The sequence below is a fragment of the Arsenicicoccus piscis genome (assembly GCF_022568835.1).
GTDB classification, from domain to species: domain Bacteria; phylum Actinomycetota; class Actinomycetes; order Actinomycetales; family Dermatophilaceae; genus Arsenicicoccus; species Arsenicicoccus piscis.
The window spans coordinates 397,061-453,905 of record NZ_JAKZHV010000001.1 but is presented as its reverse complement, the minus strand read 5'-3'; the positions used below and the strand labels follow the sequence as shown (position 1 = coordinate 453,905).

General features: G+C 71.5%; 52 protein-coding genes and 2 pseudogenes (2 of these 54 cut by a window edge). 28 read left to right on the top strand and 26 right to left on the bottom strand.

The features are described from left to right. Positions 1-62: pseudogene (locus MM440_RS17685) on the top strand (sensor histidine kinase); its annotated part reaches 376 nt to the left of the window's first position; the annotation flags it as partial. Between the two features lie 195 nt (positions 63-257). Here MM440_RS17685 and MM440_RS17545 read toward each other — a convergent pair. Next, positions 258-539 (bottom strand): nuclear transport factor 2 family protein, encoded by a 282-nt coding sequence (locus MM440_RS17545; protein WP_420914124.1) that lies wholly within the window; start codon positions 537-539, stop codon positions 258-260. 173 nt (positions 540-712) lie between these two features. Here MM440_RS17545 and MM440_RS02080 point away from each other — a divergent pair, with 173 nt between their 5' ends. Continuing rightward, the gene (locus tag MM440_RS02080; RefSeq protein WP_241441527.1) at positions 713-1,972 is read left to right on the top strand and encodes an IS256 family transposase; all 1,260 of its coding nucleotides are present in this window, start codon (positions 713-715) and stop codon (positions 1,970-1,972) included. 127 nt (positions 1,973-2,099) lie between these two features. On the opposite strand, the gene MM440_RS02075 is transcribed toward MM440_RS02080, so the two are convergent. After that, positions 2,100-3,014: an NAD(P)H-binding protein gene (locus MM440_RS02075; protein ID WP_241441526.1), complete on the bottom strand. Its 915-nt coding sequence runs from the start codon at positions 3,012-3,014 to the stop codon at positions 2,100-2,102. Continuing rightward, the gene (locus MM440_RS02070) at positions 3,011-3,589 is read right to left on the bottom strand and encodes a PadR family transcriptional regulator (protein WP_241441525.1); all 579 of its coding nucleotides are present in this window, start codon (positions 3,587-3,589) and stop codon (positions 3,011-3,013) included. Before MM440_RS02070 ends, MM440_RS02075 begins: the two co-directional genes overlap by 4 nt. Before the next feature lie 438 nt (positions 3,590-4,027). Here MM440_RS02070 and MM440_RS02065 point away from each other — a divergent pair, with 438 nt between their 5' ends. Continuing rightward, the gene (locus MM440_RS02065; RefSeq protein ID WP_241441524.1) at positions 4,028-4,402 is read left to right on the top strand and encodes a nitroreductase/quinone reductase family protein; all 375 of its coding nucleotides are present in this window, start codon (positions 4,028-4,030) and stop codon (positions 4,400-4,402) included. Positions 4,403-4,416: 14 nt separating this feature from the next. On the opposite strand, the gene MM440_RS02060 is transcribed toward MM440_RS02065, so the two are convergent. Further along, positions 4,417-4,827, bottom strand: a complete 411-nt coding sequence (locus tag MM440_RS02060; RefSeq protein WP_241441523.1) for a protein-tyrosine phosphatase family protein — start codon at positions 4,825-4,827, stop codon at positions 4,417-4,419. A 92-nt stretch (positions 4,828-4,919) separates the two neighbouring features. After that, a complete protein-coding gene (locus MM440_RS02055; protein WP_241441522.1) occupies positions 4,920-5,597 on the bottom strand; it encodes a response regulator transcription factor in 678 nt (225 codons plus the stop codon). Between the two features lie 100 nt (positions 5,598-5,697). On the opposite strand from MM440_RS02055, the gene MM440_RS02050 reads away from it, so the two are divergent. The 5 genes from MM440_RS02050 (at position 5,698) to MM440_RS02030 (ending at position 10,734) form a co-directional block, all read left to right on the top strand. Continuing rightward, positions 5,698-7,476: a DUF3352 domain-containing protein gene (locus MM440_RS02050; protein WP_241441521.1), complete on the top strand. Its 1,779-nt coding sequence runs from the start codon at positions 5,698-5,700 to the stop codon at positions 7,474-7,476. Positions 7,477-7,636: 160 nt separating this feature from the next. Then, the gene (locus MM440_RS02045) at positions 7,637-8,077 is read left to right on the top strand and encodes an ATP-binding protein (RefSeq protein ID WP_241441520.1); all 441 of its coding nucleotides are present in this window, start codon (positions 7,637-7,639) and stop codon (positions 8,075-8,077) included. Between the two features lie 21 nt (positions 8,078-8,098). Then, positions 8,099-9,004, top strand: coding sequence for a DUF5926 family protein (locus tag MM440_RS02040; RefSeq protein ID WP_241441519.1), 906 nt, complete (start codon positions 8,099-8,101; stop codon positions 9,002-9,004). Between the two features lie 14 nt (positions 9,005-9,018). Further along, a complete protein-coding gene (locus MM440_RS02035) occupies positions 9,019-9,732 on the top strand; it encodes a glycosyltransferase (protein ID WP_241441518.1) in 714 nt (237 codons plus the stop codon). Between the two features lie 720 nt (positions 9,733-10,452). After that, complete coding sequence (locus MM440_RS02030; protein WP_241441517.1) at positions 10,453-10,734, top strand: hypothetical protein; 282 nt, start codon at positions 10,453-10,455, stop codon at positions 10,732-10,734. On the opposite strand, the gene MM440_RS02025 is transcribed toward MM440_RS02030, so the two are convergent. Next, complete coding sequence (locus MM440_RS02025) at positions 10,628-12,889, bottom strand: hypothetical protein (RefSeq protein WP_241441516.1); 2,262 nt, start codon at positions 12,887-12,889, stop codon at positions 10,628-10,630. The genes MM440_RS02030 and MM440_RS02025 overlap by 107 nt on opposite strands. Positions 12,890-13,026: 137 nt before the next feature. Between MM440_RS02025 and MM440_RS02020 the strand changes: the two genes are divergently transcribed. The 9 genes from MM440_RS02020 to MM440_RS01980 all read left to right on the top strand — a co-directional run bounded on the left by MM440_RS02020 (position 13,027) and on the right by MM440_RS01980 (position 21,589). Further along, positions 13,027-14,418 (top strand): sensor histidine kinase, encoded by a 1,392-nt coding sequence (locus MM440_RS02020; protein WP_241441515.1) that lies wholly within the window; start codon positions 13,027-13,029, stop codon positions 14,416-14,418. Positions 14,419-14,465: 47 nt separating this feature from the next. Continuing rightward, positions 14,466-15,227 carry a response regulator gene (locus MM440_RS02015; RefSeq protein ID WP_241441514.1) on the top strand — a complete coding sequence of 254 codons (762 nt, stop codon included), beginning with the start codon at positions 14,466-14,468 and terminating at the stop codon, positions 15,225-15,227. Between the two features lie 234 nt (positions 15,228-15,461). Next, positions 15,462-16,343: an ABC transporter ATP-binding protein gene (locus MM440_RS02010; RefSeq protein WP_241441513.1), complete on the top strand. Its 882-nt coding sequence runs from the start codon at positions 15,462-15,464 to the stop codon at positions 16,341-16,343. Beyond that, complete coding sequence (locus tag MM440_RS02005; protein ID WP_241441512.1) at positions 16,340-17,521, top strand: ABC transporter permease; 1,182 nt, start codon at positions 16,340-16,342, stop codon at positions 17,519-17,521. The genes MM440_RS02010 and MM440_RS02005 overlap by 4 nt, the downstream gene beginning before the upstream one ends. Positions 17,522-17,531: 10 nt before the next feature. Next, entirely contained in the window at positions 17,532-18,560 is a 1,029-nt protein-coding gene (locus MM440_RS02000; RefSeq protein ID WP_241441737.1) for a prephenate dehydratase, read from the top strand. Then, complete coding sequence (locus tag MM440_RS01995) at positions 18,560-19,372, top strand: GNAT family N-acetyltransferase (RefSeq protein ID WP_241441754.1); 813 nt, start codon at positions 18,560-18,562, stop codon at positions 19,370-19,372. Before MM440_RS02000 ends, MM440_RS01995 begins: the two co-directional genes overlap by 1 nt. Next, a complete protein-coding gene (locus tag MM440_RS17190; RefSeq protein ID WP_338155590.1) occupies positions 19,369-19,512 on the top strand; it encodes a hypothetical protein in 144 nt (47 codons plus the stop codon). The genes MM440_RS01995 and MM440_RS17190 overlap by 4 nt, the downstream gene beginning before the upstream one ends. A 124-nt stretch (positions 19,513-19,636) precedes the next feature. Then, positions 19,637-20,818 carry an ATP-binding protein gene (locus MM440_RS01985; protein ID WP_241441511.1) on the top strand — a complete coding sequence of 394 codons (1,182 nt, stop codon included), beginning with the start codon at positions 19,637-19,639 and terminating at the stop codon, positions 20,816-20,818. 81 nt (positions 20,819-20,899) lie between these two features. Beyond that, positions 20,900-21,589 carry a Type 1 glutamine amidotransferase-like domain-containing protein gene (locus MM440_RS01980; protein ID WP_241441510.1) on the top strand — a complete coding sequence of 230 codons (690 nt, stop codon included), beginning with the start codon at positions 20,900-20,902 and terminating at the stop codon, positions 21,587-21,589. A gap of 674 nt (positions 21,590-22,263) precedes the next feature. Here MM440_RS01980 and MM440_RS01975 read toward each other — a convergent pair. After that, entirely contained in the window at positions 22,264-22,638 is a 375-nt protein-coding gene (locus tag MM440_RS01975) for an SRPBCC family protein (RefSeq protein ID WP_241441736.1), read from the bottom strand. Next, positions 22,547-23,905 carry a diacylglycerol/lipid kinase family protein gene (locus MM440_RS01970; RefSeq protein ID WP_241441509.1) on the bottom strand — a complete coding sequence of 453 codons (1,359 nt, stop codon included), beginning with the start codon at positions 23,903-23,905 and terminating at the stop codon, positions 22,547-22,549. The genes MM440_RS01975 and MM440_RS01970 overlap by 92 nt, the downstream gene beginning before the upstream one ends. A 67-nt stretch (positions 23,906-23,972) precedes the next feature. On the opposite strand from MM440_RS01970, the gene serS reads away from it, so the two are divergent. The 8 genes from serS to MM440_RS01930 all read left to right on the top strand — a co-directional run bounded on the left by serS (position 23,973) and on the right by MM440_RS01930 (position 32,537). Beyond that, complete coding sequence (gene serS, locus MM440_RS01965; RefSeq protein ID WP_241441508.1) at positions 23,973-25,301, top strand: serine--tRNA ligase; 1,329 nt, start codon at positions 23,973-23,975, stop codon at positions 25,299-25,301. Next, positions 25,298-26,128 carry an HAD family hydrolase gene (locus tag MM440_RS01960; protein WP_241441507.1) on the top strand — a complete coding sequence of 277 codons (831 nt, stop codon included), beginning with the start codon at positions 25,298-25,300 and terminating at the stop codon, positions 26,126-26,128. The genes serS and MM440_RS01960 overlap by 4 nt, the downstream gene beginning before the upstream one ends. A gap of 139 nt (positions 26,129-26,267) precedes the next feature. Beyond that, a complete protein-coding gene (locus MM440_RS01955) occupies positions 26,268-27,689 on the top strand; it encodes a dicarboxylate/amino acid:cation symporter (protein ID WP_241441506.1) in 1,422 nt (473 codons plus the stop codon). Between the two features lie 198 nt (positions 27,690-27,887). Beyond that, entirely contained in the window at positions 27,888-28,265 is a 378-nt protein-coding gene (locus MM440_RS01950) for a DUF3237 family protein (RefSeq protein ID WP_241441505.1), read from the top strand. Between the two features lie 223 nt (positions 28,266-28,488). Beyond that, entirely contained in the window at positions 28,489-29,193 is a 705-nt protein-coding gene (locus MM440_RS01945) for a hypothetical protein (RefSeq protein ID WP_241441504.1), read from the top strand. A 57-nt stretch (positions 29,194-29,250) separates the two neighbouring features. Beyond that, entirely contained in the window at positions 29,251-30,996 is a 1,746-nt protein-coding gene (locus MM440_RS01940; protein WP_241441503.1) for a glycoside hydrolase family 13 protein, read from the top strand. A 34-nt stretch (positions 30,997-31,030) separates the two neighbouring features. After that, complete coding sequence (locus MM440_RS01935) at positions 31,031-31,858, top strand: TrmH family RNA methyltransferase (protein WP_241441502.1); 828 nt, start codon at positions 31,031-31,033, stop codon at positions 31,856-31,858. Positions 31,859-31,901: 43 nt separating this feature from the next. Continuing rightward, on the top strand, positions 31,902-32,537 hold the full coding sequence (locus MM440_RS01930; protein ID WP_241441501.1) for a VOC family protein: 636 nt from the start codon (positions 31,902-31,904) through the stop codon (positions 32,535-32,537). A 43-nt stretch (positions 32,538-32,580) separates the two neighbouring features. Here the strand turns inward: MM440_RS01930 and MM440_RS01925 are convergent. The 10 genes and pseudogenes from MM440_RS01925 to MM440_RS01880 form a co-directional block, all read right to left on the bottom strand. Then, positions 32,581-34,832: pseudogene (locus MM440_RS01925) on the bottom strand (heavy metal translocating P-type ATPase). A gap of 56 nt (positions 34,833-34,888) precedes the next feature. Beyond that, complete coding sequence (locus MM440_RS01920; protein WP_241441500.1) at positions 34,889-35,113, bottom strand: heavy-metal-associated domain-containing protein; 225 nt, start codon at positions 35,111-35,113, stop codon at positions 34,889-34,891. A 52-nt stretch (positions 35,114-35,165) separates the two neighbouring features. Further along, positions 35,166-35,447, bottom strand: a complete 282-nt coding sequence (locus tag MM440_RS01915; RefSeq protein ID WP_241441499.1) for a metal-sensitive transcriptional regulator — start codon at positions 35,445-35,447, stop codon at positions 35,166-35,168. A 93-nt stretch (positions 35,448-35,540) separates the two neighbouring features. Then, a complete protein-coding gene (locus tag MM440_RS01910; protein WP_338155589.1) occupies positions 35,541-36,005 on the bottom strand; it encodes a guanyl-specific ribonuclease in 465 nt (154 codons plus the stop codon). After that, positions 36,002-36,361 (bottom strand): barstar family protein, encoded by a 360-nt coding sequence (locus MM440_RS01905; protein ID WP_241441498.1) that lies wholly within the window; start codon positions 36,359-36,361, stop codon positions 36,002-36,004. Before MM440_RS01905 ends, MM440_RS01910 begins: the two co-directional genes overlap by 4 nt. A 38-nt stretch (positions 36,362-36,399) precedes the next feature. Continuing rightward, positions 36,400-36,996, bottom strand: coding sequence for a hypothetical protein (locus tag MM440_RS01900; protein WP_241441497.1), 597 nt, complete (start codon positions 36,994-36,996; stop codon positions 36,400-36,402). 80 nt (positions 36,997-37,076) lie between these two features. Continuing rightward, entirely contained in the window at positions 37,077-38,489 is a 1,413-nt protein-coding gene (purB, locus tag MM440_RS01895) for an adenylosuccinate lyase (RefSeq protein ID WP_241441496.1), read from the bottom strand. Between the two features lie 76 nt (positions 38,490-38,565). Then, a complete protein-coding gene (locus tag MM440_RS01890; RefSeq protein WP_241441495.1) occupies positions 38,566-39,306 on the bottom strand; it encodes a maleylpyruvate isomerase family mycothiol-dependent enzyme in 741 nt (246 codons plus the stop codon). 34 nt (positions 39,307-39,340) lie between these two features. Continuing rightward, entirely contained in the window at positions 39,341-40,129 is a 789-nt protein-coding gene (locus tag MM440_RS01885) for a VOC family protein (RefSeq protein WP_241441494.1), read from the bottom strand. 138 nt (positions 40,130-40,267) lie between these two features. Further along, a complete protein-coding gene (locus tag MM440_RS01880; protein WP_241441493.1) occupies positions 40,268-40,813 on the bottom strand; it encodes a low molecular weight protein-tyrosine-phosphatase in 546 nt (181 codons plus the stop codon). 194 nt (positions 40,814-41,007) lie between these two features. Between MM440_RS01880 and MM440_RS01875 the strand changes: the two genes are divergently transcribed. Together MM440_RS01875 and MM440_RS01870 are read left to right on the top strand one after the other, a co-directional pair. Next, on the top strand, positions 41,008-42,348 hold the full coding sequence (locus MM440_RS01875; protein WP_241441492.1) for an MFS transporter: 1,341 nt from the start codon (positions 41,008-41,010) through the stop codon (positions 42,346-42,348). 58 nt (positions 42,349-42,406) lie between these two features. Beyond that, positions 42,407-44,965 (top strand): glycogen/starch/alpha-glucan phosphorylase, encoded by a 2,559-nt coding sequence (locus MM440_RS01870; protein ID WP_420914118.1) that lies wholly within the window; start codon positions 42,407-42,409, stop codon positions 44,963-44,965. A gap of 21 nt (positions 44,966-44,986) precedes the next feature. On the opposite strand, the gene MM440_RS01865 is transcribed toward MM440_RS01870, so the two are convergent. The 8 genes from MM440_RS01865 to galE form a co-directional block, all read right to left on the bottom strand. Beyond that, positions 44,987-45,823 (bottom strand): ABC transporter permease, encoded by an 837-nt coding sequence (locus MM440_RS01865; RefSeq protein ID WP_241441491.1) that lies wholly within the window; start codon positions 45,821-45,823, stop codon positions 44,987-44,989. Next, the gene (locus MM440_RS01860) at positions 45,820-48,813 is read right to left on the bottom strand and encodes an alpha/beta fold hydrolase (RefSeq protein ID WP_241441490.1); all 2,994 of its coding nucleotides are present in this window, start codon (positions 48,811-48,813) and stop codon (positions 45,820-45,822) included. The genes MM440_RS01865 and MM440_RS01860 overlap by 4 nt, the downstream gene beginning before the upstream one ends. Before the next feature lie 55 nt (positions 48,814-48,868). Beyond that, positions 48,869-49,069: a hypothetical protein gene (locus MM440_RS01855; RefSeq protein WP_241441489.1), complete on the bottom strand. Its 201-nt coding sequence runs from the start codon at positions 49,067-49,069 to the stop codon at positions 48,869-48,871. Between the two features lie 17 nt (positions 49,070-49,086). Beyond that, positions 49,087-50,796 (bottom strand): thiol reductant ABC exporter subunit CydC, encoded by a 1,710-nt coding sequence (gene cydC, locus MM440_RS01850; protein WP_241441488.1) that lies wholly within the window; start codon positions 50,794-50,796, stop codon positions 49,087-49,089. After that, the gene (cydD, locus tag MM440_RS01845; RefSeq protein WP_241441487.1) at positions 50,793-52,469 is read right to left on the bottom strand and encodes a thiol reductant ABC exporter subunit CydD; all 1,677 of its coding nucleotides are present in this window, start codon (positions 52,467-52,469) and stop codon (positions 50,793-50,795) included. Before cydD ends, cydC begins: the two co-directional genes overlap by 4 nt. Continuing rightward, positions 52,466-53,548: a cytochrome d ubiquinol oxidase subunit II gene (gene cydB / locus MM440_RS01840; RefSeq protein WP_241441486.1), complete on the bottom strand. Its 1,083-nt coding sequence runs from the start codon at positions 53,546-53,548 to the stop codon at positions 52,466-52,468. Before cydB ends, cydD begins: the two co-directional genes overlap by 4 nt. Before the next feature lie 16 nt (positions 53,549-53,564). Further along, a complete protein-coding gene (locus MM440_RS01835; protein ID WP_241441485.1) occupies positions 53,565-55,070 on the bottom strand; it encodes a cytochrome ubiquinol oxidase subunit I in 1,506 nt (501 codons plus the stop codon). A 242-nt stretch (positions 55,071-55,312) separates the two neighbouring features. Beyond that, positions 55,313-56,332 carry a UDP-glucose 4-epimerase GalE gene (gene galE / locus MM440_RS01830; protein ID WP_241441484.1) on the bottom strand — a complete coding sequence of 340 codons (1,020 nt, stop codon included), beginning with the start codon at positions 56,330-56,332 and terminating at the stop codon, positions 55,313-55,315. Between the two features lie 205 nt (positions 56,333-56,537). Here galE and MM440_RS17185 point away from each other — a divergent pair, with 205 nt between their 5' ends. Further along, positions 56,538-56,845, top strand: partial view of a DUF1345 domain-containing protein gene (locus MM440_RS17185; RefSeq protein WP_338155588.1) — the 5' portion only. Its footprint extends 232 nt past the window's final position; only the first 308 of its 540 coding nucleotides appear in the window; its start codon is at positions 56,538-56,540; the stop codon falls past the right edge of the window.

The following is a 56,845-nucleotide window of genomic DNA, read 5'->3' as shown; positions in this document are numbered from 1 at the left end:
GCGAGTCCCCGTGGGGCGGAGCGCGGTTCGAGGTGCGGGTGCCTTCTGGCGAGTCGGAGTAGAGGCCGTCGGGTTGAGGTGGGGTTGTTGCTGCTGCCCGCGCGTCGGGGCGGGTGGTGATCTGCGCGCGTCGGGGCGGCTGGTGATCTGCGCAGGTTGTCTTGAGGTGCGTAGGGTCGGGAGGGCGGCGTCTCACGGGTTCGTGCGCAGACTCCCGCGCCGGTGGTGATCTGGACGGGCGATCTGGTGCAGGGGATCTACCGGGTTCCTAGAGAAGTGTTCTGGTAGGCGACGAAGCGCCACCCTTCCGGCCGTCGAAGTGCCGTGAGGGTGTAGATCGTTCGCTTGTTGAGCTCGCTGGACCGGTGGTCGTCGTACTCGATGTGACCGTAGGCCGTGAGGATGGCCACGTCTGCGGTGATGTACCGGATCTGATAGATGCGTCCTTCGAGGTGGCTGTTGCGAGCCCAGGCCCCGAAGATCAGCTCGTGGTTGCTGATGATCTCGTCCCAGCCATGCTCCAGCTTGCCGTTGGCGATGATGTAGTCGGCGTCCGGGGTGAAGCACTCGGCATAGGCCCGCGCATCCTAGTTGAGTCCCCGATAGTGGTGTAGCGCGGTCGCTGTCCTCGTCCCGGTAGTGGACGTGGGTGCGGCCACCGCGTGATCCTTCGAGTCAACCTTCCACAGAATCCTCGAACGGAGTCATCACGATGACCGCACCACACATTGTCGACCCTGCCGGCCTGCTGAGTGAAGCCCTGTCCGAAGCATCGCCGGACCTGATGCGCAGCCTGCTGCAGACCATGATCAACGCGTTGCTGTCCGCGGACGCCGACGCGGTGGTCGGGGCCGAGTACGGCCAACCCAGCGCCTCGCGGACGGCGCAACGCAACGGCTACCGCCACCGCGACCTCGATACCCGCGTCGGGACCGTGGATGTCGCGATCCCGAAGCTGCGGCAAGGCACCTACTTCCCGGAGTGGCTCCTCGAGCGCCGCAAGCGGGCAGAGTCCGCGCTGATCACCGTCGTCGCCGACTGCTACCTCGCCGGAGTGTCCACCCGCCGCATGGACAAGCTCGTCAAGACGTTGGGGATCGACTCGCTGTCCAAGTCCCAAGTGTCACGGATGGCGAGTGATCTGGACCAGATCGTCGAGGACTTCCGCCACCGGCCCCTGGCCGACGCAGGGCCGTTCACGTTCGTGTCCGCGGACGCGCTGACGATGAAGGTCCGCGAAGGCGGACGCGTGGTCAACGCCGTCGCGCTGATCGCGGTCGGTGTCAACGCCGACGGGCACCGCGAAGTCCTCGGGCTCCGCATCGCGACCAGTGAAACCGGGCCGGCGTGGAACGAGTTCTTCGCCGACCTGACCGCCCGCGGCCTGACCGGCGTCCGCTTGGTGACCTCCGACGCCCACCAAGGCCTGGTCGAGGCCATCGCGGCGAACCTGCCCGGCGCGACCTGGCAACGCTGCCGCACCCACTATGCCGCGAACCTGATGTCGGTGACCCCGAAGAGTATGTGGCCGGCCGTGAAAGCGATGCTGCACAGCGTGTACGACCAGCCCGGCAAGGACGCCGTCCAGGCGCAGTTCGACCGGCTGCTGGACTACGTCGACGGGAAGCTGCCCGAGGTCCACGAGCACCTCGACGCCGCCCGCGCGGACATCCTCGCCTTCACCGCCTTCCCCAAAGACGTGTGGAACCAGATCTGGTCGAACAACCCCGCCGAACGCCTCAACCGCGAGATCCGCCGCCGCACCGACAGCGTGGGGATCTTCCCCAACAGGGCAGCGATCGTGCGCCTGATCGGAGCCGTCCTGGCCGAGCAAACCGATGAATGGGCCGAAGGACGCCGCTACCTCGGCCTCGACGTCCTCGCCCGCTGCCGCATCAACCTCATCACCGACACCGACACCGACACCGGCCCCGAGATCGGAGGCGACAACCTGCCCGCCCTCACAGCCTGACCCCCAACGAAGGAACACCCACCGCTACACCACTACCCGGGACTTGACCCGCATCCTGCCAGGACGCGCGGGCCTATGCGGGTAGAGCTGGCGGATCTCGGCGTCGTCCGCCGGGGTGAGGGACGACCTAGTGGTCTGGGTCATGGGTCTCCTTCGTGACGCCTCGTTGGTGTGGATCCGGTCGGAAGGCGCAGAGGTGGTCCGTCGCCCAGTCCTCGAAGCTGCGTGGCGCGCGGCCGAGGACCTCCTGCACGGTCGGGTACGTCCTGTGGCCGATGCCGCGTCGGGGGCTGTCCATCGTCGCCACCACCGCGCCAGCGAGCTCCCCGCTCATGCCGTAGCCGATGAATTGGTGGATGGCCTGTTTCACGGTGACCTCCTGAAAGGCCACGTGACGGTCCAGGAGCCTGGCCAGGGTTGCGACCTGCGCAGCCGGGCTGATGGCAGCCGGACCGGTGAGTGGGTAGCCGGTCACGCCGGGGCGGGGATGGTGAAGCAGCTGTGCTGCTACGTCGGCGATGTCGCGGGGGTCGATGCATGCGACGGGCAGCGACGGGGCTACGAGTGCAATGGGCGCGTCGCGCTCGATTGACGTTCGCCACATCAGAGCGTTCGACATGAATGCTCCCGGTCGGAGGAACGAGCACGACAGACCCGCCCTGGTGAACGCCGACTCGCCGGCACGATGCCACGTGCTGATCGGGTCACGTCCCTGCTCGTGCACACCCAGGGCCGAGATCTTCACGGCGTGGCGCACACCACTCTCGGCCGCCAACGAAGCGATGGTCTGGTCATGCCGAGGACCGTCGGGCCCGCCGGTCAGCACGAAGAGTCGATCGACGCCCTCGCTCAGCGCGTGCCGCAGCGTCTCGGGCTGGTCGTAGTCGACGTGCAGCACGGGCACGGGGTGGTGTCCGTCGGGCTGTTGCACGGACTCGGGCCGGCGGGCGCCGGCGACAACCGCCACCTGACTTCGCACAAGTCGATCGAGGACGTGACGCCCCAACAGGCCACTAGCACCCAGGACGAGGATGCGACTCATCGCAGAGGTCCCCGATCCGCAGCGGATCCGAGGGCGGCTGCCTCCGGCGATCCCAAGGTGCTGAGCAGATGCCGGTGCCAGTCCACCTCGGCGAGCAGCCGGGCCCTTTGGTGCTCGAGCACCAGGGCCTCCCGCGCGCTCAGCCAGGTTGACACGCTCTGCTGGTGCGCCCCCAGCTGAGCCAGTCGCCCCTCGATGACCGCGATGCGGGCCGTCACCAGGTCGCGCAGCTGCTCGTCGTCCCACTGCTGGGAATGTGCCAGCGCCAGGTCGAAGGGGTCCGAGTGCTCCGTCACCGAGCTCAGAGCGGAGTCAAGCATGGTGGACAGTGCTCGGCGCCCGTCGTCGCTGATGTCGTAGATCTGCCGAGCCGGTCGGCTGCCCTCCTGCTCGGTGCGGATCGGACTCACCAACCCCTGAGCGGCCAGTCGGGTCAGGGACCCGTAGATCGCGCCCGGGGAGACCTGCGCCCACTCCTGGGCGTGGTCCTCCGCCGCCTGCAGCCGTAGCTGGTGACCGTGCATGGGCCCTCGCTCCGCCAACGTGGCGAGGACGAAGAGTGCGGTGTCTCTCATGCGACTCGTCTCGCGCGACTATCAAGAAGGAGCAAGCCCCCCATGCATATGGGGGTCCGGGGAGGGGTGGCGGCTCAGGGCCGGTGACGGGTTGGCGGTGGCCGTGCATGCGCAGGGCGTGGTGATCTGCGCAGGTTCCCGTGAGGCGCAGGGTGCGGTGATCTGCGCACGTTGCCGAGAGGTGCCCAGGTTGTCGTGTGGCGCGCAGGGTCGGGAGGGCGGCGTCTCACGGTTTCCTGCGCAGATTACGGGTTCCTGCGCGGATTCGCCGCCGATCCGCGCCCGGCCGATCCCCCCGGCATCGTGGCGGCCGCGGCCTTGACGTCAACTGAGGTTGAGCATCCACGCTCTTGAGCATGCCGATGCTGACGCACACCGCGCCTGCCGAGACCAGGGGGTGCTGCGGACGTGCCGAACCCGCCGAGAGTCGAGGAGCTCATGATGGTCGACCCCAGCGCGATCCCGCCCACAGGAGTCTGTGACCTGACGACCACGGGGCGGCGCACCGGGCTGCCGCGCACGGTGGAGATCTGGTATGTCGTCCACGACGGACAGCTGCACATCGTCGGATCTCCCGGACGGCGCGACTGGTACGCGAACCTCGCCGCGAACCCCCACGCGGTCCTGCACCTGCGCGATCCGGATGTCAGCCTCGACGTGACGGCGACCGTCGTCCACGACCGCCAGGAGCGTGGTCGACTCACCGAGACCGCGTGGCTGCGGCAACCCTGGTACGCCAACCGCGGCAGCACGGCCGCCGACTGGGTCGATGGTGCCCCGATGGTCCGGCTCTCGGTCGGCGATCGAGCGTGAGCTGCGGACCCGCCTCAGCGGCCCGGTCCACGGGTCAACCACGTTGCCTGCCACGGGGTTTCGACTGCTCGCGCGTGGTAGCGCTCACGCACCCAGGCGATGGCCTCGCGATCGGTCAGCCCGTCGAGCATGCACATCGCCGCCAACGCGGTCCCGGTCCGACCGATCCCACCGCGGCAGGCGACCTCGACCCGCTGCTCGAGGGCCATGTCCCACGCCGTCCGGATCGACTCCCACGCCTCGCGGCGCAGCACCGGCAGACCGAAGTCGGGCCAGCAGATCCATGCACTCGGCCAGTCGACGGCCGGTCGGGTCAGTCCGAGGTAGAGCCCCCAGTCCGGTCGCGATGCCGGTGGCACACCGATCCTGCGGCCACGCACGGTCCGGCCGCTCGGCAGCTCTACGGCCTGATCAGTCCCTCGCACCACGCCATCATCCAGGAGCTGGGTCAGCCAGCAGCTGGTCAGGCGCCCGGGCAGTCAGACGTGTCCTGAGCCAGCCGGGAGCCAGCCGGGAGTTAGCCGCCGTTGCCGGCGAGACGGTAGCCGACTCCGCGGACGGTCTCGATGGCGTGCCGCTCGAACGGGGCGTCGATCTTCTTGCGGAGGTAGCCGATGTAGACCTCGACGATGTTGGGGTCGCCCTCGTAGGCGGGGTCCCACACGCCGGCCAGGATCTCGGGCTTGGTGACGACGTCGCCGCGGTGGTGCAGCAGGAACTCCAACAGGCTGAACTCCTTTGGCGTCAGCGAGATCTCGCTCTCGCCGCGCTGCACGCGACGGCGCGCCGGGTCCAGGGAGAGGTCGCCCGCGGTCAGCACGACGGGCCGCTCGGGCTTGCCGCGCCGGATGAGCGCCCGCAGCCGGGCGAGCAGGACGATGAAGCTGAAGGGCTTGGTCAGGTAGTCGTCGGCGCCGAGGTCGAACGCGTCGGCCTGGTCGTACTCCCCGTCCTTGGCGGTCAGCATCAGCACCGGGGTCCACACGCCGCGCTCGCGCAGCTGCTCGAGCACCTTGTAGCCGTTGAGCCGCGGCAGCATGATGTCGAGCACGATCACGTCGTAGGGGTTCTCGCTCGCCATCCACAAGGCGTCCTCGCCGTTGTGCACCACGTCGACGGTGAACCCGTCGGCCGTCAGCCCGCGTCGGACGACCTCGGCCAGCGCCACCTCGTCCTCGACCAGAAGAACACGCATGGCCCCAGTCTCTCCTCAGGAACCTGAGCCCAGACTGAGTGACGAGCCTGGGGAGGTCGGTCCGCTACGGTTGGTCACGAATGAGGTGAAAGGGGACGGGGTGAGCCTGGACCGCGTGCTCGGCCTGAGCGGCGCCGGTCCGTCCCCCGATCGCCCGGCCTGGCCGCGCCGGGTATTCGCCTGGCTGCTCGACCCCGGCCGCCGCACCCTCGCCCTGGTCCTCGCAGCCTGGGCCTTCGCCGCGATCTGCGCGCTCGGGGTCGGCCTGCACGCAGCGCTGACCAGGGACGACGGAGTCGCCGCCGTCCTGCCACGCGACACCGTCGCGGTCGTAGAGCTCGACACCGACCCCAGCCTCAGCCAGAAGATCGCGGCCTTCCAGCTCTCCCAGCGCCTCCCGCTGGCCACGCCGTCGACGACCCCGGGTTCGGGCTCGACAAGCGCGGGCGGGCACGGCGGCGCGGCACAGGACGACGGCGACTGGCGCCGGCGCCTGCTCGAGGGTCTGCTGGGCGACCGCGCCGAGGGCGTCGACTTCACCCGCGACGTAGACCCCTGGCTCGGCCGGCACGTCAGCCTCGCCCTGATGTCCTCGGGGATCGGCGGTCGGCCCGTCCCCGTGCTCGCGCTCGAGGTGCGTGACGAGGCTCAGGCCCGGGCGGCTCTACCGCGTCTGGGGCTGGACCTGCAGCGACACGACGTGGTGAGCGCGGACGGCTACCTGCTGGTAGTGCCGCAGGGGCGCGGCGAGCTGCTGCGCACGGCGCGGGCCGACGGAAGCCTGCTGGACAACCGTGAGCTGCGCGACGACCGTGGGGACCTCGGCGACCGAGGGGTGCTGTGGGGCTGGCTCGACGGCAACGCGGTGGCCGCGGCCGACCTGACTGAGCTCGCCGCGGCGGGCAGCGGTCGGGCGGGCAGCTCGACGGGGACGGCCGCAGGGGCGGCGGACGGGCTGGACCGGGCGGCCCAGGTGGTGGGCGGCTTCTTCACGTGGGCGCAGGGGGCGAGCGCCCGCACGACGCTGTCGTCGTCGGGCCGGACCGCCGTGGCGCTGCGCCTCGGCCCGGACCACGTGGAGCTGGCCGGTGTCTCGCGAGGTGCCGCGACCAGCGTGGGCGGCGGCGCGGCACCCGCCGTCGGGCTGGTCGACCTCCCGGCCGACACGGCCGCAGGCCTGGCCGTGAGCGGTCTGGACCAGACGATCGGGTCGCGCTGGGCGTCCTGGGTGAGCGAGGCCGACGACGCCCTCAAGGCGCGCGACCCCGCGGGGCAGACCCTCTCGGCCCGGCTTCCCGCGCTGCAGCGCAGTCTCGGGGTGGCGCTGCCGCAGGACCTGCAGACCCTCGTAGGCTCGCAGACCACGGTGGCGCTGAGCCGCGAGGGGCTCGGCGACGGTGATGGCCAGGGCGGTGGCAAGGGCACCGCCCTGCGCCTGGCGCTGCGCTCCACGACCGACGCCACCAGCGCGAAGGCCATCGTCGGCACCCTCGTCGAGCATCTGGCCCGCCAGAGCGGACGCGACGTCGCCACCCTCCCGGTGCACCAGGTCAGCGACGGGTCGACGTTCGTGGCGGCGAGCACCCCGCAGTACGGCGCTGCGCTCGCGAACCCCGGCCAAGGTGGCGGCCAGGTCGGCGGCCAAGGTGGCGGTGCGACGCTGCTCGGCAGCAGCGACGCGCTCGGCCGGGCGGTGCGCGACCTCGGGGCGGGCGAGCAGGTCTACCTGGATCTTGCGGTCGTGGAACCGTTGCTGCGCCAGCACGTGCCGGCCGAGCTGCGCCCCTTCGCGGACGGGCTACGGGCCGCGGGCTGGTCGCGATCGCAACGCGGCGCAGGGGCTGCGGACTTTGCGTTGCGGCTAGTGCCCGGCGAGTGACGACCGCGTTCTCGTAGACCGCGTGAGGGCCCGTCTTCAGCCTCCGGCCTCTAGGGTGTGGTGTTCGGGCCGGCGCGGCGAACCTGCGGCCGGCACCGGCTTGCGGACTCGACCCGACGACGCGGCCACGAAGACCCCGAGGACGAAGGTGGACCCCCTGATGACGAGCCGCACCTCCGCGCGCGCCCAGGACGTGATCGACGAGACCGTCCTGCTGACGGCCTCGCCGACCGCTCCGCAGGCGGCGCGCGAGGCCCTGGCCGAGTCGCTGCAAGGGCACGCCCTCGAGCAGCAGACCCTGGACGAGTCGGTGCTGGTGGTCTCCGAGCTGGTCTCCAACGCGGTGCGGCACGCCGAGGCGCTGCCCGGCGACCAGGTGCGCGTGCACTGGACGTTGCGGCGCGGCATCGTCGAGGTCGACGTGACCGACGGCGGCAGCGAGTCGGTGCCGCACCCTCGTCGGCCGGGCGCGCGGGCGACGACCGGCCGCGGCCTTCGACTCGTGCGTTCCTACGCCCACGAGTGGGGGGTCGTCGACGGGCCGCGGACGCGCACGGTCTGGGCCTCCCTCGGCGGTCCGTCGCGTCGCCGCACGCGCTGAGCGGTCGCTAGTCTGGCGCGCATGGGTAAGGCATCTCGTCGACAGCGCGCCGAGGGCGCGGCCACCAAGCGTCCGAAGCCGGCGCCGTTCGTCGCGCGCCCCTTCGCCGGGCTGCCCGGTGAGACCGACCTCGTCGCGCTGCGCGAGATCGTCCCGGCGGCGACCTCGGCCTGGACGCTGCGCGAGCCGATCGGGGACGTCTCGAAGGTCACCGTCGCGACGATCCTTCCGCTCGCCTGGCCCGGACTGCACCGCGCGGACGGCGAGGTCCTGGTCGGGCTGCAGTCCGGCAACGCCTCGGGGGACGCGTCGCGCGACCTCGCCCAGGTGCTCCTCGCGGCGGCCGCCCAGGAGCCGGGCCAGCCGGTGCCGGTGCTGCCGATGGCGACCGTCGACACCCCGCGCCTGCAGGACCTGCTCGACGAGTCGGCGCCGTTCGAGGTGACGATGGAGGACGGCTTCGACTTCTGGGTGGGGGACAGCGAGCTCGACGCCGAGGGACGCGCCTCGCTCGACCAGGCCAACGAGTCGGTCATGCCGACGGTCAAGCTGTCCGGCGTCGAGTCCTGCTACTGGTGCGAGATGGGCGGCCGCGCCTACGTCCGCTGGGTGCTGCCGCACGACGAGGACGAGGCGACGAACGCGCTCGCTCGGCTGTGGGCGGCGCACACGGCCGGCCTGGGTCCGGTTGCGGGCGAAGGGGACTCGTCGTCCGACCAGGTGGGCAAGCTGCTCGGTGCGTTCCGCGCGTCGGGACTGCTCGTGCCGGTGTGGGAGGTCGACCCCGAGGCCGAGCCGGAGAGCTTCGAGCCTGCGGTGGCCGAGTGGCTGGAGCGGTTCGAGGCAGTCGCGTCGACCGAGCAGCTCACGGCCGACGAGCGGCGCGCCAAGAGCGGCGTCCTCAGCCGCCAGATCACCTTGCGCTGAAGCGGATTCGTCAGATGTCCGTAGCCCCAGAGCACGCCGTCGCGGCCGTCATCCCGGCCAAGAACGAGGCGTCGCGAATCGCGGCCACCATCAAGGCCGTTCGCACCGTCCCCGGTGTAGACCTCGTGGTCGTCGTGGACGACGGCTCCACCGACGACACCCAGACCGTCGCGGCCGCCGCTGGCGCCGTCGTCGCCCGGCACCCGGTCAACAAGGGCAAGGGCGCCGCCATGACGACCGGTGCTGCGGCGGTGGCTCGCTACGACGCCTGGCGCGAATATCCTTCGCACTACCTGCTGTTCGTCGACGCCGACCTCGAAGAGTCCGCGGTGGCGCTCGCCCCGCTCGTCGCGCCGCTGGCCGCCGGCGAGGCCGACATGACCATCGCGATCCTGCCGCCGCAGCGCACCGCCGGGGGCGGTCGGGGCCTGGTCGTCGGGCTGGCTCGCGACGGCATCGCGGACCTCACCGGCTTCACCCCGACCCAACCACTGTCGGGGATGCGCGCTCTCACCCGGGAGGCCTTCGAGGCGGCGCTGCCGCTCGCGGCAGGCTGGGGCGCCGAGACCGGCCTGACCATCGACGTGCTGCGGGCCGGTCTACGGATCCAGGAGGTGCCGGCCGAGCTGCACCACCGTGTCACCGGCTCGGACTGGCGCGGTCAGCTGCACCGGGCCGCGCAGTACCGCGACGTGCTGCGGGCCCTGGTCGCGCGCCGTCGTCGTTGAGTGGTCGGACGGCGCGGATCTGCCTCGGCCATTGACGGGGTGGTCGCACGAGCGGATCGTGAGCCCCATGACAGGGCGTCGCGGTCTTGGGGCGTTGGGCTCGTGCTTGGCGCTGGGTCTGGCCGGGTGTGGGGGCACCGCCGACGCTGGGGTGAGCGCGCTGCGCGTGCCCACCCACACGGTCTACGACAGCGGGACGGAGGCGTGGATCATGGGCACGATCGAGGTGGACCCCCGCCGGCTGCTTCCGGCTGAGATCCCCCGCCGGCACGCAGTACGTCGCCTTCCCACGCAGGGAGGTCTCGACGACGGTCGACACGCTCACGGTGCGGGGACGTGTCTACCGGGTCGGTGACAGGTTCGAGGCCGCCGGTGGTGGCTCAGCTGATCGGGCGCAGGGGCTGCAGGTGCCGACCGGGTGTCCGTCGACCGGTCTGGTGTTCATCAGTCCGAGCCCTGGCTGAGGTGGTGCGCGCAGGTGTTCGGTGACGCGTGGCGCGCTTGTACGCGAGTCGCGGTCATTGAAACTGCAGATGTCGGACACGACACGCCGTATTCGTGTCCGACATCTGCAGTTTCGATGGAGCGCGGGTGCGTGGGAGGCGGCCTCGCGCGACCAGGTGACCCACACCTGGGGGCTGCCCTCCGCCGCGGGGTGGAGCGTAGAACTCATCCGGGCGGCTGATCCGCGGCCAGGGCGGCGCGGGCCAGGCTGGACCCATGATGACGAACCAGCAGACCAACGGGTCCTACGCTTCCGAGACCCCCGCCACCACGACCGCGAAGGGCCGCTGCTCCGGGGGTGCGCGGACGCCGGCGCAGCTGCGGATGGCGGTGCGCGCCTACTTCGGCGCGGTGGCGATCATGGTGCTCGTGCCGCTCGTGGTGTGGATGCTCACCGGTCACCCCGCGGCCTTCTCGTCGGCGATGGCGGCGCCGGTGTTCCTGGTGCTCGGGATCCAGGCGTACCGGGAGCTGCGCGCAGCCACGCGGTCATCGTGACCGGCACGGCCACGCACGCCGCTGCGGCGGGGATGACGGTGCCGGTGTCGTTCATGACGAAGCCGATGGCGGCCATGACCAGCACGGCGACGAGGCCGTGGCGCAGGTCGGGCAGCCCTGCGGTCGCTGCCGCGAGGGGCCGGCCGACGAGGCTGCCGGGGCGCGCGAAGCCGTAGGCCAGCACCACCAGCGCCACCGGGACGAGCAGGGCCAGCGGCGTGGAGGTCAGCAGCTCCCAGTTCTGCTGGGCCTTGCGGACGACGACGTCCCAGGCGCTCCCGTCGATGAGCTGTTGCACGAATCGGCCCAGGTGCGTGCGGGATTGGGCCGGCCTGAGCCAGTCGACCAGCGCCACGCCCCCCACCACCCCGGCTGTTGCGAGACCCACGACGAGCACGCGCGCGAGCGTCACCCGCACCCCCGCGCTCGCGGCGAGCAGCAGGACGAGGGCGGGCAGCAGGGCCACCGGCCCGCCGAGGTCGGCGCCGAAGGACGGGTGTGCGTCCACGACGATCCCCGCGAGGCCGATCCCGGCAGCCAGCGCGAGGCCGTTCCGGAGCCGCCCGCGATCGCTTTGAACTGCGCTCGACCCGGTCGAGCCCGGCACGCCGACCCCACGGGACAGCGCGATGACCGCGGCCGCGAGCAGCAGCACCGCGGTGGCGAACACGGCGAAGGCGACGTTGCCGAACCCGTAGAACCGCCCGCCTACCACCGGGAAGTCGCCCATCAGTGACGCGATCATGAGCTCCGACCCGGTCATCACGTCGAGAGCCAGGGTGACGGCCGTGACCGCCGTGACGGTGATCAGCGGCGTGAGCGGGTGCCGACGCCAGGGGCCGGCCCAGGCGACAGTGGCCACGGCGAGGGCGCAGCCCACGAGAGCCGCCACGAGCGTCAGCGTGGGGTGCGAGCTGCGTGACCAGGGAAGGAGATTCACCAGGAACGACGCCACTGGCAGGCTGGCGAGCGCCGTGAACGCCACGGCGCACGCCGTGCGCACCCGACGCGTCCGGCGGGCCGCCAGCACCCCGCACACGACGAAGAAAGCCGCCGCCCCCAGCCCGTAGAACCACCCCACCAACGGCTGCACGGTCGCCGAGCGCGTCTGCACGTCGAGCAGCTGCGCACGCCTGGCCTCGGCGCCCGCGTCGGACGCAGCCCCGGCCACGCCGGTCATCTCCGGTGGGACCGACAACGGTCGCCCGGACCAGCCGGCCGGCGTCGCCGAGCCGAGGCCCAACCAGGCCAGGATGCTTGGGGTGAGGTCCGTGAGCAGGACGACACCGGTGCGCCGCGTCGACGACGACGTCAGCAGGCCCGGCGCCACGCCCGGCAGCCGAGTGACGACCGGGTGCAGAGCCGGCCCGGTGCGGTCGTCGGCCAGCCCGGCCACCACGATGCGCGCCTGCGCCGGGGCTGCGGCGAGCACCCGCGCGACGGCGAGATCCACCCGGCGGGCGCCCGCGGTGTCGTCCGGGTCGGACACGCTGCCCGCGTCGACGAGCGCGAGCGGGCACTGGGTCAGACGCGTCCCGAGGTCGGGGTCGGACAGTCGTGCGTAGACCGGGACCTCGCCGGAGCCGGTCGCGGCACCCAGCCGTGCCGGGGGGTCTATGGCAAGGACGCAGGACTGGCGGGCGGCGAGGGTGTCGGCGAGCGAACCCAGCACGGCGTCTTGGCGATTCGCGGCCGCGGCGGCGCGATACGTGGACCAGCCGGCGACCGTCCCTGCGCCACCGCTCGGGATCGCCGCGCAGCTGCCACCGGTGCGCGGCGCTGCGGCCCGGTCACCCGCGCCCAGGGTCAGCCAGCCGTCGGCGAGGCAGGTGGGGTCGTCCGCCGCCCGCACGACCAGGTCGGCGCTCTGCCCGGTGCGCAGCAGGCCCCACAGGTGCGGCATGGTCTCGGGGGTGAGCTGCTCCCAGCGCAGGCCACCCGCCCCGATGACGACGACCGGCTCGGTGGCCACCGCGCTCGGACGTGGCGCCGCGACGGCGTGGGGAGGGCTACCAACGATTGGTCCTGAACCCACCGCGAGGGCGAGCGCGACGACGAGCACCAGCAGCAGGAGCCGGCCGAGCGGGGCTGTGCCGAGCAGGGACCCGAGGACAGCCCGCAGCGGGGGGCGGCGCGTCGCGTCGGGGAGCCTCACGGGGCCAGCGTAGGCCCGCGACCTCGGCAACCCCGGTGAGCACCCGGTGAGCGCGCGTGCCCGACTCGAGCGCCGCGCGCGCCCGACTCCGTCGCAAGGGGGAGTCGTGCGGACGTGGAGATCCCTACGCTGGAGCCATGCCTGACCACGCCACCGCCACGAGCGACCGGCCGGGTGGCGGACTCGCCGGCGTCATCACCCGCTTCTTCGCCCTCGACGACAGCTGGGTGCGACCCCGACCGCCGCTGTCGCGCGCGGACGTCCTGACCGGCCTCGTCGCGTTCCTCGTCGGTGCCATCGGCCTGGAGCTGGTGCGGTCCTTCGCCGACATGGAGGGCGCCCGACCGGCTGCTGTGCAGTACCTCGCCCTCGTGGCGGGCACCTTGCCGCTGGTCTGGCGGCGACGCTTCCCGATCGAGGTCGCGGCCATCGCCGGGGTGCTGTTCTTCGTGTCCGGCGTCTACGTGCCCGAGGTCGTCTACCTGTTCGCCTACCAGATCACGTACTTCTTCGCGCTGTTCAGCGGCGTGGCCTGGGCGCGCAACCGCAGGCTCATGGTGCTGATCCTCGGTGGCGTGATGGTGCTCATGTTCGGCTGGCTGTGCTGGGACTTCGCGATGGGCTCCGCCATCGAGGACATCCTCCGGCACAACGGCACGCTGCACGGCGGGCAGGGCCTGCTGCCACCGGCGTTCGCGGCCGTGGCCAACACCTACCTGATCAACGTCATCTACTTCGGCGGGGCGCTCGTCCTCGGCCAGGCGTCCTGGCGCGAGGCGCGCTCGCGGGCCCGGCTCGAGGTCCAGGCCGAGCAGCTCGCGGAGCAGGCCGAGACGCTGCAGGAGCAGGCCGTCGTGCAGGAGCGGCTGCGGATCGCGCGCGAGCTGCACGACGTCGTCGCCCACCACGTGTCCGTGATGGGCGTGCAGGCCGCCGCCGCGCGCCGCGTGCTCGGCAAGGACCCCGCGCTCGCGTCCGAGGCGCTGGCCAACGTCGAGTCCTCGTCGCGCCAGGCGGTCGGTGAGATGCGCGGCCTGCTCGGGACGCTGCGCGGCGGGATCCGGCCCACCAAGGCCGAGGCGGCGCAGGCGGAGCAGGAGCAGCCCTCCCGCGACCCGGAGCCGACGGTGGCAGATCTACCTCGGCTCGTGGAGTCCTATGCAGGACAAGGGTTCTCGGCGTCCCTTGCTGTCGTGGAGGACGAGCCGGGAGCCGCCACCCAGCTGCCGATGCCGGTCTCCCTCTCGCTCTACCGGACCGCGCAGGAAGCCCTGACGAACGTGCGGCGACACTCCACCGCGCGCTCCGCATCGGTGGTGCTGCGGATCGGGCGCGACCAGTCGGGGCCGCGCTACGCCGAGATCGAGGTGCTGGACGACGGCCGGCCGCGCACCGGGACCTCCGGCTCGGGCCTAGGCCTGCTCGGCATGCGCGAGCGGATCGCGTCGCACGGCGGCACCTCCGAGATCGGCCCGCGGCTCACCGGCGGCTATCGCGTGCGCGTGCGCTTCCCGGCCCAGGCCGCGTAGACCGGCCGCTTCGATCCGCGACACCGCTGATGTGGCAGGGTGAGCGCATGGGAACGCAGGTGGAGGAGGGCGCGACGCTGCGCGTGCTGCTCGTCGACGACCAGCAGCTCGTGCGCTCGGGCTTCTCGATGATGCTGTCGGTCGAGGACGACATCGAGGTCGTCGGCCAGGGCGCGAACGGCGCCGAGGCCCTCGAGCTGACAGCCCGGCTGCGGCCCGACGTCATCTTGATGGACGTGCAGATGCCGGTCATGGATGGCATCGAGGCCACCCGTCGGATCGTCGAGGACGACCTGTCCAAGGTCATCATCCTCACGACCTTCGACCGCGACGACTACCTCTTCGACGGGCTCCGCGCCGGGGCGAGCGGCTTCCTGCTCAAGAACGCCGACCCCGAGCACCTCGTCGAGGCGGTCCGCGCCGTCGGCCACGGGCACGCGCTGCTCGCCCCGGAGGTCACCCGCCGCGTCATCGAGCAGATGGCGGGCGGTGGTGCCGGGCTCGCCGGAGCCCCCGCCCCGGCCGGCATGACCGCCGAGGCTCCTGCGGGCGCCGACCCCTCCGCGACGCGGCCCCCGACGGATCCGGTGCGCGAGAAGGCGCTCGACCTGCTCACCGAGCGCGAGCGCGAGGTGCTCGGCCTGATGGGCCGGGGCCTGTCCAACGCCGAGATCGCCAAGGAGCTCTACCTCGGCGAGGCCACCGTGAAGACGCACGTCTCCAACTGCCTCGCCAAGCTGCACCTGCGCGACCGCGTGCAGGCCGTCGTGTTCGCCTACGAGGCCGGCCTCATCCTCCCGGGGGAGTAGCCCCCCGCACCTCCCGTAGATCGGGTGCGTGCGGCCCGCTCGAAGCCCACCATGTTCAGCCGCGCGACGGATCCGCCCGACCACCCGGCCTTCCTAGGCTGGAGCCATCCAGAAGCCATCCAGAAGCCATCGAGAGCCATCGACCACGATCCATGGCAGAGCAACCGGTGGCGACTGATCGACCGATCGACCGATCGACCAGGTCGCACCGCCACGAGCGAACGGGAGGCGTCCATGCTTGAGCTGGACGGACTGACAAGACGATTCGGTGACTTCGTCGCCGTCGACGACGTGTCGTTCACCGTGCCCGAGGGGCACATGATCGGCTTCGTCGGCGGCAACGGCGCCGGCAAGACGACCACGATGCGCATGGCCATGGGCCTGCTCGCCCCCACGGCGGGCGAGGTGCGCTGGGCCGGCCGCGAGATGACGCGCACCGACCGGCGCCGGACCGGCTACATGCCCGAGGAGCGAGGGCTCTACCCGAAGCAGGGGGTGCTCGACCAGCTGGTCTACCTCGCTCGGCTCAAGGGCCAGCCCGAGAACGAGGCCCGGCTGCAGGCGACGGGTCTGCTCGAGCGCTTCGCGCTCGCGGACCGCGGCAAGGACAAGCTCGAGAAGTTGTCCCTCGGCAACCAGCAGCGGGTGCAGATCGCCGCCGCCGTGATGGGTCAGCCCCAGCTGCTGATCCTGGACGAGCCGTTCTCGGGGCTGGACCCGGTGGCGGTCGAGGCGATGGCGGACCTGCTGCGCGAGCACACCGCCCAGGGCATCCCGGTGCTCTTCTCGTCCCACCAGCTCGACCTGATCGACCGGCTCTGCGACGGGCTGGTGATCCTCAACCGGGGACGCGTCGTCGCCAACGGCAGCCGCGACGAGCTGCGCTCGACCGGTCGGGCGCTGCAGCAGGTGCGCCTCGACCACGACGCGGGCTGGCTGCGCGGCACCCCCGGTGTCTACGTCGCCGACGTCGACGGGACGAGCGCCGTGATCGAGCTGCTCGACGACGGCGCGCGACGACTCATCGTCGAGGAAGCCATGCGCAGAGGAAACCTGCTGGAGCTGAAGGAGATTCGACCCAGCCTGTCCGAGATCTACCGTGAGGTGACGGCATGAACGACAACCGTGTGGAGAAGCCCTGGCTGATCGTCGCGACCCGCGAGATCCTCGTGAAGGTCACCGACCGAGCGTTCATCGTCGGCACCCTGGTGTCGGTGGCGCTCATCGTCGGGATGCTCGGCCTGCAGATCTTCTTGTCCAACCGCACCAGCACGACGAAGGCGGTCGTGACGACCTCGGAGGCGCGGACGTTCGCCGACCAGGTCGGCACCGTCGCCCACCAGCGGGACGACAAGAAGAGCGTCGAGGTCACCCAGCTGCCTGACGCCGCAGCCGCCCGGGCTGCGGTCACCGCCGGCGACGCCGATGTCTACCTCGCCAAGACCGAGCAGGGCTGGCAGCTGACCTTCAAGGACTCCGTTTCGGGTGACCTGAAGCAGATCGTGCAGGAGCAGTCCGTCCAGGATGCGTTGCAGGCCAACGCAACTCGCCTCGGCACCACGGTCGCCGAGCTGCAACGCGGCACCACCGTGACCACCCAGATCCTCGAGGGCAGCGAGCAACAGGCGGGTCTGGCGCAGGCCGTCGGCTTCATCTTCGCGATCCTGTTCTTCATGTCGGCGCTGGGCTTCGGTCTGCAGATCGCGCAGAGCGTGGTGGAGGAGAAGCAGTCGCGCATCGTCGAGATTCTCGCGTCGGCCATCCCGCTGCGGCAGCTGCTCGCCGGCAAGGTCGTCGGCAACACCGTGATGGCGCTGGCGCAGATGATCCTCTACACCGGCGTCGGTCTGATCGGGCTCGCGTTCACCGACTACAAGAACCTGGTGCCCGCTCTGTCGGCGTCGGTCGCGTGGTACATCGCGTTCTTCCTCGCGGGTTTCCTTGCGCTGGCGTGCATCTGGGCCGTCGCGGGGTCGTTGGCCAGCCGGCAGGAGGACCTGCAAGCGACCACCATGCCGCTGACGATGATCTTGACGCTGGTCTACGTCGCAGGGTTCACGGCCAGCGGGATGGTGCAGACGATCCTGTCCTACGTGCCGGTCGTGTCGGCGGTGCTGATGCCGGTCCGACTGGTCGAGGGGTCGGCCAGCTGGTGGCAGGCGCTCGTGGCGCTGCTGCTCAACATCGCCTTCGCGGCCCTCACGGTCTACCTGGGCGAGCGGATCTACCGCCGGTCGCTGCTGCAGACCCAGGGGCGGATCGGCTACAAGCAGGCGCTGCAGCTGACGGACTGACCCGGCTACCCTGACGGGCGTGAGATACGCGTACTTCGGCCCAGCAGGGACCTTCACCGAGCAGGCGCTGCTGAGCTGGCTGGCGACGAACCAGGTCGACGGCGAGCGGGTGCCGATCGCCACGGTCGACGGTGCGCTGGCGGCCCTTCGGGCCGGCACCGTCGACCGTGCGGTCGTCCCCATCGAGAACTCCGTCGAGGGCGGCGTCCCGTCCACCCTCGACGCCCTGTCGGCCGGCGACCCGCTGGAGGTCGTGGGCGAGGTGCTGGTGCCGATCACGTTCGTGCTGGCCGCTGCTGCGGGTGTCACTCTCGCGGACATCACCGCCGTCGGCACCCACTCGCACGCGTGGGCCCAGGTGCGCGGCTGGATGAGCGCCAACCTGCCCGACGCGCTCTACGTGCCCACGCTGTCGACGGCGTCCGCGGCCGAGGGGCTCTCTGTGGGTCGCGACGCGGGTGGGTCGGTCTCGGGCTCTGGTGGTTCGGGCTCGGGTGGCTCGCGCTCAGGAGGCTCGGCCGACGTGCCGGAGACGGCGAGCTATCAGGCCGCCGTCTGCGCACCGGTCGCGGCAACCACGCACGGGCTCGAGGTGCTCGCCACGGGCATCGGCGACAACGCCGGCGCGGTCACCCGCTTCGTCGTCGTCGCCCGACCCGGCGCCATCCCGCACCCCACCGGTGCCGACAAGACGACCGTGGTGCTCTACCAGCGGGAAGACCGGGCCGGCGCGCTGCTGGAGATGCTCGAGCAGCTGGCCGCCCGCGGGATCAACATGACCCGGCTGGAGTCGCGCCCGACCGGCGCCGGGATGGGGTCGTACTGCTTCTCGCTCGACTTCGAGGGGCACGTCCTCGACGAGCGCGTCGGCGAGACCCTCACCGGGCTGCACCGCATCTGCGCGGACGTGCGCTTCCTCGGGTCCTACCCGCGCGCCGACCGCACCGCTGCGACCATCGACGACCTCGCCACCGACGACGCGTTCCTCGAGGCGCGGTCGTGGCTGCGGTCGCTGCGGCACCGGGAGGGCCTCACCTGATGGCTGTCACGGGGGAGTCGGGGGTGTCGCCGTCGGGGGCGTCGCCGTCGGCGGCGGGGGGTCGGCTGGACCTGGCCGAGCTGCGTCGGCGCTACGACGGGCAACTGCGGCGAGAGGCCGAGGTGACGCACGCGCTGGAGGTCGTGGAGCACGGCCCGCTGCTGTGGTCGGTCTTCCCCGGCGGGCGCGGCTTCGTGACCTATCGCGACCTCGGCGGTCTCGAGGGTGCGGACCTGGACCGGCTCATCGCCGAGACGGTCGCGCACTTCCGTGACGACCCGTCGGTCATCCGGTTCGAGTGGAAGACCCGCGGCCACGACCTCCCCACGGATCTACCAGATCGCCTGGTGGCCAACGGAATCCTGCCCATGGACGTCGAGACGGTCATGGTCGGTCGCGCTGATGCGGTCGCTGCTCCGGTAGACCTCCCGCCGGGCTTCGTGGTCCGCGAGGCGGGCTCGACGGGCGACCTGGAGGGCGACGTCACCCGGCTGACCGCGTTGCAGCACGAGGCCTTCGGCTCGGACGCCGGGCCCAGTGTCGAGGAGACGCTGGCCGCCGTGCGCGGTAGTGCCGGTGCCGTGCGGCTGTGGTTGGCCGAGACGGTGGGTGCTGGTTCGGCGGGTGCTGCTGGTTCGGCGGGTGCTGGTGGTGGTTCGAGTGCCGCTGCTGTTGCTTCGGACCCGGACGGCGCACCCGCGACGGTGGTAGCGGCGGCCGGCTCGAGATCGTGCCGGGCACGGCCTTCGCCGGTCTGTGGGGCGGGGCGACGCTCGCCGCGTATCGGGGGCGGGGGATTTACCGCGCCGTGACCGCAGCGCGAGCCCGCGCGGCCGTGGAGGCGGGGGTGGTCTACCTGCAGAGCGACTGCACGCCGTCCAGCCGACCGATCCTCGAGCGCAGCGGGCTGGTCGCCGTCACCACGACGACGCCGTACGTCTGGCGCCGCTGACCCGAACGGGCGCCCCGGGTGCGGGGGCCTGGGCCCTGGATCCGCCCGGTCGTCCTCGAGCGGTCAGTTGTAGAAGAATATAGGGTTCTTTTATACAGGCTTACACTCGTGTATAGGTGGGACCGTGGACACTCTGAGCAACCCGTATTCGCCCGGTGCCGGCAGGCGTCCAGCCGCTCTCGTGGGACGTGACGAGCAGCGGGCGGCCTGGGCGAGTGCCTTGGCCCGCGTTGCGGCAGGACGCGGAGAACGATCGATGGTGCTGTACGGGCTCCGCGGCGTCGGCAAGACGGTCCTCCTGGTCGACCTCCAGGCCGCAGCAGAGGACGTGGGCTGGATCGTCGGCTACACGGAGGCGGGGGCGGGCAAGTCGCTGCGGAGCATGATCTCGGATGCCCTTCAGTCATCCTTGGCGGACTTGGCCCGACCCTCCGCAGGTGCGCAGATCCGCAAGGCGCTGAAGACGTTCGTCTCCTTCAAGACCTCCGTCTCGAGCGAGGGTGTGTGGACCTTCGGCCTCGATCTGGACGCCGACGCGGGAGGCGGTGCGGACAGCGGTGCACTCGAGTTCGACGTGTCGACGGTGGTCCGCGACATCTGCGCCGCCGCCTCCGGCCAAGGCGTTGGGTTGGCTCTGCTGATCGACGAGGCGCAAGATCTCACGCGGGAAGAACTGACGGTGCTGTGCTCGACCGCTCACCTTGCCACTCAGCGCAACTTGCCGCTGCTGATTGCTCTGGCCGGGCTGCCAAGTCTGCCGGTCCAGCTCGCGGAGGCGAAGTCCTATGCCGAGAGACTCTTCGCCTTCCACCAGGTTCGCGAGCTGGCCCACCACGATGCTCGTGACGCGATCGTCGAACCGGCCGTCGAACAGGGCGTCGTCTGGGATGGCGATGCCGTGACGCACCTCATCGATGCCACGGGCGGTTATCCCTACTTTCTTCAAGAGTACGGCCAGGCTGCCTGGAACTGGGCCCCGGATGGAGCGGGCAGGATCTGCTACGACGACGCCCGACTGGGTGGCCTGCTCGCCTTGCGCGACCTCGACAGCGGCTTCTTCCGAGTTCGGTGGGAACGAGCCACCCCCAAGGAGCGGGACTACCTCCAGGCCATGGCCATCGATGGTGATGGCGGAAGCAGCTCCGGCGAGGTGGCGAAAAGACTGGGCAAGAAACTCACGTCGCTCGGCCCAGCCCGAGCAAGCCTGATCGCCAAAGGACTGATCTACGCACCCGAGCACGGACGCGTTGCCTTTACTGTCCCTCGCATGGCTGACTTCATCAACCGTCAGGCCCGAGACTTCTAGGGCGAGCGGAACGGCGGCGTGGCTGACCCCAACGGCCGCCCCGGGTGCGGGGGCCGACGGGGGCGGGTCTACCGTCGAGGCATGACGCACATCGTGACCCTCGGCGGCGGAGCCTTCTCGACCTCGGACGGTGGCGCGACCGCCCTCGACCGCTACCTGGTCGAGCTCTCCGGCAAGGACAACCCCCTCGTCTGCTTCGCCCCGACGGCTTCGGCGGACGACCCGGCCTATGTGGCGGCGTTCCTCAAGGCGTACGGCGGGCTCGGGGTCCGCACCACGGTCCTCACCTTGTGGAAGGACGCCGAGCGCTCGATCGAGCGGCTGACCGAGGCCGACGTGCTGGTCGCCGGCGGGGGCTCCACCGTCAACTGCATGGCCCTCTGGGACGCCCACGGCGTCTCCACGGTGCTGCGTGACCTGCGCGCCGAGGGCGACATCGTGCTGGCCGGTGCGGGCGCCGGCGCGTCGGTGTTCTACGAGGCGTGCACGACGGACTCGTTCGGCGAGCACGTCCAACCCTGGCGCGGCGGTCTCGGCTTCCTGCGCGGATCGTTCTGCCCGCACTACGGCCAGGAGGCCGAGCGGGCACCGCAGTTCGGCACCTGGGTTGCCGCGGGCGACCTCCCGGTCGGCTGGGGTGCCGACGACGGCGCCGGGATCCACTGGCTCGACGGCCGTGTGGTCGGCCACCTCGCCGAGAAGCCTGGTGCCCGCACCTACCGCGTCGACCGGGACGGCAGCGTGACCGCCCAGGTGATGCAGCAGATCTAGCCTGCTGCGGTGGGGTTGTGTCGGTCGGCGCCCGCGGCCGCGGGGTTGCGCGCGCGTCGGTGCCAGTGCGCCTGGCGGCCGACGATAGGGACGGCCAGAGCGGGTGGCCGGTGGGCGGCGAGGTGGATGGGGTCTACCTGGGCCTGGCGAGGGGTGGATCTGCGCAGGTTGCCATGGCATGCGCACGTTCCCGTGACACGCGCAGGGCCGGGAGGGCGGCGTCTCACGGCTTCCTGCGCGGGTCACGGGTTCGTGCGCGGATGCCCAGCTCCTGCGCAGGTGGGTGGCGAGGCTGGGGTAGGCCGATCTGCTGGCCTATCGCAGGACAGCTCGCCCACCGCAGAACAGCTCGCCCAGTGCGGCCTGGCGGGTCGAGGCCGGGAGGCGATCAGGGCGGCGGGCCAGGACGGGTGGCCGGTGGACGGCGAGGTGGGTGGGGTCTACCTGGGCCTGGCGAGGGGTGGATCTGCGCAGGTTGCCGTGAGATGCGCACGTTCCCGTGACACGCGCAGGGTCGGGAGCGCGGCGACTCACGGCTTCCTGCGCGGATCACGGGTTCGTGCGCGGATGCCCAGCTCGGGCGCGGGCGCGGCCGCCCTGGGTGGCCGATCTACTGCTGGCCCACCGCAGGACAGCTCGCCCATCGCAGGACAGCTCACCCAGACCGTCAGGCCCTAACCACGCAACGCCCGGGCGAGACCGCGCTCGCCGGAGCGCATCATCCAGGCGTGGTTGAGGCGCATGAGCGGATGGAGGAAGGCGGGGGCGTGCGAGAGCGGCGCCTTGGCCAGGATGACCTCCTGGTCATAGCGCGCTCGGGTGCGCCCGGGCCCGTCGGGGTGGAGGGTGAACCGGGCCCAGCCGACCAGGTCACCGTCGAGGACGGTGGCCAGCACGCCGGAGCGTTCGTCGACGACCTCGCGGTGCATGTCGAGCTCGAGGGTGACGGGGGCGGCGCTACGGATCAGGACGTGCGCGTCGTCCGCGCTGATCGAGGCCACCGCCCGCACCTGCGGCCACCAGCGTGGGTAGTGCGCGAGGTCGGCCAGGGCGGCGAAGGTCGCGGACGGGTCGGCGGGCACGGTCCAGCTGTGCCGGAACACGAAGTGCGGGCCGCGCGCCGCGGCGGGTCGGGGGGTCAGCGGGGGTCGCACGGCACGGCCGCGGCTCAGGCGGGCACGCGCACGAGCAGGGCGCCGGGCCGCACACCGACCTCGACGAGCTGCGCGTCACCCACCACGTCACCGTCGATCTGGACGGCGACCGGGCGGTCGGCGGTGACCCTGACCGACTTCGTCGAGTGGTGGGTGACCCGCGTGTGACCGCGCGGTGGTGCGAGACGAGGCTGGCGGCCACGCCGGCCCAGCCGACGACGCCCTGCGGGGACAGCACCAGGGTGTCGAGCAGGCCGTCGTCGGGCTTCGCCTCGGGCATCAGCGCCATGCCGCCCTGGAGCTTGCCGACGTTGCCGACGATGATGCTGCGGGTGCGCCGGGTGAACCGGTCGTCGTCGGTGACGATGGTGGTCTTGAACTGCTTGCCCTTGAGGTGGCGGATGCCGGCGACGAGGTAGGCCACCCAGCCCACCTTGGCCTTCAGGTCCTCGTCGGTGCTCGCCATGATGTCGGCGTCGAAGCCCATGCCCGCCATCACCAGGAAGTCGTAGGTCTGCGGGCCGTGCCCGGACCCGCTCGCCACCTCGGGCTCGGTGGGGGAGTCGTCCACCTCGACCGTCGGCGACGGGGTGGGGGCGACAGTGATGGTGCACACGTCGATGCGCCGGTTCTTGCCGGTCAGGGCGACCTGCAGGGCGTCGCGGACGGAGTCGATCGGCAGATCGAGGTTGCGTGCGAGCAGGTTGCCGGTGCCGCCGGGCAGCAGCCCCATCGGCGTCGAGGTGCCGGCCAGCTCGCTGCCGACCAGGCGCACGGTGCCGTCGCCGCCGAGCGGACAGACGATGGTGGCCCCGGCGTCCAGTGCCTTCAGGGTCTGGCCGGAGCCGGGGTCGTCCTCGGTGGTCTCGAGCCACAACGGGGTGTCCCAGCCGGCGGCCCGGCAGGCCTCGGAGACCTGGTCGCGCAGACGCTCGACGTCGTCGAACTTGGTGGGGTTGACGATGATCGCTGCCTGGGACATGGGACGCCCTTCGTCGAGGTGCTCAGACCCGTCGCGGAAGTGGTTGCGGTGCGGGCGTCGTCGGCCACCACGACCCTGGAACTCATCGGTCTGCGTCGGCGGCCGCAGGACCAGCACCAGGGCGAGGACTGCGACGAGGAGGACGACGAGGGCGACGACGGCCCAGGTGGTGGCTGACACGGGATCACCGTACCCCCCGGTAAACAACCGGGTGGGCCGCTCCACACAGCCCCGATAGGCTGGGCGGGTGATCGACATCAAGCTGTTGCGTGACGACCCCGAGCGGGTCCGCAAGTCCCAGCTCGCTCGCGGCGAGGACCCCGACGTCGTAGACCGTGTGCTCGAGCTCGACGAGTCCCGTCGGGCCGCGCTGTCGGCCTTCGAGCAGGCGCGCGCCGAGCAGAAGTCGGTCTCCAAGCAGGTCGGTGCGCTGATGGGTCAGGCCCAGAAGGCCGCCAAGGCCGGTGCCCCGGACGCCGCGGAGCAGATGGCGACCGCGCAGCAGGCCCGCACCCGCGCGGCCGAGCTCGCCGAGCAGGTCAAGACACTGGACGCGCGCTCGGGCGAGCTCGCGGCCGAGCTGGACCGCACCGCCCGCACCATCGGCAACGTCGTGATCGACGGGGTGCCGACGGGTGGCGAGGAGGACTTCACGCTGCTCGAGACGGTGGGCACGCCGCGTGACTTCGCGGCCGAGGGGTTCGCCCCGAAAGACCACCTCGAGATCGGTCAGGGCCTCGGCATCATCGACATCGAGCGTGGTGCGAAGGTCGCCGGGTCCCGCTTCTACTACCTCAAGGGCTGGGGCGCCCGGCTCGAGCACGCGCTCATGGGCCTGGCCCAGCAGGTGGCGGTCGACGAGGGCTTCACGCCGCTCGTCGTCCCCAACCTGGTCAAGGAGCACACGATGGCCGGGGCCGGCTTCCTCGACAGCCACGCCGACGAGGTCTACCGCCTGGAGGCCGACGAGCTCTACCTCACCGGCACCTCGGAGGTGGGCCTCGCGGGCTACCACCTGGACGAGATCATCGACCTGTCGGAGGGGCCGCTGCGCTACGCCGCGACCTCGACCTGCTACCGGCGCGAGGCGGGCAGCCACGGCAAGGACACCAAGGGCATCTTCCGGGTGCACCAGTTCGCCAAGACCGAGATGTTCGTCTACTGCCGTCCCGAGGACGCGGAGGCCGAGCACGCCAACCTGCTGCGCATCGAGCGCGGCATCCTCGACTCGCTCGAGATCCCCTACCGCGTGATCGACGTGGCCGCGGGCGACCTCGGCGGACCGGCCGCCCGCAAGTACGACATCGAGGGCTGGGTGCCGAGCCAGGACCGCTACCGCGAGCTGACCTCCACCTCGAACTGCACGACCTTCCAGGCGCGCCGGCTCGGGATCCGCGAGCGCGACCCGCAGGGGCAGGGCACGCGGGTGGTCGCCACGCTCAACGGCACCATGCTCACGAGCACCCGGCCGATCGTCGCGCTCCTGGAGAACCACCAGCAGGCCGACGGGACGGTGGTGGTGCCACCCGTGCTACGACCGTTCCTCGGTGGCGTCGAGGTGCTCGAGCCCCGATGAGCCAGCCGCTCGCTCGCCCGTCGATGATCTGCCTGGACATCGACGGCACGACGATCAACCATGCCGGAGTGCTGTCGCCGGCCGTGCGCGACGCCGTCCAGGACGTCGTCGCCGCCGGGCACCACGTCGTCATGGCGACAGGTCGCGCGTCGGTCGCCACGATGCCGATCATCGCCGAGCTCGGCATCACGACCGGTCGGGCCGTCTGCTCCAACGGGGCCACGACGATCCGGCTCGACCCGAACCGTCGGCGCGGCTACAAGTTCACCCAGGTGGTGACCTTCGACCCCGGTCCGTCGCTGCGGCTGCTGCGCGAGAAGATGCCGACCTCGCTGTTCGCCGTCGAGGAGCTCGGCCGCGGCTACCGGGTGTCGGCGCCCTTCCCCGAGGGCGAGCTGACCGGTGAGATCCGGGTCGTGCCGTGGGAGGAGCTGCTCGAGCTGCCCGCCACGCGCGTGACCATCCGCGACCCCGAGACCCCGCCCGCCGACTTCCTGCGCCGGGTGCAGGACGTCGGCCTGCACGGCGTCACCTACGCGGTCGGGTACTCCTCCTGGCTCGACATCAACCCCGAGGGCGTCTCGAAGGCGTCGGCTCTCGAGCTGGTGCGGCGCAAGCTGGGCGTAGACCCCGCTGACACCGTCGCGTGCGGTGACCAGCGCAACGACATCGAGATGCTGCGCTGGGCCGCCCACGGTGTCGCCATGGGCAACGCGCCCGACGAGGTCAAGGCGGTCGCCGACCACGTCACCGGCACGGTCGACGAGGACGGGCTCGCCACCGTGCTGCGTCGGGTGCTCGCCGCCGGCACGGAGAAGTCCGCGTAGACCGTCTGCGCACGGTCCCGCTGTCCCGCCGCTGGCCCGCACCGCCCGCGGCACGACTGCATAACGCGGGATTATCTCTACCCCGTGACGGCGTTATCCTTGAGGTCTGGCTTCCTCATGACCTCGAAAGGCTTGTGCCATGTCCGGCTCCACCGGATCCACACCCGGATCCACGTCCTCGGTCGAGCCCGCGCCCACGAAGCGTCGGCTCCACCTGCCCTCCTTCAGCCTGCAGATCCTGCTCGCGCTGGTGCTGGGCCTCGGCCTCGGCTACGTCGCCCAGCTGATCGGCCCGACCGCGTCGGGCGACCCGAACTGGCTGACGACGATCCTGCAGACCATCGGCTCGACGTTCGTCGCGCTGCTGAAGGCGCTCGTGCCGCCGCTGATCTTCACCGCCGTCGTCGCGTCCATCGCCAACCTGCGCGGCGTCGCCAACGGCGCCCGGCTGGCCTGGCAGACGCTCAAGTGGTTCGCGATCACCTCGGCCGTGTCGGTCTCCATCGGCATCGGTCTCGGCCTGGTGCTGCAGCCCGGCCGGCACACCTCGGTCGCCGCGGACGCCGCGAAGGCCCCCGCCCACTCCGGCAGCTGGCTGGACTTCATCTCCGGCATCGTCCCGGGCAACTTCCTCGGCCTGGGCGTCTCGAGCTCGACCGTCACCGGCGCTGACGGGGCGGTCACGGGCGTCGACAGCACGCTGTCCTTCAAGGCCCTGCAGATCGTCGTCATCGCCCTGGTCGTCGGCATCGCCGCGATCAAGGTCGGCGACGCGGCCGAGCCCTTCCTCAAGGTCAACGCCTCCCTGCTCGCCATCGTGCAGAAGGTCCTCTGGTGGGTCATCCTGCTCGCGCCCCTCGGCACCCTCGGCCTCATCGGCAACGCGGTAGCGTCCTACGGCTGGTCCTCGCTCGCCAGCCTCGGGGTGTTCGCCGGCGCGGTCTACCTCGGCCTCGCGCTGGTGGTCGGTGTGTTCTACCCGATCCTGCTGCGCAGCCAGGGCCTGTCGCCGCTGCGCTACTACCAGGGTGCGTGGCCGGCGATCCAGCTCGGCTTCGTCTCCCGGTCTTCGCTCGGCACCATGCCGGTCACGCAGCGCGTGACCGAGCGGCTCGGCGTGCCGCGCTCCTACGCGTCTTTCGCCACCCCGCTCGCGGCCACGACCAAGATGGACGGGTGCGCCTCGATCTACCCGGCGCTCGCCGCGATCTTCGTCGCGCAGTTCTTCGGCCTGCAGCTGAGCCTCACGGACTACCTGCTGATCGCGTTCGTGTCGGTCATCGGGTCGGCCGCGACCGCCGGCCTCACCGGCGCCATCGTCATGCTCACCCTCACCCTGTCGACGCTGGGCCTGCCGCTGGCCGGTGTCGGTCTGCTGCTCGCCATCGACCCGATCCTCGACATGGGCCGCACGGCCACCAACGTCGCCGGTCAGGTCGTCGTGCAGCTGGTCGTCGCCAAGCGCGAGGGCATCCTGGACCGTGACGAGTACGACCGGCCGCACCACGGCGACGTCCTCGCCGACGAGCCGCAGCGCGAGCTGGCCGGCGCCTCTGCCTGAGGCACGCTGTCTCGCCTTCGGCCTGAGGCAGGCTGCCGGCCGGACGGGGACGTGTCAGGGTTGACCCACGCACAGTGGGGAAACCCGTGCACGCGAAGGAGACACCATGTCGACACCCCGCCCGCCGGCGCTGCGGCGCGTGTTCACCGTCGAGGTCGACCTCGACGACCCGTTGACGGTCGGTCCGACGGGGACGGCGTGCGCCGCGTCGTCCCCATCCGCGGCGGGCAGGTCCACGGCACCGGTGTGTCGGGCCGCGTGCTGGCGGGCGGCGCGGACTTCCAACTCCTCGTGGCCGACACCGCGGCCCACCTCGAGGCGAGGTACCTCATCGATCTCGACGACGGCACCCGTCTCTACGTCGACAACAGGGCGATCCGATCGGCCTCGCCGGAGGACTCCGCCGCCCTGGCCCGGGGAGAAGCCGTTGACCCTGACCGGGTCTACTTCCGGTGTGCGCCTCGCCTCGCCGCCGCCGTCGACGGTCCGTGGGCGTGGGTCCACGAACGGATCTTCGTCGGCGTCGGCCGGCGCGCTCCTCGTGGCGTGACGATCGAGTTCTTCGTCGTGGAGTGAGCGCGCCGCGTCATCGCCTTCCCGCCTGAGTCCCGTTGCCCCACCGGGTCGTTGAGCGCTGGGACGTTGAACAACATCGGAGATCGCTCCGGCCGCCAAATCGGTGGCGCATCAGTGATACTGAGCGCTCATTGTGTCGGCCGCCGCGACGCGGCGGCCTCGATCCCAGGGGAACCAGACGAAGCTCACCCGCGCCCTCGGTGCGTCCGCCCTCGCTGCGAGCGTGCTCGCCGTCCCGCTCGCGACGGGCGGGACTGCTAGCGCCAGCCAGGCGGCCGGAGCCCCGGCGCTGCCGGCCACGACCACGGCGTCCGCCACCGCGACGAGCTTCACCCCGGGTGAGTGGCGCGTCGACCAGACGCAGCGCCGGTTCTTCACGGCGAAGCTTGGCCAGACCGTTTGCGACGGGATGGTGAACGTCACCCTCTACGACCCCCACGGTGGCCAGGTCGACTGGCTCTCGCAGAGCATCAGCAGCTGCACGTCCAGCGTCCGGTTCGACGAGAACGTCTATGACTACCAGGCGTTCGGCCACTACGGCATCGGCAAGGCCAAGGTGGAGGTCCTCGACTTCAACGGATCGGGTGGACCCAGCTCGCGCGACTTCACCTTCGCCATCAAGAACAACTCGACGCAGAACATCCGGTCGAGCCGGTCCGGTTCCTACGTCACGGTCGCCGGCACGACCATGCGCTACATCCAGCCGACGGAGTTCCACTCGTACTGGACGCCCGGGGCCGGCCTGCCCGTGCAGTACCAGCAGCTGGTCGGCACGACGTGGAAGACGATCCGCACCACGACGACCAACGCCCAGGGCAACAGCTCGATCCGGATCTACGCACCCAAGAAGGCGACCTACCGCGTCGTCTTCCCGGCGACCGGTTACGCCACCCTGGCCGGTTCGATGTCCGGCGCCCAGGTCCGCTGAGTTCCGACGGCCGCCCGGAGCCCATCGCCCTGGGCGGCCCGACGTAGGCTGTCCGCCATGACCGAGCTGATCCCGGGCGAGTCACGCCTGCCGCGCGACTGGTGGAAGTCCGCGGTCGTCTACCAGATCTATCCGCGCAGCTTCGCGGACGGCGACGGGGACGGCATCGGCGACCTGCGCGGGATCATCGACCGGCTCGACCACCTGAAGCGGCTCGGTGTCGACGTGGTGTGGCTCAGCCCGGTCTACCGCTCGCCGATGGACGACAACGGCTACGACATCAGCGACTACCAGGACATCGACCCGCTGTTCGGCACGCTCGCCGAGATGGACGAGCTGATCGCTGCCGCGCACGCTCGCGGGCTGCGCGTGGTCATGGACCTGGTGGTCAACCACACCTCCGACGAGCACGCGTGGTTCGAGGAGTCCCGTTCCAGCCGTAGCAGTCTCAAGCGTGACTGGTACGTCTGGCGGGACCCGCGGCCGGGCTTCCTCGGTGGGACGCCAGGCGCCGAGCCCAACAACTGGGGCGCCGCGTTCAGCGGGTCCGCGTGGGCGTGGGACGAGGCGACGGGGCAGTACTACCTGCACCTGTTCAGCCCCAAGCAGCCGGACCTCAACTGGGAGCACCCGGAGGTCCGCGAGGCGGTCTACGCGATGATGCGCTGGTGGCTGGCGCGCGGGGTCGACGGCTTCCGGATGGACGTCATCAACCTGATCTCCAAGGACCAGGCCTACGCCGACGGCCCGGTGCCCGACGGTGGGCTCTACGGCGACAACTTCAAGGCCGTCGCGTGCGGTCCGCGACTGCCGGAGTTCCTCAAGGAGATGCACACCGAGGTCTTCGCCGGGCACGACCGTCCGTTCCTCACGGTCGGCGAGATGCCTGGTGTCACAGTGGAGCTCGCGCAGGAGTACACCGACGCGGCGAACGCCGAGCTCGACATGGTCTTCCAGTTCGAGCACGTAGACCTCGACTCCGGTCCCGGCGGCAAGTGGGACGTCCGGCCCCTGCACCTCACGGCGCTCAAGGCATCGCTCGGTCGCTGGCAGGCCGGTCTCGCGCAGCGCGGGTGGAACTCGCTCTACTGGGACAACCACGACCAGCCGCGCGCCGTCAGCAGGTTCGGCAACGACGACCCGCAGCACCGGGTGCGGTCCGCCAAGGCGCTCGCCACCGTGCTGCACCTGCACCGCGGCACGCCGTACGTCTACCAGGGCGAAGAGCTCGGCATGACCAACTATCCCTTCCAGGGGATCGAGGACTTCGAGGACCTCGAGTCGGTCAACCACTACCACGAGGCCGTCGCGCACGGCGCCGACCCCGAGCGGGTGCTGGCAGCGCTGCGCTACAAGGGCCGGGACAACGCGCGCACCCCGATGCAGTGGGACGCAAGCGCGCATGCCGGCTTCACGAGCGGGGATCCGTGGATCGCGGTCAACCCGAACTACGTCGACATCAACGTCGCCGCCCAGGTCGACGACCCCGACTCGGTGCTCAGCCACTACCGCTCGCTGATCGACCTGCGGCACGACGAGCCGACCGTCGCGGACGGCGACTTCACCATGCTGCTGCCGGACGACGAGCGGGTCTACGCGTTCACGCGGGCGCACGAGGGGACCGAGCTGCTCGTGGTGGCCAACCTCAGCGACGACGACGGGGTGGCCGTGCCGGTCGACGACGCCCAGGCCTGGAGCGAGGCGGAGCTCGTCTCGACGAACGGTCCTGTCGCACAAGGCGACTCGCCAATCACCCTGAGCGCGTGGGAAGCCCGCGTCTACCGACGTTCGAACGCGTTGTGAGACAGCGGAACTGGAGAGAGCGGAACCGGCAGCCATGAGTGAGCTCGTCATCACCTCACCGTCGAACCCGCGCCTGCGGGCGCTCACCGCGCTGCGCCGGCGGCGGACCCGTGAGGAGACGGGCACGACGCTCCTCGAGGGCTACGAGGAGCTGTCGCTGGCGCTGTCGGCCGGGCTCCGCCCGATCACGCTCTACTACTGCCCCGAGCTGATGCTCGACCCGACTGCGCAGCTGGCCGTCGTGGACGACGTCGCCGCGAGCGGCACCGAGACCATCCGACTCGGTCGGGCGGCGTTCGAGAAGGTCGCCTACCGCGAGGGCCCGGACGGCTTCCTCGCTGTCGTGCGGACGAGGCAGATCGAGTGCGACGCGGTGCCGCTCGGCGAGCAGCCCTTCCTGTTGGTCTGCCAGGGCGTCGAGAAGCCGGGCAACCTCGGGGCCATGCTCCGCACGGCCGACGCCGCCGGTGTCGACGCGGTCCTCGCGATCGACCCGGTCACCGACTGGGGCAACCCCAACCTCGTGCGCGCCAGCAAGGGCACGGTCTTCTCGGTGCCGGTGGCGTCCGGCGCCACCACCGACTCGCTCGCCCGGATGAAGGCGCGCGGGGTCACCGTCGTCGCCGCCACACCGGACACCGACGTGGAGTACACCGACGTGGACTACACCGGTCCGGTCGCGATCTGCGTCGGCGCGGAGAAGGACGGGCTCACCGACGAGTTCCTCGAGGCGGCCGACGTGCGCGTGCGCATCCCGATGTCGGGCAAGGCCAACTCGCTCAACGTGGCCACCTCGGCCGCGCTGATCATCTACGAGGCCGTCCGGCAGCGGCGGGCAGCGAGGGCAGCTCCCCGTCCCTGAGGCGGATTCCTTGAGGTCCGTCACCCTGTGCCACCATGACGCCATGCGCGTTGATCATGTGTCCTATGCCGCGGAGCCCGACGGGTCCATCGCCACGGCCGACCGCCTCGGCGAGGCACTCGGTGTGCGGCCGGTCTACGGCGGGGTGCACCCGCGCTTCGGCACCCGCAACATGATCCTGCCCCTGGCCAAGCACCTCTACGTCGAGGTCGTCGAGGTGCTCGACCACCCGGCGTCGGACAAGGCGCCCTTCGGCCAGGCGGTGCGCCACCGCACCGAGGAGGGCGGCGGCTGGCTCGGCTGGGTCGTCGCGGTCGACGACCTCACCGGCCCCGAGGCCCGGCTCGGACGAGCGAGCGTGCCGGGCAACCGGACTCGCCCCGACGGCGTCGCCTACACCTGGCGCCAGATCGGCGTGAAGGGTCTGATCAACGACCCGCAGCTGCCCTACTTCGTGCAGTGGGACGAGGCCAGCCCGCACCCCTCCGACGACGCGCGCACGACCGTCACCATCACCGAGCTGCAGATCGCCGGCGACCCCGCGCGGGTGCTCGAGTGGCTCGGCCTGCCGCCGGACTTCGCGCCGGTCGAGATCGGCTTCGAGTTCGTCGCGCCGCACGGCGCCCCCGGGCTGCAGGGCGTCACCTTCGCGACGCCGGACGGCCCCGTCACGCTGTAGCGCGTTCGGGGGCCGTCGGTCGGGGCGTGGGTCGGCGAGTGGCTCAGCCGTCGCGCCGCGCAAACGCCTTGAGCCGCAGGCTGTTAAGCACCACGATGACGCTCGAGGCGGCCATCGCAGCGCCCGACACCATGGGGTTGAGGGCACCGAACACCGCGAGCGGGATGGCTACCAGGTTGTAGCCGAACGCCCACGCGAGGTTCTGCTTGATGATCCGCAGCGTGCGCCGGGACAGCCCGATGGCGTCCGCGACGGCCAGCAGGTCCGGGCGCACCAGGACGATGTCGGCCGAGTCGATCGCCACGTCCGTGCCCGTGCCCATCGCGAGGCCGAGGTCGGCCTGCGCGAGCGCGGCGGCGTCGTTGATGCCGTCGCCGACCATGGCCACGACCTTGCCCTGCTCCTCCAGCGCCCGGATCGCCGCGTGCTTGTCGGCGGGCAGCACGTCGGAGAGGACGTGCTGCGGGTCGATGCCCACCTGCTGCCCGACCGCGGCTGCGGTGCGGCTGTTGTCACCGGTGAGCAGGTAGGGCGTGAGGCCCAGCTCGCGGAACCGCGTGATCGCCTCGCGCGAGGTCGTGCGGACCTCGTCGGAGACCGTCAGGGCGGCGCGCGCCACCCCACCCCAGCCCACGTAGACCGTGGTGCCGGTCGAGTCCGCACCGGCCAGCTCGGCAGGCACGGAGTCGAACAGGGCCGCACGACCGACCGTGACCTCGGTGCCCTTGATGCTGGCGCGGGCGCCCGAGCCGGGCAGGTTGACGAAGTCGGTGAGCGGCCGCAGCTCGATGCCGCGACGCTGAGCGGCGTCCACGATGGCGAGGGCGATCGGGTGCTCGCTGCCCGCCTCGACGGAGGCCGCGGCCTGCAGCGCCGCCGTGCGGCAGTGAGCCGGCCCGCCGGGACCACGCTGGTGAGCGTGGCGGTGCCGGTCGTCAGGGTGCCGGTCTTGTCCAGGACGATGGTGTCGACCCGGCGGGTGCTCTCGAGGATCTCGGGGCCCTTGATCAGCACGCCGAGCTCGGCGCCGCGTCCGGTGCCGGCGAGCAGCGCGGTCGGGGTGGCGAGCCCGAGGGCGCACGGACAGGCGACGACGAGCACCGAGACCGCGGCGGACAGCGCCGCCGTGACGTCGTGCCCGGTGACGAGCCAGCCGATCAGGGTGAGCGCGGCGATGACGAGCACCGCGGGCACGAAGACCGCGCTGATCCGGTCGGCCAGGCGCTGCACCGGCGCCTTGCCGGTCTGGGCCGCCTCGACCAGCCGGGTGATCCCGGCGAGCGTGGTGTCGGCGCCGACGCGGGTGGCGCGCACGAGCAGCCGACCGTGGGTGTTGACCGTGCCGCCGGTCACCTCGTCGCCCGGACCGACCTCGACGGGCACGGACTCGCCGGTGACGAGCGAGCGGTCCAGAGCGCTACGGCCCTCGACGACGACCCCGTCGGTGGCGACCTTCTCGCCGGGTCGGACCACGAACACCTCACCGACCTGCAGCTGGTCCACCGGGATGCGGACCTCGTGCGTGGCGCGCGAGGTCGGGTCGATGCGCTGCACCGCCACGTCCTTCGCGCCGAGCTCGATCAGGCTGGTGAGGGCCGAGCGACCCGACGTGCGGGCGCGCTGCTCGGCCAGTCGACCGAGCAGCAGGAAGGTGATGACGACCGCGGCGACCTCGAAGTACAGGTGCCCGGTGAACCCGCCGAAGGTCGCGACGACCGACCACAGGTAGGCCGCCGAGACGCCGATCGACACGAGCGTGTCCATCGTCGAGGCGCCGTGCCGGGCGTTGATCGCGGCGGCGCGGTGGAACGGCCAGCCGGCCCAGACCGCGACCGGCGTGGTGAGGACGAGCTCGATCCACGGGCGCGACCCGCCGAGGGCGTGGTGGAACCACGGCACCATGGCGAGCAGCACGACGGGGATCGACAGCGCGACGGCGACCTGCGCGCGGGTCCGCAACGACGCTCGGCTCATCCAGGCGTCCGCGCGGGCCCAGGGGCTCGCGTCGTCGGGGAGCTGCACGGGCGCGGGGTCGCCGTGGTCGTGGGCGTCGTGCTCGTGCTCGTGGGCCGGCGCACCGGTGGCACCGGTGGCGCTCGCCCGGGCGGACGCCTGGCCGCCGAGGATCGTCGCGGTGTAGCCGGTCTGCTGGACCACCTTCACCAGGTCCTCGGGGGTGACGCCGCCGGGGAAGGTCACGTGCGCCTTCTCGGTGGCGAGGTTGACCGAGGCCTGCACGCCGTCGACCTTGTTGAGCTTGCGCTCGATCCGGGCCGAGCAGGAGGCGCAGGTCATCCCGCCGATGGCGAGGTCTACGGACTGGTCGGTGGTGCGGGTGCTGGTGCTCGGGGTCACAGGACCACCTGATAACCCGCCTCGTCGACCGCCTCGGCGAGGGTCTCGCTGGTGATGGGACCCTCGTGGTGCACGGTGACGGCGGTGTCGTGGTTGGGCACGACGTCCGCGACCTCGACGGAGGTGACGCCCTCGACAGCGCTCAGCTCGGTGGTGACCGCCTGGGCGCAGTGCCCGCAGGTCATGCCCTTGACGACCAGGACGGTGGTTTCGGCTGCCATGATGAACTCCCCTGCTAGACGGTAGAACTCGTGCTGGGTCTGGTGTGGGCGCTCAGGCTCGCACCAGGCGGGCGATCGCGGCGGACGCCTCGTGGACCTTCGCCTCGGCGGCCTCGTCGGACTCGCGTGCGGCCCCCACGACGCAGTGGCCGATGTGGTCCTCGAGCAGCCCGAGGCTGACGGCCTGCAGCGCCTTCGTGGCGGCGGCGACCTGGGTGAGGATGTCGATGCAGTAGACGTCCTCGTCGACCATGCGCCGGATGCCGCGCACCTGCCCCTCGATGCGGGCCAGCCGCTTGAGGTAGTCGTCCTTGGACTCGGAGTATCCGGCCATCTGCGCTCCTGACGATCGGTGCTGGTCTCGCTGGAACCAGCATACCCCCATGGGGTATTCCCTCAAGAGGCGCACCGGGGGCCGATGGGGCGGTCAGCCCAGCCCGGTGATCGCGCAGAAGTGGTCGTAGTGGTCACCGGTGTAGTACCACCGCGGCGGGTCCGTAACCGGGGTCCCGCCGGTGATGATGCGGCGCGCCCCGCGGTTGGAGGCCTTCGGCGTCTTGACGGTGTACTCGCGGTAGTAGCCGCGCTTGGCCTTCGGCAGGTGGCCCTCGTAGTTCCCGAACGTCACCCCGTCGTTGCGGGGGTAGGGGAACGGGCCGCCGGCCTTGACCAGGTCGATCGTGTCGCGCGCCTGCGCCGGGAGCGTGTCCACCGCGCAGGTCCGCACGCCCTCGGAGTCGGTAGAGCTCGTGGCGGCCCTGCTGGTCGTGGTGCCGGCCCCGCTGCCGGTCGTGGCACCGGAGCCGGGCGAGGGGGCTACCGCGCCACAGCCGGTGAGGGCCAGCCCCAGGGCGAGGGCCCCGACCAGGGGGTGCAGCCGGCGCGAGCTCACGTGGCGTCTCGCGGCCGACGCTGCGTGGCAGCGGTGCCGACCGTCTCGATGCGAAGACGCCCCGGCTCGCGCTCGGACGCCTCGTCGAGGATGTCCTGCAGGGTGGCCCAGCCCTTCGGGTCGTGCTCCTGGAGCACGTCGGCGTCCTCCCACAGCAGCGCGAGCCGCGGGTCGTGCGGCCACCAGTCGTCGAGGTCACGCAGCGAGTCGACCAGCGCGTCCAGGTTGGTGGCGGCGTTGCCGGGCAGGTGCAGGGCGGTGGCCACGGCCCGCTGCGCGGCGCGCAGGTCGGTGAGCTGCGCGCCGCGCACGGTGCGCACGGTGTAGCCCTGCTCGGCGAGACGGGCGCCGAGCACGGCGGCGGGGAGGACGACCTCTTGGCTGCCATGACGGTCTACAGCTTGGCGGTGGACTCGTCGGTGGTCTCGGTGACGGGCAGGCCGTTCTGCTTCGCGGTGCCGAGGAGGCTGCCGAGGATGACCTCGGCGCCCGCGACGGAACTCAAGTCACCGTGGGTGATCTGGTCCTTCATGGTGTTGACCTGGTTCTTCAGCTTGCCGAGCGGCTCACCGATCGTCTTGCACAGGGTCGGGTCGGCCTGGACGTTCTCGTAGGCGTTGTTGAGCAGCTTGACGTCCAACGCCGCGACGCCGACCGCCTTGGCGAGGGCGAGCGTGCGCCCGTCGGCGCCCTTGGTGAACTTGCCCTCCTGGTACGGCTTGTAGATCCACCGGTGGAAGGTGCCGGCCGCGAGACCGACGTCGGCGAGGAAGCGGGTCTTCGCGAACGACCGGGTGCTCTCGGTCGGGCAGGTCACGGCCGGGGCGGCCACGGTGCTGGCGCTGCCACCTGGGGTGGCGCCCGCGGTGGTGCCGCCAGTGGTGCTGGTCGTCGGGGTGGTGCCGCTGCCGGTGGTCCCACCGCCGCACCCGCTGAGCGCCAGCGTCGCGGCGAGCATCGGGGTGACGAGGGCGAGGGTCGAGCGCTTCATGGTGATCCCTTCGGACGGGTGGACGTGCGCACGTCGGACGTGCGGTCGGCGCGGCCGGTTCCCGGACGCCGCCCTGTCGATCATCCGTCGAGGTGGTCGACCAACCGGTCAGCGACACCGGTGTAGGTCTGCGGCGTGAGGGCGGCGAGGCGCTCCTCCACCTCGGCCGGCAGGCCGAGGCCGCGCACGAACTCCACCAGCTCGGCCTGGCCGATGCGCCGACCGCGGGTGAGCTCCTTGAGCCGCTCGTAGGGGTTCTCCATGCCGGCCACGCCCTGGGCGCCGAGCGCGCGCATCGCGGACTGGATCGGCTCGCCGAGCACCTCCCAGTTGGCGTCGAGGTCCGCGGCCATCGCGGCGGGCACGGCGTCGAGGCCGGCGAGCCCGCGCGAGGCGTTGTCCAGGGCGAGGATGCTGTGGCCGAACGCCGTGCCGATGTTGCGCTGCATCGACGAGTCGGTCAGGTCGCGCTGCAGCCGGCTCGTGACCAGCATCGACGCGAGCACGTCGAGCAGCGCGTTGGACACCTCGAGGTTGGCCTCGGCGTTCTCGAAGCGGATCGGGTTGACCTTGTGCGGCATCGTCGAGGAGCCGACCGTGCCCTGCCCGCGCACCTGGGCGAAGTACCCCATCGAGATGTAGGTCCATACGTCGGTGCAGAGGTTGTGCAGGATCCGGTTGAACCGGGCCACGTCGGCGTAGAGCTCGGCCTGCCAGTCGTGGCTCTCGATCTGGGTGGTGAGCGGGTTCCACACCAGGCCGAGGCTCTCGACGAAGCCGCGCGAGATGGCCGGCCAGTCCGCCTCCGGCACCGCCGCGAGGTGGGCGCCGAAGGTGCCGGTCGCGCCGTTCAGCTTGCCGAGGTACTCCTGGCCGTCGATGCGCCGCAGCTGGCGACCGAGGCGGTGCGCCGACACGGCCAGCTCCTTGCCCAGGGTCGTCGGCGTCGCCGGCTGGCCGTGGGTGTGCGCCAGCAGGGGCACCTCCCGCAGCTCGCGCGCCATCGCGGCCACCTGGTCTACGAGAGCCTGGGCCTTGGGCGCCCAGACCTGCTCGACCGCGCCCTTGACCATCAGGGCGTAGGACAGGTTGTTGATGTCCTCGCTGGTGCAGCAGAAGTGGATGAGCTCGGCGAGCCCCCGGTCCTCGTCGGCCGGGGCGATGCGCTGCAGGCGGCGCTTGAGGTAGTACTCGACCGCCTTGACGTCGTGCACCGTCTCGCGCTCGATCTCGGCGTGCTCGGCGATGTCGTCGGCGCCGAAGTCGGTGACTACCTGGCGCAGCTGCGCCTTCTCGTCGTCCGTCAGCGCGCGCACCCCCGGCACCACCTGGTGGTCGGTGAGGTAGATCAGCCACTCGACCTCGACGTGCACCCGCATCCGGTTGAGCGCCGGCTCGGACAGGTGGTCCACGAGCGCCGCGACGGCACCGCGGTAGCGGCCGTCGAGGGCCCCGAGGGCGATGGGCGGAGACACGTCAGCGAGGGAAGCCATGACCCCATTGTGTCAAGGGTCGTCCCCTCGGGCGTCCTGCGCTCACGAGGGGTCCGCGGCCGCCAGCCAGCACGCGTCAGGGCGCGATGCGGGACGCCAGGAAGTGCCGGGCGGCGGGGCCCTCACCGTCGATGTGCAGGACCGACCGGTCGAGCCGGTCCCAGAGCGCGAGGTAGATCTGCACCGCCGTGCCGGAGATCACGGCGGCGTCGTCGCCGTCGGCGGTGGGGGCGACGGAGTACTCGCCGCCGGCCATCTGGACGGTCCACCGCGAGCCGGTGTCGGTGGTGGTCAGCCGCAGCGGCAGCGGCAGGATGCCGGGGTCGGCGAGGACGAACCGGCCGAGCAGCACCTCGAGGAACTCCTCGATGCCGTCGTCGGCGACCTCGGGGTCGATCTCGGCGCCCTCGCCGATGATTCGCTGGCCGGCGAGACCCAGGTCGACCAGGTGGATGACCGTCTCGTGCAGCATCCGCCGGATCCAGAACGCCGTCGTGCGGTCGCCGGCGAAGAACGTCCACGCCGGCGCGTCGGCGGGGGTCTCGCGCAGCCGCTCGAGCAGCAGCTTGGCGGCCGTGTTGTAGCCCTCGACGAGGGTGGTCTCGTCGGTGTGCCCGGTGTGCGGGCGCTCGGGGCGCTGGGTCGTGCCGAGCGCGGCGACCGCCCACAGGTAGGCGTCCTGCAGGTGCAGCGCGAGGTCCTCGACGGTCCAGCCGGGGCACGAGGGCACCGGTGTCTCGGGGGCGAGCTGGGCGAGGTCGCTGCCGAAGCGGCTGGTGGCCTGGGCGAGGGCGGCGAGACGGGCGGCGTTGTCCATGGTCGCGATCCTAGGCGGGCCGACGCAGCGGCACTCAGTCGGGCAGGTCGACGGGAGCGATGACGGCGAAGGCCGCGCCCTGGGGGTCGGCGAGCACCGCGAACGGCCCCTCGGGGCTGCTCAGCGGGCCGGTGCGCACCTCGCCGCCGAGGTAGAGCGCCCGGTTGCAGGTCGTGGTGACGTTGTCGACGCGGAAGTAGGGCATCCAGTGCGGCGGCACGGACGCGTCGAACTCCGGCCCGATCGAGCCGAGGCCCCCGATGGTCCGCCCGCTGCGGGTGGTGATGGCGGAGAACGCCGGCTCGCCGTCGCCGGCGAGCTCCTCGAAGCGGTAGCCCACGAGCGAGCGGTAGAACTCCTGGCTGCCTTCGTAGTCGCGGGTCATCAGCTCGTGCCAGATCACCGACCCCGGCTCGGTCTCCGGCGCCGGACGGTCGAACGAGCTGTCGTCCTCGAACAGGCCGAACGTGACCCCGCCCGGGTCGGTGCCGAACGCGAACCGGCCCTCGCCGAGGCTGATCGGCGTGACGGCCACCTCGGCGTCGCCCGCCTGCGCGCGCAGCAGGGCGGCGACGATGTCCGGCGTCTGCAGGTAGATCATCCAGCCGCGAAAGTCCGGGATCTCCGCGACGGCCGGCCCGATCCCCGCGACCGGGACGCCGTTCAGGGTGGCGAAGCTGTGGCCGAGGTCGGCGCGGACGGACGGGACGAAGTCCCACCCGAACAGCCGGTCGTAGAAGTCGCGGGCGCCGGCTGCGTCGTTGGCGACCAGCTCGGCCCAGCAGGGTTGGCCCTCGGTCAGGGCGTGGCGGGACGAGGTCAACTCGGCTCCTTGCTGAGGCCGGGCCAAGGGTCGACCCGGCGGCGTGCGTGATGGCAGGTCTTCGGTCGTGCTGAGCCAGTCCAGCGAATCATGCCGAGCGTTTCCTGTCAGGTGCACGCACCGACCGACCGGCTCGGATCACCTGGCTGGCTGACCAGCAGCCGGCCCGCCCGGTCCCGTCACGGCGTCGCGGACGTGGTCGACGATCCCGTCGGCCGCACGTTCTACCTCGGACAACGTGCGGGCGAAGTCCGCAGGACCCCCGTAGTAGGGGTCGTCGACCTCGAGCGTCCCCGCCGCGACGGCGTCCGGGTCGAAGGCGCGCAGCAGCTGGACCTTGGCGCGGTCCTCCTCGGATCCGGCGAGCCGGCGCAGCTGGCGCTCGTGGCCGCGGTCGGCGGCCAGCACGAGGTCCGTCTGCTCGAACCACCCCGGCTCGAACTGGCGGGCGCGATGGCTGTTGCCGTCGTAGCCCCCGGTGGTCAGGGCGGCGAGCGCGCGGTGGTCGGCCTGGTCGCCGACGTGCCAGGCGCCGGTGCCGGCGGAGTCGACCTGCACCGTGTCGCCGAGCCCGGCTTCCTCGAGCCGGCGCCGCAGCACGATCTCGGCGATGGGGGAGCGGCAGATGTTGCCGGAGCACACCACGGTGATCCGGTAGAGCGGGTGGTTCCGTTCGCGGGACATGCCCTCATCCTGCGCTCACGGGCCTCGCGGGGGCGAATGGGCACCCGGTCCCCCGGAGACGGGTGTCGTGACGGTAACGGTGTGCAAAGGTGATCGAGAACCTCTGGTGTCGACAGGATTCCTGTGTTTTCCTAGTGGTGAGTCATCTGACGAACAGTCGTTCGCACAACGAACATCGGTCACGAAGGAGTGCCATGTCCAGCTCAGCCACGCCGTCCCAGGTGCAGGGCATGTCCCGCACCCCGCTCGGGGCGCTCCACTGGGTGCCCACCCTCTGCTGGGCCGCCATCTTGATGGACGGCTACGACGCGGTCGTGCTCGGCACCGTGATCCCGAGCCTGCTCAAGGCCAAGGAGTGGGGCATCACCACGGCGGGCGCGACGACCGTGGCCACGCTCGGTCTGGTCGGCATGGTCGTCGGTGGCCTCGGCCTCGGCTTCCTCACCGACAAGCTCGGCCGCCGCAAGGTGCTGATGGCGTGCGTCTCGGCGTTCTCGCTGTTCACCTTCGCCGCGGCCTTCGCCCCCAACCTGTTCATGTTCGGGCTGCTGCGCTTCCTCGCCGGCGTCGGCCTCGGCGGCTGCCTGCCGACGGCCATCGCGATGGTGGGCGAGTTCGCGCACCGCGACAAGACCAGCCACGCGACGACCCGAGTCATGACGGGCTACCACGTGGGCGCCGTGCTGACCTCCGCGCTCGCGATCGTGCTGATCTCCCGGTTCGGCTGGCACGCCATGTTCATCTCGGCCATCGTCCCGGCGCTCATCGTCGTCCCGCTGATGATGAAGTTCCTCCCCGAGTCCCCGTCCTACCTCGAGAGCGTCGGTCGCCACGAGGAGGCCGAGGTCGTCGCGCGACACTACGGGCTGCACGTCGAGAAGCCGGTCGAGGAGGTCCGCGAGTTCTCCGACATGGCGCCCACCCACCCGACGACCGACAAGAAGGGCCTCGGGCTGGTCATGTCCGGGCCGTACGCCCGCAACACCCTCGCCATCTTCGTCGCCTCGTTCATGGGCCTGCTGCTCGTCTACGGCCTCAACACCTGGCTGCCGCAGATCATGCAGAAGGCCAAGTACGACCTCGGCAACTCCCTCGGCATGCTGCTCATGCTCAACATCGGCGCCATCGCCGGCCTGTTCGTCGGTGGTCGGATCGGCGACCGGCTGACCCCGCGCATCACGGCCGTCGGGTGGTTCCTCGCCGCGGCCTGCTTCCTCGCGGCGCTCACGATCAAGCTCCCGCTCGCCGGCATGTACGCGATGATCTTCCTCACCGGCTTCTTCGTGTTCAGCTCGCAGGTCCTGGTCTACGCGTTCACCTCGGCCAACTACCCGCCCGCCGTCCGCGCGACCGCGCTCGGCATGTCGGCCGGCGTGGGACGTCTCGGCGGCATCGCCGGCCCGCTGCTCGGCGGCCTGCTGCTCGACCGCGGGCTCGCCTACCCCCAGGGCTTCTTCATCTTCGCCGCGGTCGGTCTGATCGGTGCGATCGCGATGGCCCTCACGAAGACGCTGCGGGTCTCGGTCGGCCGCTGACGGCCCCCGGGCGGCGGGGTGGTTTGACACTCCTGATACGGCAGGGAACGCTCTTCGCATGAGCACTCAGCCAGCCGGGTCGGCCGCACCGCAGATGTCCGACGAGTCGAACCCTAGATTCGCGTCCTACGGTCCCGAGCTCCCGGTCACCTCGCCCCTCGCCCTGGGGCCCGTCGTCTCCCCGCCCCACACCGTGGAGGGATTCGTCAAGGAGTTCCTGCACGAGCTCAACTACGGGCAGGGGGTGGCCCTGTCCCGCTCGTCGGTCAACGACCAGTACCTCGCGTCGGCGCGCGCAGTCCGCAGCTACCTCATGGCGCAGTGGCTGGAGACCCAGCGGCGTCAGCGCGAGACCCAGGCCAAGTCGGTGGCCTACCTGTCGGCCGAGTACCTCCTCGGCCGACAGTTCGACAACGCGCTGCTCGCGACCGGCCTCACCGACACCGTCGAGAAGGGGCTCGCCGCGTGCGGCATCGACATCGACGTCGTGCGCGCCCAGGAGATCGAGCCCGGCCTCGGCAACGGCGGCCTCGGTCGCCTCGCGGCCTGCTTCGTCGACTCGCTGGCGTCGATGAACGTGTCCGCGATCGGCTACGGCATCCGCTACGAGTTCGGCATCTTCCGCCAGACCTTCGTCGACGGGCGTCAGGTCGAGCAGCCGGACACCTGGCTGGACCTCGGCAGCCCGTGGGAGGTCGCCCACCCGGAGAACTCCGTGCAGGTCGGCTTCGGTGGTCGCACCGAGACCTACACCGACGACGACGGCGTAGAGCGCACCCGCTGGATCCCGGACTCGAACGTCAAGGGCATCCCGCACAACTACCTCGTGCCCGGCTACCAGAACGGCCGGGTCAACACGCTGCGGCTGTGGAGCGCGGTGGCCACGCAGTCCTTCGACCTCGCCATCTTCAACTCCGGCGACTACACCGCAGCGGTGCGCGCCCAGACCTTCGCCGAGAACATCTCCAAGGTGCTCTACCCGGAGGACTCGACGCCGCAGGGCCGCGAGCTGCGCCTGCAGCAGCAGTACTTCTTCGTCGCCTGCTCGATCAGCGACTTCCTCAACTACGTGCTGCCGGCGGACTTCGACATCACCAAGCTGCCCGAGCGGATCATCTTCCAGCTCAACGACACTCACCCGGTCATCGCCATCCCCGAGCTGATGCGCGTGCTGGTCGACGACCGCGGGATGGCGTGGGACGAGGCCTGGGCGATCACCCAGCAGTGCTTCGCCTACACCTGTCACACGTTGCTGCCCGAGGCGCTCGAGGTCTGGCCCACCGAGCTGCTCGGCAAGCTGCTGCCGCGCCACCTCGAGATCATCTACCGCATCAACGACGAGTTCCTCGCCGAGGTCCGCAAGACCTTCCCCGGCGACGAGCTCAAGGCGCGCAACATGTCGATCATCGCGGAGTACCCGGAGCGGTCGGTCCGCATGGCCTACCTCGCGACGGTCGCCGGCGCGAAGGTCAACGGCGTCGCCGAGCTGCACTCCCAGCTGCTGCGCGACAAGGTGCTGCCCGACTTCTCGGCCATGTGGCCGGAGAAGTTCACCAACGTCACCAACGGGGTCACGCCGCGGCGCTTCATCAAGCTCGCCAACCCGCTGCTGTCGACGCTGATCACCGACACCATCGGCGTCGGCTGGCTGAACGACCTCGAGCGGCTGCGCGAGCTCGAGCCCTACGCGGAGGACCCCGAGTTCCGCGCGTCCTTCCGCGAGGTCAAGGCCGCAAACAAGGTGCGTCTGCGGGCGCTGCTCGAGCAGCGCGACGGCCTGGTCCTGCCCGAGGACGCCATGCTCGACGTGATGGTCAAGCGGCTGCACGAGTACAAGCGGCAGCTGCTCAAGGTGCTGCACATCGTCGCGCTCTACGACCTGGTCGTGTCGGGGCAGGCGAAGATCGAGGACATCACCCCGCGCACCTTCGTCTTCGGCGCCAAGGCCGCGCCGGGCTACCGGATGGCCAAGGAGATCATCCACCTGATCAACCGGGTGGCCGAGACCGTCAACAACGACCCGCGCGTCGACGGTCGGCTCGCGGTCGCCTTCCCGCCCAACTACAACGTCACGCTGGCCGAGACGCTGATCCCGGCCGCCGACCTGTCCGAGCAGATCTCGCTCGCGGGCAAGGAGGCCTCGGGCACGGGCAACATGAAGTTCGCCCTCAACGGCGCGCTCACCATCGGCACCGACGACGGTGCCAACGTCGAGATCCGCCAGCTGGTCGGCGACGACAACTTCTTCCTCTTCGGGCTGTCCGAGCCGCAGGTGGAGGAGCTGCAGGCCAAGGGCTACCGGCCGTCGGCGTTCTACGAGAGCAACGAGTCGCTGCGTCGGGCCATCGACCTCATCGCGAGCGGTGCCTTCACCGGTGGCGACCGGGAGGCCGTGGGCCCGATCGTCGGCGACCTGCTCTACAACGACCGGTTCATGGTGCTCGCGGACTACCAGTCCTACATCGAGGCCCAGGAGCGGGTCGACGAGCGCTACGCCGACCCGGACGCCTGGTCGCGCTCGGCGATCCTCAACGTCGCCCGGAGCGGGTTCTTCTCCTCCGACCGGGCGATGACGGACTACATGGACCGCATCTGGCACGTGTCGCCGCGCCGGTGATGGCGCAGCGCTCGCAGCCGGTCAGCTGAGGATGTCCTTGCGGGCGAACCGGCGGTAGCCGAGGGCCACGAACACGATCGTGTAGAGCGTGGCCCACAGCGCCCCTCGGCGCAGGTCGGTCCAGTCGACCGCGTCGAGGGGCCCGGGCGCCAGCAGGTCCATCCACGCGCGCGAGTAGTGCCCGAGCAGGGCGTCGCGCCAGGTGCCGAGGGCGTCGATCGAGTCCAGGATGCCGGACACGATCAGCACGATCACCGCCCCGCCCACCGCGGCGAGTGGGGTATCGGTGCGCACGCCGACCCAGAACGCGATCGCCGCCACCGGCAGGGCCGAGACCAGCAGGTAGCCGACGATGACGAGCAGCCGCGGCCACAGCTCGGACCAGGGGATGCTGCCCCCGCCCGGCACGAGGAAACCCGCGGAGCCGTAGGCAACCCACCCGACGAGCAGCGACCAGCCGGCGAGCAGCAGCACGGCGGCGACCAGCGACCCGACGCCGACCAGGAGCTTGCTGGTCAGCAGCCTGGCTCGGGTGACGGGAGCGGTGAGCAGGTAGCGCAACGAGGCCCAGGACGCCTCGGCGGGCACGGGGTCGCCGGCGAGCAGGGCCGCGACGATCGCGAGCAGCAGCTCGGCCGAGACCAGCAGCACGAAGATGGTGAAGTTGGCCGAGCCGCCGGTCGCGAGATCGACCATGCGGGTGCCGTTGGGGCGCCGCCCGGAGTCGAGCGCGAACGCCGCGACGAAGATGACCGGCAGCGCCAGCAGGATGCCGAAGATCCACAGGGTGCGCCGGCGCCCGAGCTGGCGCCGGGTCTCGGCGCGCAGCGACAGCGGGGCTCGGCGGTGCGCGCTCATCGGGCCCTCACCTGCCGCAGCCGCTCGCTGAGCGAGGCGCTCTGGTCGGCGTCGCTCGCGTGGGCCTGCTCGATGTAGCGCAAGAAGACCTCCTCGAGGTGTCGGTGGCCGGCGACGGCGACGATCTCGGCGCCCTGCCCGACGGCCGCCCGCACCACGTCGGCGCGGCTCAGCGTGGCGCGCACCGTGACACGGGCGCCGGTGCGGTCGACGGACGGGGGTGCGATCTCGACGGCCTCGACACCCGGCACCGCGCGCAGCGCCTCGGCCAGCGGGGCCGGGTCCTCGGCCGCGTCGAGGTCGAGCACGGTGACGTCGTCGCTGGAGAGCAGGTCGGCGACGGCTCCCGCGGCGACGACCCGACCGGCGTGCATCACGACGACGTGGCTGCAGGTCTGCTCGACCTCGCCGAGGAGGTGGCTCGAGACCACGACGGTGCGCCCGGTCGCGGCGTAGTCCTGCAGGATCGGGCGCATCGCCGCGATCTGGGGCGGGTCCAGGCCGTTGGTCGGCTCGTCGAGGAAGAGCAGCTCGGGCTTGCCGAGCATCGCCTGGGCGATGCCGAGCCGCTGGCGCATGCCCTGGCTGTAGGTGCGCACGGGCCGGTCCAGCGCGCCACCGAGCGCGGCGACCGCGTAGGCGTCCTCGAAAGCGGCCTCCTCGTCGGGGCGGCCGGTCGCCTCCCAGTAGGCGTGCAGGTTGGCCCGCCCGCTCAGGTGCGGCAGGAACCCCGGCCCCTCGACCAGGGCACCGACCCGGCCGAGCACCGCGGACCCAGGGCCGACCGGCTCACCGAGGACGTAGACGTGGCCGCTGTCGGGCCGGATCAGCCCGAGCATCATCCGGATCGTGGTGGTCTTGCCGGCGCCGTTGGGCCCGAGCAGGCCGACCACCTGACCGCGCTCGGCGCGCCAGGACACGTCGTCGACCGCGCGGTGGCCGTCCTTGTAGGTCTTGACCAGGTCCTCGACGACGAGCGGCACGTCGGCGAGATCGTCGCGGCGGTGCAGCGCGCGGCGACGGTGTCGCCGCCAGGCCCCGAGGCCGAGCAGCCCGAGGAGGGCGGCACCGATGGCGATCGCGACCCCGAGAGACTCCCGGTCCAGCGGCGCGGCGGCGGCGCGGGGCACCGGCAGGGTCGGCAGTTCCAGCTGCGTGGCGGCGAGCGAGACCTGGTCGAGCCGAACGTCCCGCGGGTTGGCGAACGCGCTGTCGGTCGTGGTGAGCAGGACCCGCCAGCTGGTGCCGGCGGCCAGATCGTAGGTGCCAGGCGGCAGCGCCACGGTGACCTCGCGGGTCTGCCCGGCCGGGATGGTGACGCGCAGCGGCGCGACCAGCGAGCGGGGCCGCGTGACGTTGCCGCCGCGCACCTGCCACAGGGTCGCGTAGAGCGTGACCTGGGTCCCGGACGAGCGCACCCGCAGCCGGACCCGCGGTGAGCCGACGACCAGCGTCTTGGCCTGCACGGCCGACGTGGTGAACGCGATCGACGAACCAGGAAGTGCCGCAAGGGGATACGTCGGGAGGGATGCCGCTGCGGTGCCGAGCCCCGGGACGGTGGTCACCGACGCGGGCTGGCCGCCAGGGGGCGTGACGACCTGGCCGCCGGCGCCGCTGATCGGCAGGGTGGTGCCCGAAGCGGTCAGCCCGGGGTAACGGTCGGAGGTGGCGAGCGGGGTGGTGCTCGCACCCCGGGGGAGCGGCAGGGTGTAGCTGAAGGCCGGGCCCGGACGCGCCGCCCCGCGGCGGCCCGGGCTGTCGACGAGGAAGTGGCGCAGCCAGTCGACGGTGGCCTGCTCGTCGGCGTCGGCCGTCGTCGAGGGCGCGTCGTGACCGCCGTCGGTCCACCGGACGGCCACCGTCGTGCCGGCAGCGGTCAGGGCACGCGCCGTCGCATCGGCCTGGTCGAGGCCGAAGAGGGTGTCGGTCTGCCCCTGCACGAGCAGCGTGGGCGCGGTCAGCCGCCCGAGCAGCGGGGCGGGGCTGTGCCGGCGCAGCAGGTCCAGCAGGGCCTGGTCCGGCGTGCCGCGCTCCATGGCCGTGACCATCAGCCGGCAGACGGTGGGGTCGTAGCGCCCGCAGAGCGCTGCCCCGCTCGCGGCCGCCCGGGCAGCCGCCCCCGCCGCAGGGGTTGCTGAGGGGTTCGTGGATGGCGATGCTCCGTCCCCGGGCGAGGGTGAGCCGGACGGTGAACCGCCGAGCGCACCGGCGAAGAAGCGGGCGCCCCACAGCTGCTTGAACGGGCCGGGGGTGGCACCCGATGACGAGTCGGCGCTGGAGGCCGAGGCGGACTGGGGGAACAGCGCGTCGGCCAGGTCGTGCCAGGTGATCGACGCGACGTCGGCGTCGATGCGGGGGTCGGTGGCGGCCAGCATCAGGGCGAGCGCGCCGCCGTAGGAGCCGCCGACGACCGCCACGCGCGGGTCCTTGGGCCCGTCGAGCTGGACGTCGGGCCGGGCGGCGAGCGTGTCGACCAGCCGCTGGGCGTCGGCCACCTCGAAGGCGGGGTCGTCCAGGTGGACGCGCCCGCTCGAGGCGCCGAATCCTCGCGCGCTGTAGGTGAGGACGACGAAGCCCTCGCCGACCAGGAGGACGGCGGCGTCCTCGAGGTCGGCCTTGCTGCCGCCGAGCCCGTGGGCGAGCAGGACGGCCGGGTGCCGCGCCGTCGAGCCCCCAGCGCCCGCCGGCGCGTAGATCGTGGTGTCCAGGGTGACCGGGGTGCCGTCGGGCTCGGGCCCGACCGCGATGCGCTGAACGGCCGTGAGATAGCTCGGCGCGGCGACAGCCGTGAGATAGCTCGGTGCAGTGCCAGCCGCGAGACGGCCCGGCGCGGCGACCGCCGTTGCGGCCGGCCCGGCCAGGCTCACCAGCGCAGCGGCGAGCATCGAGACGAGCATCGAGACCAGCCCCGGGACGAGCGCGGCGACCCACCGCCGTCTCGTGCCCGGGCGTCCGCATCCGCCCGCGTGCTGCTCGCCTTCGTCACCCATGGCGTGACGCTAACAGTCGGGTGTGACAGACCCCGGCCGCCGTCCGGGGGTCGGTTCAGCCGCGGTCGCGCACCTGGTCGCGGTCACGGTCCCCGCCGTCGTCGCCGCGGCCGAGGATGCCCACGGCGATCCAGGCGATGGCGACCACACCGGCACCGATCGGCGCGTAGCCGTCGACGTCGCGGAAGGCCGCCATGGAGACGCCGTAGAGGATCGTGATGGTCAAGGCGATGAAGGAGAGGGTTCGTCGTTCCATGACGTCAATCCTGGCCGTCAATGCCGCCCGTCACCCATGACACCTGTCACCCACCCGGGGCGGACGGGCGTCACCTGATCCCTCGCCGTGAGCTCCACCGGGGCCACGAGCTCGACCCGGGTGGTGAAGCCGTGGACCGGCTCCTCGTCGTGGCTGACGAGCACCACGGTGGTGCCGTGCTCGCGGCTGCGCCTGACCACGGCCTCCAGCACGGCCGTCGCGGTGGCGTGGTCCAGGTGGGCCACCGGCTCGTCCAGCAGGTAGACGGGACGCTCGCTGAGGTGCGCCCGGGCGAGTCCCAGCCGGGTGCGCTCACCGCCGGACACTCCTCGCGCGCCGGCGCCGAGGTGGGTGTCGAGGCCGTCGGGCAGCGCTGTGAGCCAGCCGTCCAGGTCGGCGTCGCGCAGCGCTGCCCGCAGGGCGTCGTCGTCGGCGCCGGGGCGGGCGAGCCGCAGGTTCTCCCGCACGGTGGAGGCGAAGACGTGCGGCTCGTCGTCGAGCACCGCCACCCGGGCGCGCAGGTCGGCAACGGCGACGTGATCGACCGGGGTGCCGCCGAGCAGCAGCCGCCCCGACGAGGGGTCCAGGTGGGTGGCGAGCACGGCCAGGAGGGTGGACTTCCCGCAGCCGTTGGGGCCGGTGACGAGCATGCGGTCGCCGGGGGTGACGGTGAGGTCTACGGGGCCGAGGGCGGGCCGGCCCGCGACCCACTCGGCGCAGAGCTGCCGGCCCTCGACCGCAGCCGGGCCGGAGTCCAGAGCCAGGTCGCCGTGCGGGCCGAGGGCCGGGGGCTGATCGAGCAGGGCACCGAGGCGCTCGCGGGCACGCGCGGCGCGGGCCCAGGAGCCAGCCGCGTCGGGCAGCAGGGCGAGGGCGTCGGCGACGGCGACCGGCGTGAGGACGAGCAGCGCGCCGACCGCGTCGGAGAGACCGCCGCGGACCAGGTCGGCCACGTGCAGCGCCATGACCACCGTCGTCGCGGCGCACACCAGACCGGTCAGGATCAGCCCGCCGGCGCGCCACAACGAGCGTCGCCGTTCGGCGTGGGCGGCGATGGCCTGCGCGGTGTCGAGCTGGTCGAGCAGCTGGCCGGTGGCACCGACGGCCGCGATCTCACGGGCCTGGGTGACGATCAGGGTCGCGAGCCGCGAGACGTCCTCGCGCGCGGCGAGCAGGGTCTGCTGCGAGCGGCGTTCGCCCCACCCGGTCATCGCGGCCCCGGCGGCGCAACCCAGCAGACCCGCCAGCACGATCAGGGCCGCGACGTAGGACCAGAGCGCCACGGCCAGCACGCTCAGCAGCCCGGCCACGGCCGCTCCGACGACGGGCACCACGACCCGCACCTGCGCGTAGACCTGGTCCTCCAGGTCGTCGACGGCGCCGGTGAGCACCTGGCTGCGGGAGCGCCGGCCGAGGCGCGCGGGGGTGAGCGGGATCAGCCGTTCGTAGACCGTGACCCGGTCGTCCGCGAGCTGACCCAGCGCCCGGTCGTGGGAGAGCAGCCGCTCGGCGTAGCGCAGGGCGGGCCGGGCCATGCCGAACGCGCGCACCCCGACGATGGCCGCCATGAGGGTGAGGATCTGCGGGCGGTGGCTGGCCGACACAACGAGCCAGCCGGACAGTGCGGTGAGGGAGATGCCACTGGCCGACGCCAGTCCACCGAGCAGGCCGGGCCCGAAAGCACCATCGCCGAAAGCACCATGGCCGAAAGCACGACGGCGCCTCATCGCGTCACCTGCCGGTCGGCGCGGGCCGCGAAGGAGGGCCGATGCGTCACGACGACCACCGGCCGCTCGGTCGCCACCGACACGAGCAGGTCCTCCACGTGCGCGGTGCCGGCGGCGTCGAGGTGGGCGGTGGGTTCGTCGAGGACGAGGACGGCCGGGTCGTGCAGCAGGGCCCGGGCGAGCGCGAGCCGGGCGCGCTGCCCGGCGGACAGCCCGACCCCGTCGTCACCGATCGTCGCCGACAGCCCGCCCGGGAGGCCGGCGACGGTCTCGGCCAGCCCGACCCGCGTGAGCGCCTGCCACAGCCCGTCGTCGCGGGGCCGCTGGTGCGACGCCAGGCCGAGGGTCAGGTTGTCCCGGATCGTGCCCGGCACGAGGAACGGTCGCTGCGAGACCAGGTGCGGTCCGCGGCCCGCCGCCAAGCCGGTGACCTCACCGCGGGTCGGCGGTCGCAGACCGCACAGCACGTCCAGCAGGGTCGACTTGCCGCTGCCGGACGGTCCGGTGATGACGGTCAGTCCGGGGCCGAGGTCGAACGAGAGAGACTGCAGCACAAGGCTTTCCGAGCCGGGATAGTGGTAGTCCACGTCGACCAGCCGGATCGTGCCCTCGTCGAGCGACGCGTGCGCATCCCTCGACGCGTCCGCACCTCTCGATCCCACGGGCACCCTCGACCGGCCGGACGTCCCGGCAGGCAACCCGGCGGCCGACCCGTCCAGCACCTCGACCGCCTGGGAGAGCGCGGCGGCGCCGTCTGCGGCGGCGTGGAACTCCTGACCCACCCGACGGATCGGCCAGTAGGCCTCGGGGGCGAGCAGGATGGCTACCAGGCCGGTGTGCAGGTCGAGGTCGCCCCAGGTGAGCCGGATGCCGACCGACACGGCCACGAGGGCGACCGAGATGGTGGCGAGCAGCTCGAGCGCGGCCGAGGACAGGAAGGCGAGGCGCAGCGTCGACATCGTGGCCCGGCGGTGCCGCTCGCTGGTCTCGGCGATGACGGTGGCCTGACGCTCCGCCCGCCCGTAGGACACCAGGGTCGGCAGCCCGCGCATCACGTCGAGGAAGTGACCGGCGAGCTGGGCCAGCGTGGCCCAGCGACGCGCGCTCGCCTGCGCGGTGGCGCTCCCGATGAGGGCGGCGAAGAGGGGCAGCAGCGGGACGGTCAGCAGCACGAGAATTCCGCTGCGCCAGTCGATCACGAGCATCGTGGCGATCGCGAGCACCGGCAGCACGGTGCCGCTGACGAGCGCCGGCAGGTAGCGCGCGACGTACGGCTCGGTGGCGGAGGCGCCCTGGGTCACGAGGGCTACGGCGGTGCCGGGGGCGAGCGCGTCGCCCCGCTCCGGCCGCGCCAGGTGCGCGACCAGCGTGCGTCGTAGACCGGCCGACACGGTCCGCGACGCCCAGGAGGCCGCGAGCTCGGTCGCGCCCGCGAGCAGGGCGCGCACGGCGAGCACAGCGGCAAGGACCAGCACCGCAGTCCCCACCCCGGAGCGAGCCAACCCCGAGCCACCCAACCCCGAGCCATCCACCACCACCGTGACGGCCGTGGCCAGGGCGAACGCCTGCGCCAGCGCCGCGACCCCGGCGGCCACGCCGAGCAGCACCAGCACGGCCAGGGGTCGGCGCGCCGCCGGGAGCAGGCGCAGGACGGCGGGGTCGAACGGCTTCATCCGATGCGTTGCCCGCGCTCGTCCTGGGCGAGCAGCTGATCGGTGGGCTCGTGCGGCGCCGGGATGTGCTGGGTGCCGATCCGCTTGCGGAAGACCCAGTACGTGTAGCCGGTGTAGAGCAGCACGATCGGGGTGAAGATGAGCGCGGCTCCGGTCATGATCTTGAGCGTCAGGTCGGAGGCCGACGCGTTCTGGTAGGTCAGCGACCAGGCCGGGTTGGTGCTCGAGGGCATGACGTCGGGGAACAGCGCGGCGAACAGCGCCCACACGGCCAGCGCGATGGCGAGCAGCGACCCGAGGAAGGCCTTGCCCTCGTGCCCGGCTCGGATCATGACGAGGCCGATGACCAGGAAGACAGCGGCGAGGAACGACAGCGCCCAGGACAGCGGGCTACCGGTGTGCACCATCATCACGCCGAGGAAGACGACGGCGAGCAGGGCCGCGACCAGCCCCGCCTTCCACGCGAAAGCCCTTGCCTGGAAACGGATCTCGCCGACGGTCTTCAGCGACACGTAGATCGCCCCGTGCGTGAGGAAGAGCGCGGTCGTCGTCAGCCCGCCGAGGAGGCCGACGGGGCCGAGCAGCGTGAACAGGGTGCCGGTGTACTCCATGTCGGCGTTGATCGGCACGCCCCACACGATGTTGGCGAAGGCGACGCCCCAGAGGAACGCGGGGACGACCGACCCGATGACGATGGCGAGGTCCCAGCGACGCCGCCAGGTGTCGTCGTCGCGCTTGTGGCGGTACTCGAAGCCCATGTTGCGCACGATGAGGGCGACGAGGATGAGCAGCAGCGGCAGGTAGAACCCGCTGAACAGCGTGGCGTACCAGTGCGGGAACGCCGCGAAGGTCGCTCCGCCGGCGGTCAGCACCCACACCTCGTTGCCGTCCCAGACCGGGCCGATCGTGTTGATCAGCACCCGCCGGCGACGCTCCACCTCGGCCGCGCCCTCGGGCCCGCGGGACCGCCCGCCGAGGATCGGCAGGAGCATGCCGACGCCGAAGTCGAACCCCTCGAGGACGAAGTAGCCGGTCCACAGGACCGTGATGAGCAGGAACCAGATGAGCTGGAGATCCATGTCAGGTCAACGCCTCTCAGTAGGCGAAGGCGAGGGTGGAGTCCTCGTCGCTGTGGTCGTCGGGCTGGGCGACCGGCTGGGCGCCGGCCTTGGCGTACTTGAGGAACAGGGAGACCTCGATGACGGCGAGCGCGGCGTAGAGCACCGTGTAGACCGTCATCGACAGCAGCACCTCCCAGCTCGCGACGCTGGGCGAGACGCCGGTCGCGGTGGTCATCTGGCCGAACACCAGCCAGGGCTGTCGACCCACCTCGGTGAAGATCCAGCCGAACGAGCAGCCGACGACCGGCAGCAGGGGCGTCGCGATGATCAGCCAGTGCCACCAGGCCCGTTCGCGACGGCTGGTGCCGAGGTGGTTGGGGTGCCGGGTGATCCACAGCGACCACGCGGCGAGCGCCATGCTCAGCAGGCCCACACCGATCATCAGCCGGAAGGTCCAGTAGGACAGTGGGATGTTCGGGACATAGCCCCCGGCGTCGGCCGTGAGCGGGTTGCCCGCGTAGGTCTCGGCATACTGCTTCTTGAGGTCGTTGATGCCTTGGACCCGACCCGAGAACGAGCCGGTGCCGAGGAAGCTCAGCAGGCCCGGGATCTCTACGGAGGCAAGGGGTTTGGACCCGTCCAGGGTCCCGACGGTGAAGATCGAGAAGGGTGCCGGCTCCGCCGTCTCGTAGAGCGCCTCGGCCGCCGCCATCTTCATCGGCTGCACCTCGGTCATCACCTTGCCCTGCAGGTCACCCGAGACGACGACCCCGAGGCCGGCGACCAGCGTGACGATGGCACCGACGCGAGCCGCGCGGCGATACATCTCGCGGTCCCGGAGCCCGCCGCGCGACGCGAGCACGCTTGTCGCACCGGCGGATTCGTCCGACTCGGACAGCTCGGCCAGCCCCTGGCGACGACGCCAGTGCCACAGGGCCACCGCCAGCACCATCGCGCCTCCGGCCATGTAGGCCGCGAAGATCACGTGCGGGAAGGTGACGAGCTGGACCTTGTTGAACAGCACGGCGACGAAGTCGGTGAGCTCGGCTCGCCTCGTCTCGGGGTTGTAGCGGTAGCCCACGGGGTGCTGCATGAACGAGTTCGCCGCGAGGATGAAGTAGGCGGAGAGCACGGTGCCGATGTGGACGATCCAGATCGTCGCGGCGTGCAGCTTCTCGGGCATCCGCCCGCGCCCGAAGATCCACAGGCCGAGGAAGGTCGACTCCAGGAAGAACGCGAGGAGCGCCTCGAACGCGAGCGGCGCCCCGAAGATGTCGCCGACGAAGCGGGAGTAGCTCGACCAGTTCATCCCGAACTGGAACTCCTGCACGATGCCGGTGACGAGCCCGAGTGCGAAGTTGATGAGGAAGAGCTTGCTGAAGAACTGCGCCAGCCGGTCCCAGTGCTCGCCGCGGGTGCGGATGAACGCCGTGTGGAAGCCGGCCACCACGGCGGACATGCCGATCGTGATCGGCACGAACAAGAAGTGGTAGACGGTCGTGATGGCGAACTGCCACCGCGCCAGGTCGAGGTTGTCCATCGCCCCTCCGGATGCTAGATCGAGACGAGTGGCACGCTACGGGGCGGGCCGGAGCAGGGCCAGAGCCGGGTGCCCCGCAGGCGCGATCGTTGGCCCACCGCATCATCACGCTCGGTGACGGGCATAGCAAGAGAACGTGGCGATCTCCACCCAGGCGGGGACAGCACGAGGCCCCGGGCTCAGCCGGGGGCCTCGTGCTGTGAGACCGATCACGTCCGTTCGGGTGGTCCGAACGTGTCCGTTCAGGCGTCGGGATACCCATTCGGGTTGTTGGACTGCCAGCGCCACACGTCGGCGCACATGTCGTCGATCGTCTTGGTGGCCTGCCAGCCCAGCTCGGCGTTGGCCTTCGTGGGGTCGGCGTAGGACGCGGCGATGTCGCCGGCGCGGCGGGGGGCCACGACGTAGGGCAGCTCGCGACCGACGGCGCGGGAGAAGGCCGCGAGCATCTGCTTGACCGAGGTGGGGTTGCCGGTGCCGAGGTTCCAGGTCGAGACGGGGGCGTCGGTGCTACCGAGCTTCTCCAGCGCCGCGACGTGACCGGCGGCGAGGTCCTCGACGTGGATGTAGTCGCGCTCGCCGGTGCCGTCCTCGGTGTCGTAGTCGTCGCCGAAGATGTTGAGGTGCTCGCGCCGACCCACGGCCACCTGGGCGATGAACGGGACGAGGTTGTTGGGGATGCCCTGCGGGTCCTCACCGATGGTGCCGCTCGGGTGGGCGCCGACGGGGTTGAAGTAGCGCAGCAGCGCGATGCGCATGCTCGGGTCGGCCACGGCGACGTCGCGCAGGATCTGCTCGATCATCACCTTGGTCCAGCCGTAGGGGTTGGTCGCCGAGGTCGGGAAGTCCTCCTTCATCGGCACCGGCGCGTCCTCGCCGTAGACCGTGGCGGACGAGGAGAAGACGAGCTTTTTCACGCCGTGCTTGGCCATCGCCCGCACCAGCGAGAAGGTCGAGTCCAGGTTGTTCTCGTAGTACTCCAGCGGCTTCTCCACCGACTCGCCAACGGCCTTGAACCCGGCGAAGTGGATCACCGCGTCGAACGGCTCGCTGGCGAACAGGTGCTCGGTCTTGTCGTAGTCGGTGAGGTCGAAGCCGTGCACCTCGATGGGTTGCCCGGCGAGAGCCTCGAGCCGCGCCATGACGGTGGGCTTGGCGTTGGAGAAGTTGTCGACCACGACGACGTCGTGACCCGCGGACAGGAGCTGAAGGACGGTGTGCGAGCCGATGTAGCCGGCACCCCCGCTGACGAGAACGCGCATGGGGTCGAGCCTACGGGCTGGGGCCGTGCGACGGGCGCGTCTCGGGTGAGCCGCGAACGTGCGGTGACCGAGCGGTCGCCCGGCCATACTGGCGTGGTGACTCAGCGTAGCCTTGTCGCCTTCCGCGGCCTCGAGATCCTCTTGGCTCTCGTCGGCCTGGAGTTCGTCTTCAACGTGATCCCCATCGACGAGCGGATCGTCCTCGGTGCGTGGAACGCGCTGGCGATGTTCTTCCTCGTCGCCGGTGGGGCGGCCCTGTGGTGGGGCGCCCGCGTCGACGACCGCGCGCAGGCGAGCGGCACGATCACAACGATCGACGTCTCCCTGCTGGGGCGCTACGTCTGGCTGCCCCCCGCCATCACGAGCCTCGTCGGCGTCACCGCCGCGCTGGTGTCGACGCTGGTCAAGGCCGACGCGGAGGTGGACTCGCACACCAAGCTCGCGTTTCAACATCCTCGGCACCGCGGCCATGGTCTTCTCCTGGGCGATCCTGCAGACCGGTTTCGCGAGCCT

Bases quoted from the DNA above. Each gene is read 5' to 3' on its own strand.
- MM440_RS01935 (WP_241441502.1), top strand. From the start codon at position 31,031: ATGAGTGAGCTCGTCATCACCTCACCGTCGAACCCGCGCCTGCGGGCG.
- MM440_RS01875 (WP_241441492.1), top strand. From the start codon at position 41,008: ATGTCCAGCTCAGCCACGCCGTCCCAGGTGCAGGGCATGTCCCGCACC.
- MM440_RS02020 (WP_241441515.1), top strand. From the start codon at position 13,027: ATGCCTGACCACGCCACCGCCACGAGCGACCGGCCGGGTGGCGGACTC.
- MM440_RS02035 (WP_241441518.1), top strand. From the start codon at position 9,019: ATGTCCGTAGCCCCAGAGCACGCCGTCGCGGCCGTCATCCCGGCCAAG.
- MM440_RS01900 (WP_241441497.1), bottom strand. From the start codon at position 36,996: ATGAAGCGCTCGACCCTCGCCCTCGTCACCCCGATGCTCGCCGCGACG.
- MM440_RS02065 (WP_241441524.1), top strand. From the start codon at position 4,028: ATGATGGTCGACCCCAGCGCGATCCCGCCCACAGGAGTCTGTGACCTG.
- MM440_RS02040 (WP_241441519.1), top strand. From the start codon at position 8,099: ATGGGTAAGGCATCTCGTCGACAGCGCGCCGAGGGCGCGGCCACCAAG.
- MM440_RS01890 (WP_241441495.1), bottom strand. From the start codon at position 39,306: ATGGACAACGCCGCCCGTCTCGCCGCCCTCGCCCAGGCCACCAGCCGC.
- MM440_RS01955 (WP_241441506.1), top strand. From the start codon at position 26,268: ATGTCCGGCTCCACCGGATCCACACCCGGATCCACGTCCTCGGTCGAG.
- MM440_RS02010 (WP_241441513.1), top strand. From the start codon at position 15,462: ATGCTTGAGCTGGACGGACTGACAAGACGATTCGGTGACTTCGTCGCC.
- MM440_RS01855 (WP_241441489.1), bottom strand. From the start codon at position 49,069: ATGGAACGACGAACCCTCTCCTTCATCGCCTTGACCATCACGATCCTC.
- cydC (WP_241441488.1), bottom strand. From the start codon at position 50,796: ATGAGGCGCCGTCGTGCTTTCGGCCATGGTGCTTTCGGCGATGGTGCT.
- MM440_RS01870 (WP_420914118.1), top strand. From the start codon at position 42,407: ATGAGCACTCAGCCAGCCGGGTCGGCCGCACCGCAGATGTCCGACGAG.
- MM440_RS01880 (WP_241441493.1), bottom strand. From the start codon at position 40,813: ATGTCCCGCGAACGGAACCACCCGCTCTACCGGATCACCGTGGTGTGC.
- MM440_RS02005 (WP_241441512.1), top strand. From the start codon at position 16,340: ATGAACGACAACCGTGTGGAGAAGCCCTGGCTGATCGTCGCGACCCGC.
- cydD (WP_241441487.1), bottom strand. From the start codon at position 52,469: ATGAAGCCGTTCGACCCCGCCGTCCTGCGCCTGCTCCCGGCGGCGCGC.
- MM440_RS01930 (WP_241441501.1), top strand. From the start codon at position 31,902: ATGCGCGTTGATCATGTGTCCTATGCCGCGGAGCCCGACGGGTCCATC.
- MM440_RS02055 (WP_241441522.1), bottom strand. From the start codon at position 5,597: ATGCGTGTTCTTCTGGTCGAGGACGAGGTGGCGCTGGCCGAGGTCGTC.
- MM440_RS01915 (WP_241441499.1), bottom strand. From the start codon at position 35,447: ATGGCCGGATACTCCGAGTCCAAGGACGACTACCTCAAGCGGCTGGCC.
- MM440_RS01920 (WP_241441500.1), bottom strand. From the start codon at position 35,113: ATGGCAGCCGAAACCACCGTCCTGGTCGTCAAGGGCATGACCTGCGGG.
- MM440_RS01940 (WP_241441503.1), top strand. From the start codon at position 29,251: ATGACCGAGCTGATCCCGGGCGAGTCACGCCTGCCGCGCGACTGGTGG.
- MM440_RS01995 (WP_241441754.1), top strand. From the start codon at position 18,560: ATGGCTGTCACGGGGGAGTCGGGGGTGTCGCCGTCGGGGGCGTCGCCG.
- galE (WP_241441484.1), bottom strand. From the start codon at position 56,332: ATGCGCGTTCTCGTCAGCGGGGGTGCCGGCTACATCGGCTCGCACACC.
- MM440_RS01865 (WP_241441491.1), bottom strand. From the start codon at position 45,823: ATGAGCGCGCACCGCCGAGCCCCGCTGTCGCTGCGCGCCGAGACCCGG.
- MM440_RS02015 (WP_241441514.1), top strand. From the start codon at position 14,466: ATGGGAACGCAGGTGGAGGAGGGCGCGACGCTGCGCGTGCTGCTCGTC.
- MM440_RS02080 (WP_241441527.1), top strand. From the start codon at position 713: ATGACCGCACCACACATTGTCGACCCTGCCGGCCTGCTGAGTGAAGCC.
- purB (WP_241441496.1), bottom strand. From the start codon at position 38,489: ATGGCTTCCCTCGCTGACGTGTCTCCGCCCATCGCCCTCGGGGCCCTC.
- MM440_RS01835 (WP_241441485.1), bottom strand. From the start codon at position 55,070: ATGGACAACCTCGACCTGGCGCGGTGGCAGTTCGCCATCACGACCGTC.
- MM440_RS02045 (WP_241441520.1), top strand. From the start codon at position 7,637: ATGACGAGCCGCACCTCCGCGCGCGCCCAGGACGTGATCGACGAGACC.
- MM440_RS02030 (WP_241441517.1), top strand. From the start codon at position 10,453: ATGATGACGAACCAGCAGACCAACGGGTCCTACGCTTCCGAGACCCCC.
- MM440_RS01860 (WP_241441490.1), bottom strand. From the start codon at position 48,813: ATGGGTGACGAAGGCGAGCAGCACGCGGGCGGATGCGGACGCCCGGGC.
- MM440_RS01980 (WP_241441510.1), top strand. From the start codon at position 20,900: ATGACGCACATCGTGACCCTCGGCGGCGGAGCCTTCTCGACCTCGGAC.
- MM440_RS02075 (WP_241441526.1), bottom strand. From the start codon at position 3,014: ATGAGTCGCATCCTCGTCCTGGGTGCTAGTGGCCTGTTGGGGCGTCAC.
- cydB (WP_241441486.1), bottom strand. From the start codon at position 53,548: ATGGATCTCCAGCTCATCTGGTTCCTGCTCATCACGGTCCTGTGGACC.
- MM440_RS01960 (WP_241441507.1), top strand. From the start codon at position 25,298: ATGAGCCAGCCGCTCGCTCGCCCGTCGATGATCTGCCTGGACATCGAC.
- MM440_RS02070 (WP_241441525.1), bottom strand. From the start codon at position 3,589: ATGAGAGACACCGCACTCTTCGTCCTCGCCACGTTGGCGGAGCGAGGG.